Annotated in this window: 56 protein-coding genes and 1 pseudogene (2 of these 57 cut by a window edge); 24 read left to right on the top strand and 33 right to left on the bottom strand. The window is 67.1% G+C overall.

The annotated features are described in order from the left end of the window. Both AB4Z55_RS03690 and AB4Z55_RS03685 read right to left on the bottom strand, forming a co-directional pair. On the bottom strand, positions 1-659 hold the 5' portion of the coding sequence (locus tag AB4Z55_RS03690) for a zinc-binding dehydrogenase (protein WP_369519162.1). The gene continues 355 nt to the left of window position 1, outside the view; the window shows 659 of its 1,014 coding nt (coding positions 1-659); its start codon is at positions 657-659; its stop codon lies beyond the left edge, outside the window. Then, positions 656-2,380, bottom strand: coding sequence for a PEP-utilizing enzyme (locus AB4Z55_RS03685; RefSeq protein WP_369519161.1), 1,725 nt, complete (start codon positions 2,378-2,380; stop codon positions 656-658). Before AB4Z55_RS03685 ends, AB4Z55_RS03690 begins: the two co-directional genes overlap by 4 nt. Before the next feature lie 159 nt (positions 2,381-2,539). On the opposite strand from AB4Z55_RS03685, the gene AB4Z55_RS03680 reads away from it, so the two are divergent. Next, the gene (locus AB4Z55_RS03680) at positions 2,540-3,316 is read left to right on the top strand and encodes an SDR family NAD(P)-dependent oxidoreductase (protein WP_004022800.1); all 777 of its coding nucleotides are present in this window, start codon (positions 2,540-2,542) and stop codon (positions 3,314-3,316) included. An 85-nt stretch (positions 3,317-3,401) separates the two neighbouring features. Here AB4Z55_RS03680 and AB4Z55_RS03675 read toward each other — a convergent pair whose 3' ends face one another. The 5 genes from AB4Z55_RS03675 to AB4Z55_RS03655 all read right to left on the bottom strand — a co-directional run bounded on the left by AB4Z55_RS03675 (position 3,402) and on the right by AB4Z55_RS03655 (position 7,762). Next, on the bottom strand, positions 3,402-4,169 hold the full coding sequence (locus tag AB4Z55_RS03675) for a ThuA domain-containing protein (RefSeq protein ID WP_369519160.1): 768 nt from the start codon (positions 4,167-4,169) through the stop codon (positions 3,402-3,404). A 17-nt stretch (positions 4,170-4,186) separates the two neighbouring features. Then, on the bottom strand, positions 4,187-5,602 hold the full coding sequence (gene lpdA / locus AB4Z55_RS03670) for a dihydrolipoyl dehydrogenase (RefSeq protein WP_369519159.1): 1,416 nt from the start codon (positions 5,600-5,602) through the stop codon (positions 4,187-4,189). A 1-nt stretch (position 5,603) separates the two neighbouring features. Further along, complete coding sequence (locus AB4Z55_RS03665; RefSeq protein WP_369519158.1) at positions 5,604-6,365, bottom strand: SDR family NAD(P)-dependent oxidoreductase; 762 nt, start codon at positions 6,363-6,365, stop codon at positions 5,604-5,606. A 54-nt stretch (positions 6,366-6,419) separates the two neighbouring features. After that, on the bottom strand, positions 6,420-7,127 hold the full coding sequence (locus AB4Z55_RS03660; RefSeq protein WP_004020687.1) for a histidine phosphatase family protein: 708 nt from the start codon (positions 7,125-7,127) through the stop codon (positions 6,420-6,422). 104 nt (positions 7,128-7,231) lie between these two features. Then, a complete protein-coding gene (locus AB4Z55_RS03655; protein ID WP_239402938.1) occupies positions 7,232-7,762 on the bottom strand; it encodes a TetR/AcrR family transcriptional regulator in 531 nt (176 codons plus the stop codon). 278 nt (positions 7,763-8,040) lie between these two features. Between AB4Z55_RS03655 and AB4Z55_RS03650 the strand changes: the two genes are divergently transcribed. From AB4Z55_RS03650 to AB4Z55_RS03630, 5 genes are all read left to right on the top strand, one after another. Next, positions 8,041-8,901 (top strand): TetR/AcrR family transcriptional regulator, encoded by an 861-nt coding sequence (locus AB4Z55_RS03650; protein WP_004020685.1) that lies wholly within the window; start codon positions 8,041-8,043, stop codon positions 8,899-8,901. A gap of 70 nt (positions 8,902-8,971) precedes the next feature. Beyond that, positions 8,972-9,718 (top strand): ThuA domain-containing protein, encoded by a 747-nt coding sequence (locus AB4Z55_RS03645; RefSeq protein ID WP_239402940.1) that lies wholly within the window; start codon positions 8,972-8,974, stop codon positions 9,716-9,718. 112 nt (positions 9,719-9,830) lie between these two features. After that, on the top strand, positions 9,831-10,136 hold the full coding sequence (locus tag AB4Z55_RS03640) for a hypothetical protein (RefSeq protein WP_004020683.1): 306 nt from the start codon (positions 9,831-9,833) through the stop codon (positions 10,134-10,136). Next, positions 10,133-11,527: an SRPBCC family protein gene (locus AB4Z55_RS03635; RefSeq protein WP_004020682.1), complete on the top strand. Its 1,395-nt coding sequence runs from the start codon at positions 10,133-10,135 to the stop codon at positions 11,525-11,527. The genes AB4Z55_RS03640 and AB4Z55_RS03635 overlap by 4 nt, the downstream gene beginning before the upstream one ends. Before the next feature lie 69 nt (positions 11,528-11,596). Then, entirely contained in the window at positions 11,597-11,785 is a 189-nt protein-coding gene (locus AB4Z55_RS03630) for a hypothetical protein (RefSeq protein ID WP_369519157.1), read from the top strand. An 87-nt stretch (positions 11,786-11,872) separates the two neighbouring features. On the opposite strand, the gene AB4Z55_RS03625 is transcribed toward AB4Z55_RS03630, so the two are convergent. From AB4Z55_RS03625 to AB4Z55_RS03595, 7 genes are all read right to left on the bottom strand, one after another. Continuing rightward, positions 11,873-13,066 (bottom strand): ABC transporter substrate-binding protein, encoded by a 1,194-nt coding sequence (locus AB4Z55_RS03625; protein WP_004020680.1) that lies wholly within the window; start codon positions 13,064-13,066, stop codon positions 11,873-11,875. 49 nt (positions 13,067-13,115) lie between these two features. Next, positions 13,116-13,838: an ABC transporter ATP-binding protein gene (locus AB4Z55_RS03620; protein ID WP_101819912.1), complete on the bottom strand. Its 723-nt coding sequence runs from the start codon at positions 13,836-13,838 to the stop codon at positions 13,116-13,118. Further along, complete coding sequence (locus AB4Z55_RS03615) at positions 13,835-14,626, bottom strand: ABC transporter ATP-binding protein (protein ID WP_369519156.1); 792 nt, start codon at positions 14,624-14,626, stop codon at positions 13,835-13,837. Before AB4Z55_RS03615 ends, AB4Z55_RS03620 begins: the two co-directional genes overlap by 4 nt. Next, positions 14,613-16,553, bottom strand: a complete 1,941-nt coding sequence (locus AB4Z55_RS03610) for an ABC transporter permease (RefSeq protein ID WP_101819910.1) — start codon at positions 16,551-16,553, stop codon at positions 14,613-14,615. Before AB4Z55_RS03610 ends, AB4Z55_RS03615 begins: the two co-directional genes overlap by 14 nt. Further along, positions 16,550-17,770 carry an acyl-CoA dehydrogenase family protein gene (locus AB4Z55_RS03605; protein ID WP_101819909.1) on the bottom strand — a complete coding sequence of 407 codons (1,221 nt, stop codon included), beginning with the start codon at positions 17,768-17,770 and terminating at the stop codon, positions 16,550-16,552. The genes AB4Z55_RS03610 and AB4Z55_RS03605 overlap by 4 nt, the downstream gene beginning before the upstream one ends. A 3-nt stretch (positions 17,771-17,773) precedes the next feature. After that, positions 17,774-19,162, bottom strand: a complete 1,389-nt coding sequence (locus AB4Z55_RS03600; RefSeq protein ID WP_101819908.1) for an NtaA/DmoA family FMN-dependent monooxygenase — start codon at positions 19,160-19,162, stop codon at positions 17,774-17,776. A 192-nt stretch (positions 19,163-19,354) separates the two neighbouring features. Continuing rightward, positions 19,355-20,383: a helix-turn-helix domain-containing protein gene (locus AB4Z55_RS03595; protein ID WP_143707936.1), complete on the bottom strand. Its 1,029-nt coding sequence runs from the start codon at positions 20,381-20,383 to the stop codon at positions 19,355-19,357. A 113-nt stretch (positions 20,384-20,496) separates the two neighbouring features. Between AB4Z55_RS03595 and AB4Z55_RS03590 the strand changes: the two genes are divergently transcribed. Then, positions 20,497-21,048 (top strand): OsmC family protein, encoded by a 552-nt coding sequence (locus AB4Z55_RS03590; RefSeq protein WP_239402946.1) that lies wholly within the window; start codon positions 20,497-20,499, stop codon positions 21,046-21,048. 135 nt (positions 21,049-21,183) lie between these two features. After that, a complete protein-coding gene (locus AB4Z55_RS03585; protein ID WP_369519155.1) occupies positions 21,184-22,752 on the top strand; it encodes an MFS transporter in 1,569 nt (522 codons plus the stop codon). Positions 22,753-22,949: 197 nt separating this feature from the next. Here AB4Z55_RS03585 and AB4Z55_RS03580 read toward each other — a convergent pair. Further along, positions 22,950-24,017 (bottom strand): annotated as a pseudogene (locus AB4Z55_RS03580) (AMP-binding protein); the annotation flags it as partial. Between the two features lie 67 nt (positions 24,018-24,084). Further along, on the bottom strand, positions 24,085-24,267 hold the full coding sequence (locus AB4Z55_RS03575) for a hypothetical protein (protein ID WP_369519154.1): 183 nt from the start codon (positions 24,265-24,267) through the stop codon (positions 24,085-24,087). Positions 24,268-24,397: 130 nt separating this feature from the next. Here AB4Z55_RS03575 and AB4Z55_RS03570 point away from each other — a divergent pair, with 130 nt between their 5' ends. After that, entirely contained in the window at positions 24,398-25,264 is an 867-nt protein-coding gene (locus AB4Z55_RS03570) for an LLM class F420-dependent oxidoreductase (protein ID WP_369519153.1), read from the top strand. Here AB4Z55_RS03570 and AB4Z55_RS03565 read toward each other — a convergent pair. From AB4Z55_RS03565 to dnaB, 3 genes are all read right to left on the bottom strand, one after another. Beyond that, a complete protein-coding gene (locus tag AB4Z55_RS03565) occupies positions 25,261-26,541 on the bottom strand; it encodes a nitrate/nitrite transporter (RefSeq protein ID WP_101819902.1) in 1,281 nt (426 codons plus the stop codon). The genes AB4Z55_RS03570 and AB4Z55_RS03565 overlap by 4 nt on opposite strands. Before the next feature lie 148 nt (positions 26,542-26,689). Further along, positions 26,690-27,721, bottom strand: coding sequence for a hypothetical protein (locus AB4Z55_RS03560; RefSeq protein ID WP_257881177.1), 1,032 nt, complete (start codon positions 27,719-27,721; stop codon positions 26,690-26,692). 167 nt (positions 27,722-27,888) lie between these two features. Then, positions 27,889-30,120: a replicative DNA helicase gene (gene dnaB, locus AB4Z55_RS03555; RefSeq protein WP_101819901.1), complete on the bottom strand. Its 2,232-nt coding sequence runs from the start codon at positions 30,118-30,120 to the stop codon at positions 27,889-27,891. 571 nt (positions 30,121-30,691) lie between these two features. Between dnaB and AB4Z55_RS03550 the strand changes: the two genes are divergently transcribed. After that, positions 30,692-31,354: a hypothetical protein gene (locus AB4Z55_RS03550; RefSeq protein WP_101819900.1), complete on the top strand. Its 663-nt coding sequence runs from the start codon at positions 30,692-30,694 to the stop codon at positions 31,352-31,354. Positions 31,355-31,415: 61 nt separating this feature from the next. On the opposite strand, the gene rplI is transcribed toward AB4Z55_RS03550, so the two are convergent. From rplI to rpsF, 4 genes are all read right to left on the bottom strand, one after another. Next, positions 31,416-31,871 (bottom strand): 50S ribosomal protein L9, encoded by a 456-nt coding sequence (gene rplI, locus AB4Z55_RS03545; RefSeq protein ID WP_004020663.1) that lies wholly within the window; start codon positions 31,869-31,871, stop codon positions 31,416-31,418. A gap of 19 nt (positions 31,872-31,890) precedes the next feature. Beyond that, positions 31,891-32,148, bottom strand: coding sequence for a 30S ribosomal protein S18 (rpsR, locus tag AB4Z55_RS03540; protein ID WP_004020662.1), 258 nt, complete (start codon positions 32,146-32,148; stop codon positions 31,891-31,893). An 84-nt stretch (positions 32,149-32,232) separates the two neighbouring features. Further along, on the bottom strand, positions 32,233-32,757 hold the full coding sequence (locus AB4Z55_RS03535) for a single-stranded DNA-binding protein (RefSeq protein WP_369519152.1): 525 nt from the start codon (positions 32,755-32,757) through the stop codon (positions 32,233-32,235). Positions 32,758-32,881: 124 nt separating this feature from the next. Beyond that, positions 32,882-33,163, bottom strand: coding sequence for a 30S ribosomal protein S6 (rpsF, locus tag AB4Z55_RS03530; protein ID WP_004020660.1), 282 nt, complete (start codon positions 33,161-33,163; stop codon positions 32,882-32,884). A 167-nt stretch (positions 33,164-33,330) separates the two neighbouring features. Here rpsF and AB4Z55_RS03525 point away from each other — a divergent pair, with 167 nt between their 5' ends. Continuing rightward, a complete protein-coding gene (locus tag AB4Z55_RS03525; protein ID WP_064569643.1) occupies positions 33,331-34,815 on the top strand; it encodes a hypothetical protein in 1,485 nt (494 codons plus the stop codon). Further along, positions 34,812-35,384: a GNAT family N-acetyltransferase gene (locus AB4Z55_RS03520; RefSeq protein WP_369519151.1), complete on the top strand. Its 573-nt coding sequence runs from the start codon at positions 34,812-34,814 to the stop codon at positions 35,382-35,384. Before AB4Z55_RS03525 ends, AB4Z55_RS03520 begins: the two co-directional genes overlap by 4 nt. Positions 35,385-35,391: 7 nt before the next feature. Here the strand turns inward: AB4Z55_RS03520 and AB4Z55_RS03515 are convergent, their stop codons facing one another. The 4 genes from AB4Z55_RS03515 to AB4Z55_RS03500 form a co-directional block, all read right to left on the bottom strand. Continuing rightward, entirely contained in the window at positions 35,392-35,799 is a 408-nt protein-coding gene (locus AB4Z55_RS03515) for a hypothetical protein (protein WP_064569645.1), read from the bottom strand. A gap of 36 nt (positions 35,800-35,835) precedes the next feature. Beyond that, positions 35,836-37,506 carry a glycosyltransferase family 87 protein gene (locus tag AB4Z55_RS03510; RefSeq protein ID WP_101820065.1) on the bottom strand — a complete coding sequence of 557 codons (1,671 nt, stop codon included), beginning with the start codon at positions 37,504-37,506 and terminating at the stop codon, positions 35,836-35,838. Beyond that, complete coding sequence (locus AB4Z55_RS03505; protein ID WP_004020655.1) at positions 37,466-39,808, bottom strand: transglycosylase domain-containing protein; 2,343 nt, start codon at positions 39,806-39,808, stop codon at positions 37,466-37,468. Before AB4Z55_RS03505 ends, AB4Z55_RS03510 begins: the two co-directional genes overlap by 41 nt. A 126-nt stretch (positions 39,809-39,934) precedes the next feature. After that, entirely contained in the window at positions 39,935-40,327 is a 393-nt protein-coding gene (locus AB4Z55_RS03500; protein ID WP_010844588.1) for a DUF5318 family protein, read from the bottom strand. A gap of 285 nt (positions 40,328-40,612) precedes the next feature. On the opposite strand from AB4Z55_RS03500, the gene AB4Z55_RS03495 reads away from it, so the two are divergent. The 4 genes from AB4Z55_RS03495 to AB4Z55_RS03480 all read left to right on the top strand — a co-directional run bounded on the left by AB4Z55_RS03495 (position 40,613) and on the right by AB4Z55_RS03480 (position 44,554). Next, positions 40,613-41,374 carry a PadR family transcriptional regulator gene (locus AB4Z55_RS03495; RefSeq protein ID WP_004020653.1) on the top strand — a complete coding sequence of 254 codons (762 nt, stop codon included), beginning with the start codon at positions 40,613-40,615 and terminating at the stop codon, positions 41,372-41,374. Then, positions 41,367-42,458 carry an inositol-3-phosphate synthase gene (locus AB4Z55_RS03490; RefSeq protein WP_004020652.1) on the top strand — a complete coding sequence of 364 codons (1,092 nt, stop codon included), beginning with the start codon at positions 41,367-41,369 and terminating at the stop codon, positions 42,456-42,458. Before AB4Z55_RS03495 ends, AB4Z55_RS03490 begins: the two co-directional genes overlap by 8 nt. Before the next feature lie 222 nt (positions 42,459-42,680). Beyond that, on the top strand, positions 42,681-43,256 hold the full coding sequence (locus tag AB4Z55_RS03485) for a TerD family protein (RefSeq protein ID WP_004020651.1): 576 nt from the start codon (positions 42,681-42,683) through the stop codon (positions 43,254-43,256). A gap of 143 nt (positions 43,257-43,399) precedes the next feature. Further along, the gene (locus AB4Z55_RS03480) at positions 43,400-44,554 is read left to right on the top strand and encodes a DUF475 domain-containing protein (RefSeq protein ID WP_064569647.1); all 1,155 of its coding nucleotides are present in this window, start codon (positions 43,400-43,402) and stop codon (positions 44,552-44,554) included. Positions 44,555-44,711: 157 nt separating this feature from the next. Here the strand turns inward: AB4Z55_RS03480 and AB4Z55_RS03475 are convergent, their stop codons facing one another. From AB4Z55_RS03475 to AB4Z55_RS03465, 3 genes are read right to left on the bottom strand one after another with little or no spacing between them, the layout of a single operon-like run. Then, positions 44,712-45,476, bottom strand: a complete 765-nt coding sequence (locus AB4Z55_RS03475) for an AIM24 family protein (RefSeq protein ID WP_004021133.1) — start codon at positions 45,474-45,476, stop codon at positions 44,712-44,714. Beyond that, entirely contained in the window at positions 45,473-46,192 is a 720-nt protein-coding gene (locus AB4Z55_RS03470) for an AIM24 family protein (RefSeq protein WP_004021132.1), read from the bottom strand. Before AB4Z55_RS03470 ends, AB4Z55_RS03475 begins: the two co-directional genes overlap by 4 nt. A 16-nt stretch (positions 46,193-46,208) precedes the next feature. Next, positions 46,209-46,829 carry an AIM24 family protein gene (locus tag AB4Z55_RS03465; RefSeq protein ID WP_033204169.1) on the bottom strand — a complete coding sequence of 207 codons (621 nt, stop codon included), beginning with the start codon at positions 46,827-46,829 and terminating at the stop codon, positions 46,209-46,211. Between the two features lie 247 nt (positions 46,830-47,076). Between AB4Z55_RS03465 and AB4Z55_RS03460 the strand changes: the two genes are divergently transcribed. Genes AB4Z55_RS03460 through AB4Z55_RS03440 form a run of 5 tightly spaced genes read left to right on the top strand, consistent with a single transcriptional unit; the run spans position 47,077 to position 52,673 of the window. Beyond that, positions 47,077-48,189 (top strand): hypothetical protein, encoded by a 1,113-nt coding sequence (locus AB4Z55_RS03460; protein WP_369519150.1) that lies wholly within the window; start codon positions 47,077-47,079, stop codon positions 48,187-48,189. Further along, on the top strand, positions 48,186-49,403 hold the full coding sequence (locus AB4Z55_RS03455; RefSeq protein WP_369519149.1) for an HpcH/HpaI aldolase/citrate lyase family protein: 1,218 nt from the start codon (positions 48,186-48,188) through the stop codon (positions 49,401-49,403). Before AB4Z55_RS03460 ends, AB4Z55_RS03455 begins: the two co-directional genes overlap by 4 nt. Continuing rightward, positions 49,400-50,698 carry a phosphoribosyltransferase family protein gene (locus AB4Z55_RS03450; protein ID WP_369519148.1) on the top strand — a complete coding sequence of 433 codons (1,299 nt, stop codon included), beginning with the start codon at positions 49,400-49,402 and terminating at the stop codon, positions 50,696-50,698. The genes AB4Z55_RS03455 and AB4Z55_RS03450 overlap by 4 nt, the downstream gene beginning before the upstream one ends. Then, positions 50,698-51,822, top strand: coding sequence for a cysteine protease StiP family protein (locus AB4Z55_RS03445; protein WP_369519147.1), 1,125 nt, complete (start codon positions 50,698-50,700; stop codon positions 51,820-51,822). The genes AB4Z55_RS03450 and AB4Z55_RS03445 overlap by 1 nt, the downstream gene beginning before the upstream one ends. After that, positions 51,819-52,673 carry an HAD family hydrolase gene (locus tag AB4Z55_RS03440; RefSeq protein WP_239402965.1) on the top strand — a complete coding sequence of 285 codons (855 nt, stop codon included), beginning with the start codon at positions 51,819-51,821 and terminating at the stop codon, positions 52,671-52,673. Before AB4Z55_RS03445 ends, AB4Z55_RS03440 begins: the two co-directional genes overlap by 4 nt. Here the strand turns inward: AB4Z55_RS03440 and AB4Z55_RS03435 are convergent, their stop codons facing one another. After that, positions 52,674-53,411 carry a response regulator gene (locus tag AB4Z55_RS03435; RefSeq protein ID WP_369519146.1) on the bottom strand — a complete coding sequence of 246 codons (738 nt, stop codon included), beginning with the start codon at positions 53,409-53,411 and terminating at the stop codon, positions 52,674-52,676. A 318-nt stretch (positions 53,412-53,729) separates the two neighbouring features. Between AB4Z55_RS03435 and AB4Z55_RS03430 the strand changes: the two genes are divergently transcribed. After that, positions 53,730-54,350 carry a helix-turn-helix transcriptional regulator gene (locus AB4Z55_RS03430; protein WP_369519145.1) on the top strand — a complete coding sequence of 207 codons (621 nt, stop codon included), beginning with the start codon at positions 53,730-53,732 and terminating at the stop codon, positions 54,348-54,350. Positions 54,351-54,428: 78 nt separating this feature from the next. Further along, positions 54,429-54,887 carry a hypothetical protein gene (locus AB4Z55_RS03425; protein ID WP_369519144.1) on the top strand — a complete coding sequence of 153 codons (459 nt, stop codon included), beginning with the start codon at positions 54,429-54,431 and terminating at the stop codon, positions 54,885-54,887. An 18-nt stretch (positions 54,888-54,905) separates the two neighbouring features. Here AB4Z55_RS03425 and AB4Z55_RS03420 read toward each other — a convergent pair whose 3' ends face one another. Together AB4Z55_RS03420 and AB4Z55_RS03415 are read right to left on the bottom strand one after the other, a co-directional pair. Then, positions 54,906-55,157 (bottom strand): DUF6480 family protein, encoded by a 252-nt coding sequence (locus AB4Z55_RS03420; protein ID WP_033204173.1) that lies wholly within the window; start codon positions 55,155-55,157, stop codon positions 54,906-54,908. A gap of 82 nt (positions 55,158-55,239) precedes the next feature. Next, positions 55,240-56,412, bottom strand: coding sequence for a low temperature requirement protein A (locus tag AB4Z55_RS03415; protein WP_369519143.1), 1,173 nt, complete (start codon positions 56,410-56,412; stop codon positions 55,240-55,242). A 173-nt stretch (positions 56,413-56,585) separates the two neighbouring features. On the opposite strand from AB4Z55_RS03415, the gene AB4Z55_RS03410 reads away from it, so the two are divergent. After that, position 56,586, top strand: a 1-nt sliver of a protein-coding gene (locus tag AB4Z55_RS03410) for an acyl-CoA synthetase (protein WP_369519142.1). 1,391 nt of this gene lie beyond the right edge of the window; a 1-nt sliver of its 1,392-nt coding sequence is all that appears in the window; its start codon straddles the right edge of the window (only 1 of its three bases is visible, at position 56,586); the stop codon falls past the right edge of the window.

The raw sequence follows: 56,586 nt of genomic DNA, 5'->3' as shown, positions 1-56,586 counted from the left end.
CCGTCGGACACCCGGCGCAACCCGTCGGCCACCGATTCGGCGCGGTAATCGATCGCCGAGTCGAAGCCCAGACGCTCGGTCAGCAGCGCCACCTTCGCCGGTCCACCCGCGCTACCGATGACGCGCCCGGCGCCGAGAAGTTTCGCGAACTGTCCGGCCGCACTTCCGACCGCGCCCGCAGCGGCCGAGACGAACACGTCGTCCCCCGGACGCAGACCACCGGCACGCCGCAGTCCGCAGTAGGCCGTGAACCCGGGCTGTCCGAGCACGCCGAGCCAGTGGTGCAGATCGACGCCGCGCGGATCGATGACAGTGGCCGCGTCGGCATCGACGACGGCCAGTTCGCGCCAGCCGAGCCGGTGCCGCACACACGCACCGTCGGGGATGCGTGAGTTGCCGCGGACGACGATGCCGATCGCCGAGCCGTCGAGCGGCGCATCCTCCTGAAAGCTCGTGGTGTAGTGCATCTCCGAGGTGCCCAGGCGCCCGCGCATCGAGGGGTCGACGCTCATGTAGCGGTTCTCCACGACGATCTGGTCGTCGCGGACGGGCCCCAGCTCGGCCTCCCGGACCTCGAAGTTCTCCGTGCGCGGAACCCCGTCGGCGGGTCGCTGCTTCAGGAACACCGCACGTGTGGTCGTCTCGACCCCGCTCGTCATGACAGCTCCAGGATGGTGACCGTGCCCTTGGAGCCGTCGACCTCGACCAGCGTGCCGTCGGGGATTCTCCGGGTGGCAGCGGGAACACCGGCAGCACAGGGTATCCCGAGCTCGCGGCTGACGATCATCGCGTGCGAACCCATCGCTCCGACGTCGGTGATGGCGGCCGAGGACACCATGAACAACGGCGTCCAGGACGGATCGGTCTGCGGCGCCACCAGGACCTCGTCCACCTCGAAGCTGTCGAGGTGGTCCATCGATGTGATGGTCCGGGTGCGTCCGCGGACCACGCCCGGGGATGCCCCGGACCCGTGCAGGACCTCACCCTCGGTCACCTCATCCACCTCGACCTGGTCCTTGCGGCGCAGACTCGAGAGCGGGGGAAGCGGCTCACGGGTGTCGAGGAAGGTCGGCAGGTCCAGACCGAACAGGCCCTTCCACGCCCGATGCCGTTCGGCAAGGGTCTCGGTCAGTGCGGCCGGTTCGCTGGCCAGGAGGTCCAGCTCGTCGTCGACGGCCATGAAGACGTGATCGGCAGCGGCGAGATGACCCTGCTCGTGCAGCCGTCTCCCGAGCTCGGCCAGCGGCACACGCGCCTCGTGCAACACCTTGATGCAGTTCGTCTTCGCACGTTCGCGCCAGGCCGCGAAGCGTCGTGCCGAGGCGAGCGCTGCGTCGAGGGTCGCCTGCCCCTCCGCGTCGTCGCCGACGATCGCACGCGCCCGTTCCAGGGCCGAGTCGGTGTCCCCCGCGTGCTCGGCGAGACGCGCGGTGGGTGACGCCGAATCCTCCTGCAAGCGCAGGCGGTCGATGAGTCCGAGCACCAGTTCGGGTTTCGTCTCCCACGATGTCGAACCGAGGTCCCATTCGTTGGGGCCCCGGTAGCCGAACTCGGCGATGAAGTCGGCGAAGGAGGCGTCGAACTTGGGATCGAGCCCGCGCACCCGCGCCGCGACGCCGTCGATTCCCTGGTCGAATGCCTCGGTCAGGCGCTCGTCGGCGCGCACCATCCGGCCCAACTCCCAGAGCGCGAACGACGGCAGCGCCGAGTCGACGTCGCCCGCCGAGCCCACCAGCGTGACGATGAGGTCCTGGTTGTCGGCTCCGAGAAGCTGGCCGAGCACCGACGGGCCGACCGCCGCCCCGTTCGTCGCGGCCACCTCACCCCGCCATGCGGCCCGCTCGAGGGGCATGACCGACCGCGCGCGGGCGACGAGCGCGACCGGGGTCAGGCTCGACAGGTCGGGGCGCTCGGTGCGCAGCCGATCGGCGAGCACGCGGTCCTCGTCGAGTTCCGGGAAGGTCTCGGTGGACAGAATCCAGGCGTTGCGCGCGGCCAGGCGCGCACTGGCGTCGGCGTTTTCGTCATCGGGGTGCCCGACGTACGCGGGGATGTCCGGATCGCCACCGTAGAACAGCTGATCCACGAGCTCGACCGACAGGCCGCCGCGGATTCCCACGAGCCGCGACATCGACAGGTTGATGTACAGATGCCCGTAGAAGATCCCCGACGAGGCGGCCACATCCGGCTTCTCCACGAGCGAGTAGCTCCCGTGGAAGGCGTAACCGGCGTTCCATCCGGGCAGAATGTTCTGAATCCACCCGAGGTCGGCGCCCAGCGGCGTGATGGGATCGGACAGCACATCGCTGGCATTGAGCCGCGTGTAGATGGGTAGACGGGCACTCGGTTCGGTGTCGACCAACCAGCGCTGTTCGGACATGTCGTTCTCGTCTCTGCTGGGACCGCATGGGATGAGCGGCCATAGTTTCTTGACAGGGTATACACGTGGGCTGTGATGTGTGACACTCTACCTGCAAGACTGTAGGCGTTGGCAAGTAAGTCGTCTCGGTCTCTCGTACAGGAAGCAAGGAGACGTTCGATGAAGTTGCAGGACAAAGTTGTTGCCGTCACCGGCGGAACCCAGGGAATCGGCCGTGGGATCGCCGAGGCAGCACTCGCGGAGGGCGCGAAGGTCGCCCTGAACGGCCGGTCGAAGGAGAAGGGGGATAAAGCTCTGGCCGATCTCGGTGCAGGCGATCGTGCCGCGTTCTTCGCCGGCGACGTCACCCTGCAGGCCGATGTCGAGGACTTCATCGAGCAGACCGTGAGCACCTTCGGACGCATCGACGTTCTGGTGAACAACGCCGGTGGCGCAAACGACCTGCAGCCCACGGCGCAACTCTCCGACGAGGAGTGGAACCTCGTACTGAACTGGAACCTGAACTCCAATTTCTGGGCCACCCGCCGCGCGCTCCAACACATGATCCCCCAGTCCTACGGCCGCATCATCAACATCTCCTCGGTCGAGGGCAAGCAGGGCAAGCCGGTGTTCACCGCCTACGTCGCCGCGAAGCACGCGATCAACGGCATGACCAAATCGATTGCGCGCGAGGTGGGTACGCAGGGCATCACGGTCAATGCGATCTGCCCGGGGCTCGTCATCACCGACATCATCAAGAACAACGGCCCGCAGACCGCGGCGGCGATGGGCATGAGCTTCGAGGAGATGGTGGACCTCTTCGCCCAGGAGTCCGCCATCAAGCGGCCCAACACCGTCGAGGAAGTGTCCGCCATGGCGATGCTTCTCGCGTCGGACGCCGGCGCCGGTATCACCGGTGCCATCCTCAGCGTCGATGGCGGTACCGCTTCCTACTGAGCACCACTGCTCCCTGAGGTGCGAGCGAAGCGAGCTTGCGCTCCGCACACCTCAGGGAGCAGGGGAACAGACTCCGGGGGCGACCTCAGAACGTCCCGCGTACCGCCCAGGCCACGCAGCGCTCCAGGATCGTGCGGAACTGCGGGATGTCCCAGCTGCCGCGGTCGACTCGGCCGAGGTCGTCGATACCGAGATCCTGCACATCGAACCTGCCCCGACAGTGCCCGAGGGTGAAGTAGCAGACGGTCCCGGGGTCGTGGTGCTTGAGGTAGAGCACCGGGCGGGGTTCGTCGGTCGAGGTGTGTCCCTCGTCGAATCCGGTTGACTCACCGACAAAGCGGGTGTGGGCCAGCACCTCGATCGGTTCGAACAGCTCGCTCACGTACAGCTCGTCGACCGCGTCGAAGTCGTCGACGCCCGCCACCAACGGGTGTTCCGGGTCGGCGATCTCGACACGATAGGGCGCGATCGGCGGATGGCCGAGGAACTGACTGCCGACCAGCGCGGGCAGCACGCCCATGGATCGCGGGGTCACATAACGGCTTGCCGACCCCGGCGGGGTGGGTTCGATGGCCGAGTTGGTCGCGTGCAGGGCCAGCCAGCGGCCACCCCGCGCCAGGAAGCGCGTCAACGCATCCTGAGCGGCGTCATCGGGAATCCGGTTGCAGGTGTAGGTGATCAGCAGGTCCGCGGCGTCGAGGGCGGATACACATCCGTAGTCCTCGAACACCCGGGTGCGCACCGTCTCGTGCTCGCCGAGCAGTCCGAGGATCTGCAACCGGGCGTGATCGAAGTCGTGCCACTGCCCGCCGCAGATGACGACCGCATCGAGGCGGCCGGCCGGTCCGGCCATCGTGGGCTCCTCCGTCCTCAGGCGTGCGCGTGCAGCGGCTTGCCGGCCAGGGCCAGATGGGCTTCGCCGAGCGCCTCGGCCTGGGTCGGGTGCGCGTGCACCAGGTTCGCGACGTCGTTCGCGTTCGCTTCCCAGTTGTAGATGAGCTGCGCCTCGCCGATCAGTTCACCCACACGGTCCCCGACGAGGTGGATGCCCACCACCGGACCGTCGGCGCCCGCCCGGATCAGCTTGACGCCACCCGCGGTCTGCAATATGCGACTCTTCCCGTTGCCGCCGAGATCGTAGACGGCGGTGGTGATCTCACCGCACCGTTCCGCCGCCTCCGCTTCGGTCAGGCCGACGGAGGCCACCTCCGGATGCGAATAGGTCACCCGCGGGATTCCGGTGTCCGCCACGGGCGCGCAGTCGAGGCCGGCCAGCTGTTCGGCGACGAAGATGCCGTTGCCGAAACCGCGATGGGCGAGTTGAGGTCCCGGCACGATGTCGCCGATCGCGTAGACGCCCGGCACTGCGGTCTGCAACCACTCGTCGACCACGACGAAGCCACGATCGAGTCCCACACCGGCCTCTTCGAGACCCAATCCGGCAGTCCGCGGTCCCCGACCCACGGCCACCAGCAGAACGTCCGCATGCAGTGACGCTGACTCGCCGTCGAGCTCGACGACCACTCCGGACTCGGCGGTGCCGGCGGACGACACCATCGCCCCGGTACGAATGGTGATGCCGCGCTTGCGGAACGCCCTGGTCAGTTGCTTCGACGACCACTCGTCCTCGGTCGGCAACAACCGGGGTGCGGCCTCCACGACCGTGACCTCCACGCCGAGCGATGCCCACAGACTGGCGAACTCGCAACCGATGACACCCCCGCCGAGGACGATCGCGGTCGTGGGGATCGAATCGAGCTCCAGCGCACGGTCGCTCGTCATGATCGGGCCGCCGATCTCCACGCCCGGCAGGGTCCGCGACTGGGAACCGGTCGCGATGACCAGCGCCTCACCGCGGACGCGGGTCGTCCCGCCGTCGGTGAGCTCGACGTCGACGGTCCGCTCACCCGATACCCGTCCGAGCCCGCGGACCACCCGGATCCGACGCGACGAGATGAGACCCTCGAGCCCTCGGTACAAGCCGTCGACGACCTTCTGCTTGTACGCGTGGACTGCGGTGATGTCGATGCCGTCGAGAGACGCCTTGATCCCGAAATCTGCTGCGTGACGCACGGATTCGGCGATACCGGCGGCATGGAGCAACGCCTTGGTCGGGATGCACCCGTTGTGTAGACATGTGCCGCCGAGCTTGTCGGACTCCACGAGGACGACCGACATGCCGAGCTGCGCTGCGCGCAGAGCACACGAGTAACCACCCGACCCGCCTCCCAGGACGACGACGTCCACAGTCTCGGTCGTGCCGGTCTTCTCCGGGTCCGTGCTCATGTCAGAAGTCGAATCGGTTGGTGAAGCCGCCGTCGATCACGACATTGGTACCCGTGATGTGTCCGGCGGCCGGCGACGCGAGGAAGGTCACGGCGTTCGCGATGTCCTCGGCCGAGGCGAACTTGCCGAGAGCCGCCGCCGACATCGCCGCGTCGTACAGCTGCGGTCGCTGCTCCTTGATGGTGTCCCAGGGGCCACCCTCGAAGTACACCGGGCCGGGCGAGACCGCGTTGACCCGAATACCTTTCGGCCCCAGGGCGCGAGCCTGCGCCGACGAGTGTTGCAGCACGGCGGCTTTCAGCGCCCCGTAGCTGTTGGCGGTGGTGATCGGGCCGGCCTCGATGGCCGAGGTCGTGCTGATGGTCACGACGGACGCGGCAGAGCTCTGCTCCAGATGCGGCGTCGCGGCCTCGATGAAGTTCACGAGGCTCATGAGGTCGACGTTGAAGCTGTTCTCCCAGGCCTGGCGCCCCTTGCCGGTCATCGCAGACGCGTTGACGATGACGATGTCGACGCCGCCGAGCGCGTCGGCCGCGTCGGCGACGAAGGAACTCACTGCTTCGGACTCACCGACATCGACGGCCTTCCAGAACACCGTGCCGGCTTCCGACAGCTCGTCGGCGACGGTCTTGAGCTGGTCTTCGCCCCGGGCGCAGATGCCCACCGAGGCACCTTCGGCGAGAAGACTCCTGGCGATGGCCAGGCCGATGCCCTTGCTCGCACCGCTGATGAGGGCGCGCTTTCCGTTGAGGTCGAGATCCATGTCGGGTCCTTCGTGTCGTGTCGGTGATCAGGTCGGTGGAGGATTGTCGAGGGGTTAGAGATTCATCGCCCCGACGGAGGTCTGGAAGTCGAGGACGTGGCCGAAGTCGTTGATCGACTGGACGGCACGTCGGGTGTCGGCGCCGCGGAGCACGCTGACCGAGGTGTGGTGGACGCGGACGGGCATGTCGAAACCGCTCGCGAGCGCGTCCGCGAGTACCGCGTTGATGACGCCGCTGTGGCAGGTGATGACCACCCGCTGGCCGAGATGGGCGTCGACGATGAGCCCGACCTCACCGAGTACCCGCTCGCGGAAGGCCACCGGATCCTCGGCGTAGGGGAACGCCTCATATTTGCGAGTTCGGATGTGGTCGCGGAAGATTCGCGAGATCTCCTCGTGGGGCAGCGTCTCGAAAGGCGATTGATCTGCCGGAAAGCTCTGCCACGGCTCGTATTCGGTGAGCCCCTCGCGGACGACCGGCTCGAGGCCGTGATGCTCGGCGATCGCACGGCCGGTGTCGAGGGCCCGGCGCAGTGGAGAGCTGTAGACGGCGTCGACGGCATGGGTGGACAGACGCTGGGCGACCGCCCGGACCTGACGTTGCCCGAGCTCGGAGAGCGGGGGGTCCACGGTCTGCGCCGCGCTCAGTTCCTTGCTGAGGGCCTGCTCGCCGTGCCGGATGAGCACGAGCTCGCACAAGCCGTCCAGCGGGGCGAACGGGTTGTCGAGGTCGATCGAGCGCGCACGGGTCTGATTGGGCACGCCCCCAGTGAACCATAAACTGAGGCCGCTATAAAGATACTCCGCCGATGTCCCAGTTCATCGCATCACAAGGACCGCGAGGCTATAGGCGGCGACCCGCGAGGTCACACACTGGCGATGTCGGTGGCCAGTTCGCGCACCTCGTCGGAGAAGCGGCGTCGGCCCAGGTTCGCCAGCACGACGTCCTCGGTGAGCCAGGAGGACGCGGACACCTCGAGAAGACTCGACAGGGCCGTCGCCGCGGCGGCCTGCTTGGCCTTCGACGTGATCCGGTCGCGCACCCGCAGTTCGGCGGAGAAGATCGCCAGCATCTCCAGCCGGACCTCCCGACGGAGCGCCTCGATCGACAGGCTCCATCCGGGTGATCGCACGAAGTAGACCAGCGAGGCGGCGCGGTGCGCGTCGGTCCACTCGAGCACGGACACGATGACGTCGCCGAGGGTGGCGTCCGGGTCCTCGTCGATCACCGTTCTGAGCTGCGCCAGCATCTGCTCGGCGAACAGGCGCAGACCCCCGAGCAGCACTTCTTCCTTGGACGGGTAGTGGTAATAGACGGCCGCCGAGGTCATCTGCGCCTCGGCCGCGATGTCGGCGACGGTCACGTCCTCGATCGAACGCATGGAGTAGAGATGCATCGCCGCCTCCACCACGACGTCGCGCCGGGAGGGACGGTGAGCGGCCCGCTTGGCGCCGGTCCCCGTCCCGCTCGCGGCCGCAGTCCGTGCGGCGCCGCGGCGACCAGAGGGAGTCCGCCCAGAAGGGGCCCGGCCTGAAGAATTCTTGCCCGCCATGCGATAGATCATGACAGCATCGGGACCTTGTAACCCGCTGTGCCATCCTGTTGGCACCCCGTTGTCGACGGCAGAGGTCGTACCGCGGGCAGACGACGACCGGGAATCGGTGAGGAGGACGCGTGGCGAGATCGAGACGAACCGATCGTACGACGGACCACACGGCGGACCCCGGGGCACCGGATTCCGACGCAACCGGGCCGGACGCGGACTGGCTCGGTTGGGACTCCTCGCCGGCCGCCGACGATACGGCCTTCGACGATGGCGTCGACGCCGTCGCCGCCCGGGAGGTGCCGGACGACGAGTCGCCGGCATCACCGCCCGAAGACTCACCCGAACCCGAACCCTCACCCGCCGGCACCGGTAACGGCTCGACTGCGCATCGCCCGTCACGACGGCATCTGATCGTCAAGGCCGCCGTACGGGTCTTCTCTCGGAAGGGCTTCGCCGAAGCCTCGATCCAGGAGATCGCCACGGAGGCGGGAATGGTGCCGACCGCGGTCTACTACCACTTCGCGAGCAAAGAAGAACTGTTCGAGAGCGCGTTGGGTTACGCCATGGACGCGAGTTCGGCCGCCGCGCAGTCCGCGCGTCCCGATGACGTGTCGGCGGGCCCGGACACGTTCAAAGATGTCGTCTCGGCGGTGTGGGACTGGACCGCCGAGCATCCCAACTCGGCCCGCATGCTGTTCCTGCAGATGGCCGGCGGCGCGACACCCGGCACCCGACTGCTGGCCAAAGAGTACGAAGAACGCCACATCCGGCGCGCGTTCGACTATTTCCCCGCCGGCGAGGATCCCCCGAGCCGGCGGGCCGCGACCGCTCAACATGCCGCCCGCACGCTGCGGGTCCGGACCATGATCGCGATGACCATCGCGATCCAGCCGCTGCGCATCGAGGGCGGCCCGTTGTCGGACATACCCGTCACCAGCTTGCGCACCGCGACCACCGACGTCTGCACCAAGATGATCGAAGGACGCTGACCACCCCGGTCGCCGGACTACAGTAACTTGATCGAAGACACAGTTACTTCGATGCTGGTTGGAGTCCTTCATGCGCATCCTCGCGATCACCGGCGGCCATTCCTTCGATCGGACGGCCTTCGCCGACTTCGCCGAGTCCCTGCCGGGTGAGGTCACCTGGCTCGAACACCCCGATGCCGAGATCGGCCCGGATCAACTCGCGGACTTCGACGCATCTCTGCACTACGACATGCCCGGGACCCTGCCCGAGCCGTATGAACCGCCGGATGCATTACGCGCGTGCCTTCGAGACGCACCCCGGACGGGCCACGGTTATGTGGTCTTGCACCACGCCATCGCCAGTTGGGCGACCTGGGACGAGTGGGCGGAATTCGTCGGCGGACGCTACCTCTACCGGCCCGGGACCGTCCGCGGTGCAGAACGCCCCGATTCCGGATATCGGCACGCTGTGGCACAGCGCATCTCCGTCGTCGACGGCGAACACCCGGTCGTCGCCGGCCTGCCCACCCAGCTCGATCTCGTCGACGAGACGTACTTGTGCGAGGTGTTCGAGGATTCGGTGACCCCGCTGCTGCGGACGGATGCGCCGATGACCGAGGACGTGCACTTCTCCACCGCACTCGCCATGTCCGGTCGGCGTGACGAAAGGGCGGGATGGCACCACGAGCCCGGGTCGTCGCTGGTCGGATGGTCTCGCACCAATGGACGATCGCGACTGGTCTACCTTCAGCCCGGCGACACCGCCGCGACTCTCGGCGACCCGCATTACCGCACGCTCGTCGCGAATGCGCTGACGTGGGTCGCGCGTCGACGCTGACCTTTTTTGACAGTCGATACAGTTCGATGTGTCGCTGCTCACTCCCGGTGCTACAGTAAGTGCATACGTTGCCAAGTAAGAGGCGGCAGTCCAGTCCACCGAGGAGATCCCGATGCGTCAGATCCGGCATCCGATGAGTCGAGCCATCTACGAATTCGACGAGGACTACAACGTGCTCGTCACCACCAAGGACGGGAAGACCGGCACCTTCGACCCGGAGGGCCGCTATCTGCACGGTGAGGTGAAGTCCGTCGATCCGGAGATGGCCCGGTGGGTCGGCCTCGGGCCGCGTGAACCCGTGCCCATCACCCAGAACCGCCGATTCATGGGCGCTGCAAAGCTGCTCGAGAAGATGCAGGCGGACAAACTCGCCGAAGAAGCCCGTGCCACGCGCCTGGCCGAAGGAGGCAAACTGTGACCGAGATCGACACTCGTACCGCCGACCAGACGGCTTCGACGGATGAACAGTCCGACTATGCCGAGAGTTACCAGCGGTTGCTGGACACCGACACGCACCCGGTTCCCCAGGTGCTGCGCGAGGAGACCCACGACCTCTACGAGGATCAGAACTTCGTCCCGGTCTCCCGCTACATCAGCCGGAAGTACCACGAACTCGAACGAGATCGTATGTGGTACAAGGTCTGGCAGATGGCCTGTCGCGAGGAGGAGATCCCCGAGCCCGGCGACACGCATGTCTACGAGATCTGTGAGAAGTCGATCCTGGTCGTGCGCGGACAGGACATGTCGATCCGTGCCTTCTACAACTCGTGCCTGCATCGTGGGCGCACGCTCCGCGAGGAGAGCGGCCCCGCCGGACACGACCTCCGGTGCCCGTTCCACGGCTTCTGCTGGAATCTCGACGGATCGCTGAAATCCATGACGTGCGAGTGGGATTTCCCGCACGTCGACAAGAGCACCATGAACCTCCCCCAGGTCAAGGTCGACACGTGGGGCGGTTTCGTCTTCATCAACATGGACCCGGCATCGGAGTCCCTCGCCAGCTTCCTCGGCGACCTGGGCAAGCACTTCGAGGCCTGGCCCCTGGAGGACCGCTACATCCAGGCGCATGTGGCGAAGGTGATCGACGCGAACTGGAAGATCGCCCAGGAGGCATTCTCCGAGGCGTTCCACGTCGTGACCACCCACCCGCAACGCGTTGTGGGAACCGGTGATTCGAACAGCCAGTACGACGCCTGGGGCAACTTCAACCGCGGTATCACCGCCAACGGCGTCCCGAGCCCACACATCAAATTCGTCCCGACCGAGCAGGAGATGTTCGACTCGATGGTCGATGCCCGCATCGACGAGGACCCCATGGTGACGCTGCCCGACGGCGTCACCGCCCGCGAGATGTCCGGCCTGCTCGCCCGCGAGGGCCTGCGTGACACCATCGGCGATGTCAAGGCGGACAACATGTCCGACGCCGAGTCACTCGACAGCATCTACTACACGGTGTTCCCGAACTTCCACCCGTGGGGCGCCTACCAGCGGATCGTCTACCGGTTCCGCCCCAACGGCGACGACCACGACACCTCCATCATGGACGTCTACCTCCTCGCGCCGTTCACCGGTGAGCGGCCGCCCGCGGCCAAGGTCCAATGGCTGACCCCGGAGCAGACCTGGATCGACGCGACCGTGCTGGGCAGCTCGGCCCGCGTCTTCGACCAGGACGCCTACAACATGCCCAAGGTGCACCGCGGACTGAAGACGACGACGCAGAAGTACCTGCCGCTTGCCGGTTACCAGGAACTCAAGATCCGCCACATGCACCATCTGCTCGCGAAGTGGGTGGGCGAGGACGTCGACTGATCCTCCGCCGCTGCCCGCCGGCGGTCGACCCCCATACCCGGGGTGATCGGCATGATGGGTGGGGTGGTGATGTTGACACTGGTACTCGTCGTCGGGGCCGCGGCCGCCGGATGCGCGATGACGGCGGCCTACGTCTACCTGCGGCCCGGTGACGATCACGTACGCGCCGAACACCTCGGCCGGCGCTGGTTGGTCGCGACCGCCGTCCTGGGTGTCACCGCGCTCTGCCTGCGGTTCGGGTGGCTGCTGCTGCGCTGAGTACAGACATGAGCCCCCAGCCAGAATGCGGGATCCGTATCGTTCTCCGATACGAATCCCGCACTCGGCATCGACGCTGCGCGCCCCTCAGCTCACTGGCGTCTTCAAGAACGCACTGTAGGGCTCCTTGCTGTCGACCACGATTTTCCCGCCGGCGATGTGGCCTGGGAACGCCCACAGATTGGCCTGGCGCGGCGCGGTCAGCACCGGTCCGTCGGTGATGGTGAAGTCGATGGGATGCAGGACATCGGTCTGGAAGTCGGTCAACCCGGTGGTGTGCTCGCGGAACGTGTCGGCGTTGACGACGTCGAGCTTGCGCGCCTCCTGGGCGAAGGTCCAGACGGCGAGCCAGTCGGTGGTCACGCTGCCGTCGTGCGGGGTCTTGATCTCCCCCTCCGGGTCGTACTTGGCGAGCTGCTCCTCGTACTGCTTCCAGGTGGGGAACTGTTCGGCGTCCTCCCCCTTCTCCAACGCCACGGAGTTCGGGATTCCCGATTGCGAGACCAGCTCGATCGTCGCGTCTTCCATCACATTGTTGCTGAGTACCAACGGGATACGAAGGTTCTGGTCGATCGCGGCCCGGATGAGCGAGGTCAGCTTCTCCGGCGTGTAGATCATGCCACCCCAGACGTCGGGGTTCTGCGCCTTGACCTGCGCGATGATCGGCGCGAAATCCGTTGTCTCCGGGGGTACCTCCACAACGGCGACGTCGTCCACACCGGCGTTGCGGTAACCAAGTTTCGCGTTCTCGATGTACGGGGTGTTACCGGCGAAGGCGACGTAGACGGCCTTACGTGGCTTGAATCGGGTACCGCCGAGGTAGGTACCCTGGCCCGCGCCCGCGCAGTTGAGCGCGGCGATCATGGACAGCTCGTTGGCGACATCGGCTGCGGCGCAACCCATCGGGAACCAGTTCACCACGCCGGCCCGCTTGCCGATCTCGGCAAGTCCGTCATTGCTGTTCCCACCGATGAACGCGACGACGTTGTCCTCGTTCACCAGCTTGCGCGCGCCGGCGACGACATTGGCCGGTTGGCCCTTGGTGTCGTAGACGATGACGTTGAGCTTCTTGCCGTTGATGCCGCCCTGATCGTTGACGGCCTTCTCGGCGACCTTCGCGGCCAGCGCCGGATCCTGGAACGCCGATGGCGAGGACGACAGCGGCGCGACGAAGCCGACATTGATCGTGTCGGAGGTGTCCTCCGATGAGCACGCGGTCAGCAGGCCCGCGGTGACGGCCAGGGACGCCACTGCGGCGACAGGCAGTTTGATTCTGAACATGTTTGTGCCACTGCTACTTTCTCGAAACGGGACGCACCGGAGAGTGCGTTCAGGGATGGAGATAGGTGTTCTCGACGTCGCTGGTCTGTGCGGCCAGTTCGTCGGTGCTCAGGTCGAGCACGGTCCGGCCCTCGGACAGCACGAGCGTGCGGTCGGCGATGGCCAGCGCAGTCTCTACGTGTTGTTCGACAACCACGACTGCGAGCTGCCGACGGGTTGCCTCCGCGCGGACGACCCGGGCTATCAGTGCGCGAACCGCAGGGCTCAGACCGAAGGTCAGTTCGTCGAGGAGAACCACCCGGACGTCGCGCAGCAGGGCGCGGCCGACGGCCGCCAGTTGCTGTTGGCCGCCACTGAGGCTGCCCGCCACGACGTCCCGGCGTGACCCCAGCTGGGGGAAGAGGCCGAAGAACTCATCGGCGTCGATCCTGGCGAGCGCCAGATTTTCGGCGAGTGTCAGACTCCCGAACAGCGATCGGCCCTTCACCACCAGCGACACGTGCTCACGACAGCGCCGGTACGGCGCACCCGAGAGCTGCGCGCCGTCGACCTCGACGATGCCCCGGTCGGGCGTCACGAACCCGGAGATACCCAGCAGCGCACTCGACTTCCCCGCTCCGTTGCGGCCGATCACGCAGGTGACCTCACCGGGCTGCACACGCAGATCGAAGTCCCAGAGTCCCGCGCCGTTCCCGTAGTCCACGGTCAGCCCCGACACGCTCAGCCCCTCGGCTCGGACCGATGTCGACGCACCGACCGCTGCGGCGGTCATGCCGGGACCCCCACGGTCTCGAGTTCGACGTCATCCGGTTGCTCGCCGAAGTAGATGGCGCGGACCTCATCGCTGTCGAGTACCTCGGTTGTCGGACCGGACGCGACCACTCTGCCGTCCTCGAGGATGTAGACGAGGTCGCAGACGGCACCGATCACGTCCAGGTTGTGTTCGACGAGGAGAATCGCGAGCCCGTCGTGATCGCGGAGCGTCGTGATCGTGTCGACCACGGCGTGCCGCGCATCGAGGCTGAGCGCCGCCGCCGGCTCGTCGAGCAGCAGTACCTGCGGGCCCTGGGCCGCAGCGCGGGCCAGATTGACGCGGGCATGCCAGCCGAGGGACAACTGCTCGACGCGACTCGTCCGGTACCTTGCCAATCCGTGTGTCTCGATGACGCGTTCGACCGTCGCGAGCGCGGCGGCCGAGGGGCGGCCGAATCGGAACAGGTCGCGCGCGAGGATCTTGCGTACACCGATCTCCGCCGCGCACAACAGGTTCTCTTCGACGGTCAGGTCCTCGAACAGGAGGTAGTCCTGAAAGGTTCGCGTGATCCCCGCCCGTGCCCGGCGAGCCGCACCGAAGCGGTCTACGGTACGACCGTCCACCGAGATGGTGCCGCCGACCGTCTTCTGGTACCCGGTGATGGCGTCGATCGTGGTGCTCTTGCCCGCCCCGTTCGCGCCGAGAATTCCGACCACCGTTCGCGGTGGGACGGTCAGCGAGACGTCCGAGAGGATGCGGTGCCCGCCGATCTCGACCGACAGGTCCCGGACTTCAAGCTGTGGCATCGACTTTCCTGTTCTCTCGGCCCGGCTCGCCGCCGGTGACGGTCGGATCGGGCCCGTCGGACCGAACACGTTTACGCCGCAGTCGGTCCCGGATACGGAGATACTGTCCGACCACTCCGTCCGGCTCGGTGGTGAGTATCCAGATCATGTTGGCCGCGAAGAACAGTGACAGCCAGTCGTTGATGTCCGGGGTGAACGACAGCAAATTCGAGAGCAACCCGCCGGGAGCGAAGGCGCCCGCCAGTACCGCGCCGGTCAGATGACCTGCCCCGGCGAGGATGACGAAGGCGATGAGCGCCAGCGATTCCGAGTAGCCGAAACCTTCCAGCCGGACGTCACCCTTCGAGATGAAGCCGCGCTGGATGGCGAACAGCACCCCGGCAAGTCCCCACAGCGTGGAGGAGACGACAAGACCGATCAGCTTGGACCGGGCCGAGACGATGCCCAGCGCGGCCGGGAGTCGCTCGTCCTGCCGCACCGACAGCACGTAGCGGCCGGTGGCCGACGATCGCAGATTGGCGACGAGAACGAGCGCCACCAGCAACACGATCCAGGCGACGACTGCGAAGGCGTGCGGGTCGGTGATGTTGCTGATCTCGATACCGAACAGCGTCGTGTCGCCGATCGTCCACCCTGTTCGACCGTTGAAGAACCAGTCGACGGAGAAGACGACGGTCTGCAGGATCGACGCGACGGCCAGCGAACCGATCGTGACCTCATAGACCTTGGCATTGACGAACAGGACGCTCAGTGCGAGGGCGACGACGACAGCCGTCGCGAGTGCGGCGAGAGCCGAGAGATACAGCGACGCTCCGGAATGGCTGACGGCGCCGAAGACGATCATCGTCACACCCGCGACGCCGAGCGGCAAGGCGTTGACCTGCCCGGTGTACCCGGTGGAGACGACGATCCCGAGCGCGACGAGACCGAAGATGGCGGTGAGACTGAGGGCGTCGACCACGGTTCCGGCGGCGCTGAAGATCGTCACCAGGACGACCGCCGCACCGACTACCACCCACGGCCAGCGGATGCGGCCGCTGCCGACATGGAACACCGCCTTGACCTCACGGGTCCCCCGCGCCATGTCTGTCCTGGCGATCAGCAGCAGCACGATCAGGGTGACGACGAACGGAATCGCCCGCGCGACCTGCGCATTGACGAGGCCGGTCACCAGACCTTCCAGGATTCCGGCGCCGACCCCGACCGCCAGGGCGATCGGGAAGCTCGTGAAGCGTGCGGCGAGTGCAGCCCCGAGAGCCGGCACCAGAAGCGTCGTCAGTGATGTCGGGGAGAGCTGGGTGATCGGCAGCACCAGAATGGCACTGGTCGCGGCGAGGACGCCGGCCAAACCCCACGCCACCGATCCCCACAAGCGGGGGTTGAGACCGATCGACTGGGCACCGAGGTCGGTGTCGCGTAGCGCAGTGGTGATGTGCCCGAACGCTGTTCGCGTGAACAGCAGGTGCAGGCCGATCGTCGCCAGCACCGCCACCGCCGCCAACAGGAGACTGATCGACTGGACCCGGACGCCGGCGACCTCGAATCCGCCGCCGACGAGGAACGGCTCGACGGTTTCCTGGTGGTTGGTCCAGATGATCCGGACGATCGCCTCCAGGACGAGCATCAACCCGATGGTGATGAGAATCTTCGTGATGGCCGGTGCGTGTGCCAGACGCCGGCCGATCAGGGCGAAGAAGGCGATCGCGATGGCCGCGCTCACCGCCAAACCGAGCACGATGGCCACGCCAAGCGGAATCCCGGCGTCCTGGTAGGACTTCCAGAATATGTAAGCGCCGAACATGCCGAGCGCACCCTGGGCGAAGTTGATGACCCCGGTTCCGCGGTAGGCGGCAACCAGCCCGAGGGCCACCAGAGCGTACGCGCCACCCGTGGAGAGCCCGAGCGAGGCGTAGGTCAACAGGTTCATCCTCGGCCTCGTAGATCGATGCCGCTGAGCCATGTCCGATAGGGCGAGGTGCCGTTCAGGTCATGGTCCCCGATGCTCACGAGGCGGTTCGGCGTGGGGTTGTGACTCGCCAGCGTCCGGGCGTTGCGCCAGTGGCGATCCCACCCGTGGGTCCGGCCGAGCGCCGATGCCCCGCCGACGTCGAAGACCCGGGTCGCGGCGGTCAGCACCGTGTCGACGACACTGACCTGCGCACGGTAGACCTCGATCTCCACCGCGTCGTATTGTTCGTCGGTGACGGTACCGGCGACGATCGCCGCATCGAGATCGGCCAGGACACCGGCGATCTGGCGGGCAATGGTATCGGCAACGTAGCGGGCCGAACTGATCTCACCGACCACGGACTGGACGACGGCGTCCTCGCGAGGCAGCGCCCCGCTGCCCTGACTGAAGTATCGCTTGCGGCCGCGCACGTAGTCGACGACGTCGCGATGCAGGGCGCGAGCGATACCGGTCAGTGCGGCGATGTGCCAGAACTGTGCGAGCGACGTGCCGTAGCTGCCCGGCACGACCTCGGCAGGCAGCGATGGGGAGTCGGTGATGTCGACATCTCGGAATCGGGTGGTGCCGCTGGCGGTCAGTCGCTGACCGAACCCGTCCCAGTCGTCGACGAGGTCGAGACCGTCGGCCGCAGCCGGGAGCACGACCGTCTCGATGCCCGCCGGGCCCTCACCCGTGGTGATGATCCAGTCGGCGTACAGCGAGCCGGTGCTGTAGTACTTCTCGCCGTTGACCAGACGACGCCCGCGATCGTCGACCTCGATGCTGGTCGAGAAGTGGGTCTGGTTCGCCGCCGTTCGCTCGGTGTACGCGCCGCCGAACAGTTCACCGTTTCCGATGCGACGCAACCACTCCGACCTCGACCGCGACGCCGGCGCATGGATGAGCGACTCGGTGTAGAGGAAGTGCGCGCGAAGAAGCTGGACGAAGTTCGGATCCGCGCTCGCCAGGTCGACGACGAGTTCGGCGAGTTCACCGACCCCGATCTCGTCGCCGCCGAACTCACGGGGTACGCGCAGCGCGCCGAAACCGGCATGGGCCAGTTCGCGAACGAGATCGTGCGGGACTCGGCGTTCCGCGTCACGCTCGGCCGCTCCGGCCGCCACCCGTGCCAGGATCGGGTCGAAGCGCCCGGCCAGCGGCGCGCGCGTGGCGGCGGTGTTCTCGGTGATGGTCACCGCTCACACCCCCGCCGGTGCGAGGCCGACCTGGTGCACACGATGCCCGGAGTCGATGCGGTCTCCGTTGCCGAAGATCTTGTCGCGCAGCGTTCCCGGTGCGTAGTCGCGCTGCGCCAACCCGCGTTCCTGCAGAACCGGGACGACGTGGTCGACCCACTCGTCCCACCAGCCCAGGGTGGTGATCGGCACGACGTTGAAGCCGTCGGCGCCGGCGGCGACCCACTCCGCGACGTGATCGGCGATCTGCTCCGGCGTGCCGGCGAACTTGCCGGGCAGGAGGCCGTTGGTCAGCAGGTAGTCGCGCCACGAGACGGTGGACGCGTCGGCGGTCGAGTCGGCGGCCGCACGGAAGATGGACTGCACGTGATCGCCGAGCTGGACCCGTCGGGCCAGTTCGGCGAGGGGGGTGTCGGGATCGACGGCAGAGAGGTCGATGCCGCTGCCACCGCTCCAGAACGCCTGCAGCGCCTCGAAGTCGATGTTCTCGCGGAAGTACTCCTGCTTGCGGCGCGCCTCCTCCTCGGTCGAGCCGATGACGGTCGACAGCGCGACGATCTTCTTCAGCGCGTCGGGCGTCCGTCCCACCGAGCGGAGGTGGTCGTCGAGGGTGGCGATGTCGGCGCTCGCGGTGGCCGGGCTCATCGACGGCAAGAACGTCACCTCGGCATTGCGTGCCGCGAAGTCCCTTCCCGCAGGGGAGTTCCCGGCCTGGAACAGCACCGGGGTCCGCTGCGGCGAGGGTTCGACGAGGTGGGGTCCCTGCACTTTGTACCAGCGACCCTCGTGGTCGATGGTGTGGATGCGATCGGGGTCGAAGAACCGACCGGTCTCGGCGTCGTGGAGAACCGCACCGTCCTCCCAGGAGTGTTCCCACAGCTTGTAGGTGACGTCCACGTACTCCTGTGCCCAGGCGTACCGCTCGTCGTGGCCGACGATCGTGTCGTACCCGTAGTTGCGGAAGCCGTTGCTCAGATACGAGGTCACGATGTTCCACGCCACCCGGCCGTGCGTGAAGTGGTCCAGCGAGGACAACCGACGTGCGAACGAGAATGGGTGGTCTTGGATGATGTTGCTGGTCACCGCAATTCCGAGATCGGTGGTGACATGGCCCAGTGCGGAGACGATGGTGATCGGGTCGTTCTCGGGAAACTGGGAGCCGGCCCGGATCGTCGTCGCGCCGTCGCCGAAGTCCAGGTCGTACACGCCGACGACGTCCGCGATGAACAGTGTGTCGATGCGACCGCGCTCCAGGGTGCGGACCACATCGATGTAGGGATCGAGATCCTTGTACCCGTATTGCACGCGACCCTCGGGGGTGCGCCAGAACCCGTGACTGTGGTGATTCGGGGTCAGATGCAGGAACGCGTTGTAGATGGGCGGTCTGGACACGGAGGAACCTTCTCTCACGAACATGGTCGAAGCTCGACGCGGCGGTGCACGCACGGCGGCACTCACACATCGCTGCGGCCAGTATCGGAGCGTTCAGGCGATACTTACAAGCTGGACGCCCATTCTCCGTGACTATTAATCATCACTTCTTGTAAGTCGAACCGAACCCGTTTTAGGTGCTAACGATCCTGCTCACCACGCGGTGAAGACGACGGCGGGTACGGTGCCCAGGTTCGTCACCGCGCAGCCGATCGCCCGGTCGATCCCCACGATGTCGCCGGCACGGACCAGCGTCCGCTGCGGCGCCCGCTCGACACGCAGGAGCCCGCCACCCACCAGAAGCGTCAACCGCCCCGATGCCGACACCGGCGGGATGAGCGTGCCACCCGGGGCGACGAGGGTGCTCCGCAATGGGGGACGGGGCACCGCGTCACCTGACGATTCCCTCCGCACCGGGGATCTGTCACCCGCGATGCCCGGACGTTCCTCGACGACGATGTGCTCCGTGCCGGGCCCGCGGAGCAACTCGTCGAAGTCGACTCCCAACCGGTCGGCGACCTCGATCGCGGTCTCCAGCGACAACCCGAGCCGCCCCCGCTCCATCTGCGAGATCGCGCTTGCGCTCACTCCGACTCGTCGGCCCAATTCTGCTTGGCTCCATCCGAGTTCGACACGAGCGGCGCGGATTCCGCGGCCCAGGTGACCGGCTCTGATCGAGGCTCGCCGGCTCGCACCGTTGCTCTCGCCGTGTCCGGTCTGGATCACCGAGTCCGCCGCCCGGCGTCCGTCGGCCCGATGGACGATCACCTCACCGGCGTCCGCCGACAGCACGCACTGGACCGACCAGAGCCACTCGGCGTTGTCGAGTTGCTCACGGTCGAGCAGCCAGTGGCAGATCGCCGCCGAACCGAAGACAGCCCGGACCGCCTCCCCGATCCGGGCGGACGACCGGACGAGATCAGACGGCCCGGCCTGCGTGAGATCCACCACCCATACGGTCGTGGCGTCGGCCGACGGGGTCACGGGCAGATCGTCGAGACTCCCGGACCGCACCGGCATCCCGGCACCTGACGCCACCCGGCCGATGAGATCCTCCCGGCATCCGTGGGCGACGCCCCAGACCACGTTCTCCCCCGGCACGAGCGGCCCGAGGAGGTCATCCAGTTCGGCGATTCCGCAGCCGACGCGCTCCGACCGTGCGGGGCCCGACCCCAATTCCATCCAGTCCGCCACTTCCCCCGAGATCCGGATCGACGCCGACACACGCCCGCGATCGCCGGAGATGTCTCCGAGCGACGATGGGCCGCAGCACCGTCGACCATTACGCTGGTCCGGTGACCGGAGCACAGGACTCAGACGACGATTCGCTGAACGGTATCAGCGCGGCGCATCGTCGTGAACTCTCCGCTCGGCTCGGGGACCGCGAGCGGGTGTCGACGTTCAGCGGTCCCTGGGAGGTCGAAACGGTCTGGCGCGGCGGCTTCCGAGTCGATGCACAGGCGCGCGGTCACACGATCGAGTTCGACGAACCCGCCGATCTCACCGCGAAGGACTCGGCGCCGACGCCGCACGAGTACGTGTTGTCGGCGGTCGCCGCCTGCATCACCGACGGCGTCGTGCTGCACGCGACGACGCAGGGGATCCGCATCGACGATCTCGAGGTGCGGGTGACGGGGACATTCGAGAACATCCTGCGCTGGGCGGGCCTGGCGAGCACAGGCAACCCGGGCTTCGGTGCACTCCAGGTGTCCGGACGCATCTCCGGCGATGCGGACGCGTCGACGCTGACCGAGCTGTGGAACCGAGCGATCGCGGGATCACCCGTGGCACAGACGATCAGCCGTCCGACGACGATCACGTCCCAGCTGTACGTCGACCCACGGTGAGCCGGTGACGATCGCTGCGCCACAGCGGCGTTCGGCAAGTATCGTCGCAGAGCCCACCACCGGGCCCAACTGGTGCCGGACTACGAAGCCGCCCCCGGAGTCGTGGTGGAAACCGTTTGCGGTCAGGCCTAGGCGATGACTGAACCAGGAGTTCCGTCGACTCCTGCCGGGGCAGAGCGAACTGCCCGTCGCCGGGAGGCACTCCTGCTGATCGCGGCCACCTCGACGATGGTCCTGCTCGTTCTCGATTCCAGCATCCTCGGCGTCATGCTGCCCACCATGATGCGGGATCTGGATCTCAGCGTGGGCCAGTCGTCGTGGCTGGTATCGGTCTATCTGCTGATGCTCGCGGTGTTCGCCCCGGTGGGCGGCCGCCTCGCCGATGCGCACGGTGCGGCGAGGATGTTCCGAATCGGGATGGTCGGCTTCGTCGCCGCGTCGACGATGATCGCGGCGGTGCCGACCTTCGAAGCGGTCGTGGCCGGTCGAGCACTGGCCGGCATCGCCGGTGCGATGCTCATGCCGGCAACCCTCGCTCTGCTCATCCAGACCGTCGACGAAGCGCGACGGGCGAGCGCGATGGCGGTCTACACGGGAGTCGGCCAGGGTTTCGCCCTCGTCGGTCCCGTCATCGGAGGAGTCTGTGCCCAGATCCTCACCTGGCAGGTGGGTTTTCTCGTCAACGTTCCGGTCGGGATCGCCGCCGTGGTCCTCAGCCATCTCGCCCGCCCGACACCTCACACGCACACGACACAACCGTGGGATCTGCCCGGGATGGCGTTGCTGGTGACCGGACTCGGCGCGGTCGTCGCCGCACTGCTGCAGGGACCCGCCTGGGGGTGGCGATCGCCGCCGGTCCTCGTCCTGCTCGTGGTGGGGGTCGGCGCATTGGCTGCGTTCCCGATCGCAACACGACGCGCAGCCGTTCCCGTTCTCGACATCGGTCTGCTCCGTGATCGCGACTTCGCGGTCCACACAGCCGCTCTCGCCGCGATCGGTTTCGCCATGACCGCCGCGACGGTCTACGGCGCGGTGATGCTGCAGGAGGCCATGCACCTACAACCCGTCGAGTCCGGCCTCGCTCTCCTGCCGCTGGTGGTCCCGCTCCTGGCTGCCACCCGCCTGGTCGGAGGGCGATACCAGCGCTACGGACTGAAACGCGTCGTCGTGGCCGGGAGCCTGTGCCTGGCAGCCGGAATGCTGATCGTGGCAACCGGTTTCGCGGTGTCGTCGGTGGTGGTCACAGCCATCGGACTCGCTCCCGTCGGTGTCGGGATCGGTGCGCTGCTCAGTCCGCTGACCACCGCAACCGTCGCCTCCGTCCCGGCCGGTCAACGCGGTCAGGCATCGGGAGTCATCACCACCGGCAGACAGATGGGCGCCATCCTCGGGGTCGCAGTGTTCGCGGCCCTTCTCGCGGCCTACCCGGGTCGCCCCGGGACCACGATCGGATTCGTCGTCACCTGCGCGTTGCTCATTGCTGTCGCGGTCGTCGCCGCCACCACCTCGTCCCGACTCGGCTTACCCTGCTCGGTGACCGGGAGGGTGTCGACAATCTCGAGTAGCACGTCGACGGGGTCTGGGATCGACGCACGCAGCTGCACGGAGATCTCCTCGACGTTCAGCGAGGCTGCGGAATCCAGCACGACGACCGCCCCGAACACCGCATCGGCACCGTCAGGCGCCGGCACCGCCACCGCGTAGCGAACCTGCGGGAGGTCACACAGCGCCTCTTGGATGTCGACCGGAAAGACGGAGCCCACGGCCGTGTCACGACGGTCGTCAGCGCGACCCCGCACGAGCAGATAACCCTCGTCGTCGACCATCCCGACGTCGCCGGTGGCGAACCACCCGTCGTCGGTGAACCCGGAGTGCGGTGGCGCAACGCTGTATCCGTGGGCCTGTGCCGGTGTCCGGACATGGATGGCGCCCTCTTCCAGCGGCTGGCAGAGCCGCCCATCGCTCGCCCTGATCTGCAGTTCTGTCGACGGCAGCGGCCGTCCCGAGGTACCGAGACGGGGCGAGTCGACGACGTAGTCCGGGCCGGAGAGCATGCTGATCACGCCGAATTCGCTTGCTCCATAGGGATTGACGAGTATCGGTCGGCCAGCCAGCCGTAGTAGCCGACGCCGTAGCGACGGTGCCGCGTCCGCACCGACGTGACTGATTCCGACGACGGAGGACAGGTCTGCTTCGGCGAGGTCGACACTATCCAGGAGTTCGACGAGGAGCGGTTCGACCAGCGCGAGGTGGGTGATCCGCGCGTCGGCGATCGTCTGCAGGACCGACATCGGTGTGAACTCGTTCTGCAGATACACATGTCCCCCGCCGAGAAGAACTGTGTCGACCAGTGTCTGGGCGATGTAGGCCAACGGAGTGCAGACCAGTTGGCGCCTGCCCGGCGTCGGGCCGAGGTCGACCAGCCGACGGTACTCTCCCTGTGTCCGGACACTGGCCTTGGAGACTCCGGTGGTGCCTCCGGTGGCGACCAGAACGCATTCGTCGTCGGACGAGATGGTCACGACTCCCGGCTCGGCCGCCTCGGCTGTCAGCAGATTCTGCAGTCCGGGAACTCCCCCGACCGCAAGCACATTCAGATCCGCGGCACCCGCGATCGATGGTGCGGTGTCCGGGAAGACGATCACCGCGTCCGCGCCGATGCGCGACAGGAACACCCTCAATCTCGCGGGTGACCCCGCATCGGGGCAGTACACGGTGGCCGCGCCGAGAACCGACGCGGCGTACCGAGCCGCGATCGCCTCACCGGTCACCGGCGCGACGAGTGCGACGCGATGTCCCTGTCGGACACCGTGAGTGCACAGAGCACCCACGAGACCCTGAATGAGCTCGAGGAGCTCGCGCCCGGTGAAGCGCCTGCGGTCGTCGACCAGGACCACATCGTCCGAGTCGCGGCGGAGCCGGTGCACGATGTCGTCCAGGTAGGTCGCGAAGCCCTCGGCGTCGGTCATACAGGTGGCTCCTTTGCGGTGATGCTGTCGCCGGAGTGTCGCATGGTGTGCTCCGTCGTCTCACGTGTCAGCGAATGATGTTGTGCGGGAAGCGGGGTCCGATGTCGAGCGGGGGCAGCACCCGGACTCCGACCATGATCCCGTCGCACAGCAGGGCGGTCGGCGCGGCCGTGGTGCAGACGTAGTTCGAGCGCATGCTGCTCCCGCCGTCAGCAATCGTCTGCGCAATGACGTAGGGTTTCGGTGCCATCGTGCGCGACGAGTCCCCCTCTGCGCGCGGCTCAGCGTGCGACGGATCTGAAGTGCGGATGCGCCGCACCGTGGTGCCATACGATGCCGACCAGGCATATCACCGTTCCACCCCACAGATTCGGAGCAGCATGCGACTCGGACTCCACGCTCTGGGCATCGGCACCGGAGCGCGCCGCGACATCATCGACGCCGTTGCCAACCATGCCGAGGCGCGCGGCTTCCGCACATTGTGGTGCGGGGAGCACGTGGTGATGGTCGATGACCCGGCCTCGCCGTACCCGTACACCCCGGACAAGAGAATCGCGGTCCCCGCCGAGGCCGACTGGCTCGACCCGACGATCGCGCTCTCGTTCGCCGCCGCGGTCACCGACACGATCCGCCTCGCCACCGGGGTGCTGCTCCTTCCCGAACACAACCCCGTCATCGTGGCCAAACAGGCCGCCTCACTCGACCGTCTGAGCGGCGGACGACTGACCCTCGGTGTCGGAGTCGGTTGGTCCCGTGAAGAATTCGACGCGTTGGGAGTCCCATTCGAGCAGCGCGGAGCCCGGGCCGACTCCTACGCGGACGCGATGCGTGTGCTCTGGCGCGACGAGGTCGCCTCCTACCGCTCGGAATTCGTCGCCTTCGAGAACATCCGGGTGAATCCGAGACCGGCGGCCGGCCACATTCCGTTCGTCGTGGGCGGCAACAGCGATCGCGCTCTGCGCCGTGTCGTCGGCTGGGGTGATGGCTGGTACGGGTTCAACCTCGACGACGTCGACGCGGTGGCCGATCGGTTCAACACGATCGAGCGGCTGTGTTCCGAGAAGGGTCGTGACCGCACCGAGCTCGATGTCGCGGTCGCCCTTCGTGATCCCCATCCCGCGGATCGCGACCGACTCGCTGCTCTCGGCGTCGACGAACTCGTGCTCGTGGAGTCACCGCCTGCGGAGGCCGACGCGGTCCCCGGGTGGTTGGACGAGCTGGTGATCCGCTGGGGCGTCGAGGACTAACGCAGCCCTGGGTCCGGTTCCTCACGCAACAGGCGTGCGCGCCCTTTGCGTCGATAGCGATAGATCTGAACGGCCCCGAGTCCCCAGAGCACGAACTGCGCCGACATCGCCCAGGTGAACGCCTCGGGCGGATACCCCTGGACACCGTCGGGGGTTCGCCAGTCGAGAATCACACCGATGAGCCCCGCGAGGATCAGACTCGCGATGAAACCCGCCTGATTGATGATCCCGGTCGCCGTGCCCGCCCGCGACGCCGGATTGGACGTGCGGCCGACATCGAAACCGATCATCGACGCGGGGCCGCCCATCCCACAGACCACCACGAGGAGCACGAGAAGCCAGAACGGCGCACCCCCGGGCCACGCCAGTACCACCGTCCAGGTGGCCGCGATGCCGGCGAGCACCGCCAACACCACCGTCGATCGATGCCAGGGCCACCGGGTGATGAGCCACGCGAAGATCGGCCCGAAAGCCATGATGGCGAAGACCATGATCGTCAGGAGCGAACCCGCCGCAGCGGAACTCACCCCCTGGCCCTCCACGAAGAACGGGTACCCCCACAGCAAACCCAGCACAGTGGCGCTGAAATGCGTCGAGAAGTGCATCCAGAAACCCAGCCGGGTCCCCGGGTGCTCCCACGATTCGCTGAGACTGCGCCGGATTCCGGCCAACCCGAGCATGGGTCCCGACACCGATCGGGTTGCCGCAGAATCCCGCACGACGAGCGCGGACGCCACGAGCAGGACGACCCCGAGTCCGGCGGTTGCCATGTATGCGCGACTCCATCCCCACGAGGACAGCGCCCAGGTCATCGGTATGGCGGCCGCGACCGCGCCGAGCTGGCCGAGCACCCCGGTGAGCTGGGTCAACAACGGAACACGTCGCGCCGGGAACCAACTCGAGACCAGCCGCAGAACACACACGAAGGTCATGGCATCGCCGACCCCGACGAAGAACCGAGACGAGAGGGCCCAGGTGTAGCTGTCCGCAAAGGCGAAGCTGAGCTGGGCCAGCGAGAGGATCAACGTACCGGCGAGAAGAACCCGTCGCGGACCGAACCTGTCGACGAGGAGGCCGACCGGTACCTGCATCAACGCGTACACCAGCAGCTGCAGCACGACGAAAGTCGACAGCTGGGAGGCGCTGATCTCGAAACGCTCAGCCGCCAGCAGACCGGCAACGGCCAACGATGATCGCTGCAGCACGGCGACGAAGTAGACCGTGACGCCGACGATCCAGATGATCATCGCCTGCCGCGAACTGGATGACGAGGTCATCTCAGCGTCTCACCGACGGGCCGGACCTCAGGAACTCTTTCGATCACCTAACTATTGTCCGACACGCTGCGCTTTCGTTGCGAGCGCCCCGCAGAGTGCGGCCTCGATGCCGGATTCCGCGACAGATCCCGCACTCTGCAGTGCCTTGTCAGCGGTCCGCGCCCGCCGACGCCCCGACCAGTTCGGCGTCATCGGCTTCGTTGCCGAGTGCACCATCGCTCGGTCCCTCGCGTCGCGTCCGGGCCATTCGAATCAGGAGCAGCGCCAACAGGATTGCGCCCACCCCCGAACCCGCGACGACCGCCCAGCTCACACGTTCGGCGACACTGCCGGCGGACTGGTTCGACGCGGGAGGCGCGGTGTCGCCGGGGGTGGCCGGGATCAGATTGGTCGACGCGTTGTCGAGGTCCTCGTTGATCGAGTTGAGCACGCCCTGGAGTTGCTTGACCCCGGCGTTCACCTTGTCGGTGGCACTCAGGGTGTCTTCCCGCGCCGATGCGAGGCGGTTGAGTCCGGTGGACAACTGGCCGGCGGCCGTCTGTGCTTGCGTGATCGCGGAGTCGATGCCGGCGGCCGAGGACTCGAGCGACTTCCGCATCGTCGCCAACTCCCCTTGCAGCGAATCGAGGGAGCCGAGCTGCTCACTGATCTCCCGACTCGAACCCTGAAGCGCTCGGAGCCGTTCGAGGGCGTCCGCCGACCCGGGGGTCCGGGAGTTCTCGAGGTAACCGATGAGCGGTGTCACCAGTGAATCGAGCTCGGTGACGGAGTTCGACAGCGAGGACACCTGCCCGAGGACCGCTGACACCGCCAACGCACCGTCGTTGACCTGGCGGGTCGCCGACGACACATCCGGAGCATTGCCCAGACCTCGCACCAGCTGGTCCGAGGCGGAGGCGGCGGTGTCGACGGCGTCGAAGATGTCGCGCGCACTCCCGGTCGCCGTCGCGATGCCGCCGGTCGCGCTGTTCAGACCCGCGGACATCAGTTGGAACATCATCTTGGCCGACGACACGGAGTCACCGGCCGCATCGATCTGCTCGGCGGGCGGTCTCGTGTCCTGGGCGTCTGTCGTGTCCGTGGGCAGCGCCAGGTAGACCACCCCGCCGACCAGCAGCGCCGTCAGCAACACCGCAAGCGCACCCACCGGCATCATCGTCGCCGGGACACGCTTGCTCACAACAGTTTTCACACTCACAACGCCGACCGATCCGAACTCCACCACGACTCTCGTGGACACGTCCCGGACGCACGGTACCCGGCCGGCCGCCGGCATCCCTCATCGAGAAGCACCGGGCGGCGCGATTATCAGCGAGTTCTCACCCCACACTCAGGGGAAGCGGCGAACTACCCCCGCGCCATGTCCACGAACCGGCTCAGGTGCAGCTGGTGTGCGACGGTGATCGTGGCGGTCGGGCCGTTACGGTGCTTGCCGACGATGATGTCGGCCTCGCCGGCGCGCGGGTCGTCGCGCTCGATGGAATCGGGACGGTGCAGCAGGATGACCATGTCGGCGTCCTGCTCCAGCGAGCCTGACTCTCGGAGGTCCGACACCTGGGGTTTCTTGTCGGTACGTTGCTCCGGACCACGGTTCAGCTGACTGATCGCGATCACCGGGACCTCGAGTTCCTTGGCCAGCAGCTTCAGCTGACGGGAGAACTCCGACACCTCCTGCTGGCGGGACTCGACCTTCTTACCCGAGGTCATCAGCTGCATGTAGTCCACCGCAACGACTTTCAGGTCGTGGCGCTGTTTGAGACGCCGCGCCTTGGCGCGGATCTCCATCATCGTGAGGTTGGGCGAGTCATCGATGAAGAACGGCGCCTCCGAGATCTCGCCCATCCGGCGGGCGAGGCGGGTCCAGTCGTCGTCGCTCATCGTGCCGGCGCGCATGTCGGCGAGCTTGATCTTCGCTTCCGCCGACAACAGACGCATGACGATCTCGGTCTTGCTCATCTCCAGCGAGAACATGGCGGCGGTCAGGCCGTGGCCGATCGCCGCGGAGCGCAGGAAGTCCATCGCGAGCGTCGAATTGTGGGTCGGGACCATCGCCTCGCCCGCGAGGTACAGGTGTTCGGCGTTGTCGACCTGGACGCAGCGCACGGGAACCGGGTCGACGGGGCGGACGGCGACGACGCGCCGGACACCGGCCCGCCTGCGCAGCTCTTTGTGCCGAATCGCCTTGTGGTGCACGGTGAACACGTCATCGTCGGCGTCGACGCGCAACCAACCGGTGGCCGACCGCTTGTAGTTGAATCCGAGTCCGGCCACGAGATCGGCGACGACGGCCGTCATATGCCGGGTGGCGGCCGGGACGGTGATCCAGCCGTCGTCGTCGACCGAGGCACGGGCGTCGAGCAGTCCTGCGAGCAGTGCCCGGCGCTGCGCGATCGAACCGCGCAGGTACTCGTACGGGATGCGCCCACCGAGGTCGGCCATCAGCGTCATGACGTCGACCGGGCCCTCGGCGTCGATCCGCATGCTGATCTCGGGATCGTCGAAGGCCATCCCGGCCAGCGCCGCCACCGTGTAGGGGCCGTAGGCGAAACGCTTGCGCGGCAACTCGAGCGGCGCGGTGTTGCGCACGACAGCGCAGCCGACGTGTGCCCGCAGACCGGCTGTGGTGACAACGCGGCGTTTGCCGTCGATCTCGGCCGCCCACTGGTGCTGCTCGTCCGCGACGATCATCGCGCCGTCGCTGAATTCGATTTCGTAACAGGGGCGTTCGGTCATCACCTCGGTGGCGGCGACAACCCGGGTGGGTCGGCCGTGTGCATCGAGGAGATGATCGCCGACCCCCACCTTGCCCATCGTTGTCCACCCGGTGGGCGTCGGCAGCGGGGTGTCGAGCGCGAGTGCCTTTCCGACACCCGGACGGGCCGCGACGATGATCATCTGGCCGGGGTGCAGGCCGTTGGTGAGCTTGTCGAAGTCGGCGAACCCCGTCGGGACGCCCAGCGAGATGCCGCCCCGCGATGCGATGGAGTCGATCTCGTCCATCGTCGGCTGCAGCAGATCCTCGAGGGGGACGTAGTCCTCCGCGGTGCGCTTCTCGGTGACCTCGTACACCTCGGCCTGGGCCCGGTCGACCACCTCGGCGACGTCCTGGCCGTCGGCACCGGCGTAGCCGTACTGGACGATGCGTGTGCCGGCCTCCACGAGTCGCCGCAGCAACGCCTTCTCCGCGACGATCTCCGCGTAGTAACCGGCATTGGCGGCAGTGGGCACCGTCGAGATCAGCGTGTGCAGATAGGGCGCACCACCGATCCGTTTGAGTTCGCCCGCGCGCTCGAGTTCCGCGGCGACCGTGACGGCGTCGGCGGGCTCACCCTTCGAGTACAGCGTGAGGACCGCTTCGAACACCGCCTGGTGAGCGGGACGGTAGAAGTCGTTGGTACGGATCTTCTCGACGACGTCGGCGACCGCATCCTTGGACAGCAGCATGCCGCCGAGCACCGACTGCTCGGCGGCCAGATCCTGCGGGGGCTGCCGGCCGAAGTCCTCCGCGGGGATCTCTTCTTCTCCCCGTGCTCGGCCTCCGGCGGCGGGGCCGCGCCCGCGGTCATCCACAACAGCCACGCGTGTCAAACCTCTCGCAACGCTCGATCCCACCCGACATCGAATGAGTACGACCTTGAGTCTGGTGTCGGCCCCGGTAGGCCACGTCGCGAGTCCCCGGTGTCGACGTCGTGTTTCGGTCAGTCTCTTCCTATCGGGTGGCACCGACATCGACTGTCGTGTGCGCCGAGACGGACGGAGACGCTGAGGCGTGACACTAGGACGTCTGCGACCCCGACTCAAACCGACCTGTTGACGAATCTGGGGATCACTTGTGGAGCGTGTGTGAGTGGCCAGGGGACGCGTTGTGCACCCTTTGTGGACAACCTGAGGAATTCGGGTGTGAACAACGCTGTTTCCGCAGCTCAGAGGGCTGACTAATTTCCACAATCAAGGAATTGGAAATCCTTTGGACTTCCTCGGCGCGTCGCCTTGCGGGCGTGTTGCGGGTGCCCGTTCAACCACCCGTGGCGAATATTCGGGTGAACATCCGGTGTGGTCCGCGTTACACCTGGCCAGACGAGGTCCCGAGCATCTTCAGTCGTGCGACTTACCGGTGAACGCCGACGACACGCCTGTCGGGTGTGATGCAATGTCGATCGTGTCGAGGTTGGGGTCCAAGTCGGTCGTCGTCCGTCGCGTGGTCACCGTGCTGGCCGCCCTGAGTGCTGCCGCCGGGCTCGCGACGGCCCCGTCGGCCGTCGCCGCACCGGGTCCCTCGATGCCCGTCGAATTCGATCTGTCGCGGTATCAACCGGTCGACCCGACGACGTTCCGGTCTGTGGCCTACGTCGACAACGGGCGCTCCTTCTTCACGACCGGCCGATGGGTGTGCCAGGTCGGCCCCGGCTACCGCTACGTGGGTTGTGCGGGCCGTCCGGCGACCGCCCCGCCGAATGCCATCGGTGCGGTCATCTCCGACGACCAGCAGGGACCCTGGTGGGCGCGCACGGACCAGACCTATCGCTTCGGTCCGAAGAGCGGCTTCCGGCCGCCGCTCCTCGGCGTCGGCAAGCGGGTGACCATCGAGGGCGTCACGTGCACCGCCCCCCGCCGCGACACCGTGGCCTGCCGGACCGGCGAGCGCGCGCTGATCTTCACGCCGGCCTGGCACAAGTTCTTCTTCCCGTCGTGGGACACCCTCGGTCCCGGCAACAACGCGGTCGACCACAGCGCCAACCCGGCGCCGCGGTACCTCCCGCCCCGATTGCAGTACTGGAACCAGCTGCCTGCCAATCCGCCGGCACCGAAGTAGGGACAGACGACGAAGGCCGGGTGGAGATCTCCACCCGGCCTTCGTGCGTGAATGCTGGAGGTCAGCTCGCGGCGACGACGGCGAGCTGGACGGTCGCCGAGACCTGCGGGTGCAGGTTGACGACGACCGGGTAGCTGCCGGTGGCCTTGATGTGCCCCTTGGGCAGCTCGACGCTGCGCTTGTCGACGGTCGGGCCGCCTGCGGTCTTGATGGCACCGGCGACATCTGCCGCGGTGACCGAACCGAAGAGCTTGCCCGAGTCGTGGGTCTTGACGTCCAGCGAGACATCGGCGAGGCCCTCGAGGGCCTGCTTCAGCTCGTTGGCGTGCTCGAGACCGCGGACCTCGCGGGCTTCCTGCGAACGGCGGATGCCCTCGACCTGCTTCTCGGCTCCGCGGGTGGCCTTGATGGCCAGGCCGCGAGGCAGCAGGTAGTTGCGGCCGTAGCCGTCCTTGACCACGACGATGTCGCCGGCTTCGCCGAGGTTCTCCACGGCGGCGGTGAGGATGAGCTTCATGTCAACTGATCCTTTCCGCTTATCGGCTGGTCGAGGTGAAGGGCAGCAGGGCCACCTCACGCGAGTTCTTCACTGCCACAGCGACGTCGCGCTGATGCTGCACGCAGTTACCGGTCACGCGACGCGACCGGATCTTGCCACGGTCGGACAGGAAACGACGCAGAAGCGCGGTGTCCTTGTAGTCGATGACGGCCTTCTTGTCCTTGCAGAAGCTGCACGCCTTGGTCTTGGTGACCTTCTCGACGCGAGGCTTCCGGCTCGGCTTTGCCTTTGCCATGTGTGTGTTGCTCCAGTCAATGCTTCGGGGACGGTCGCTGCCGTTCCCGGGTGTTCGGGGCGGGTGATCGTGCCCCGAGCGCTATCAGAAAGGTGGTTCGTCGTCCCCGCCGCCGAAAGATCCCCCGCTGTTGCTGGCAGGCGCGCTGCCCCAGGGATCTTCGGCAACCTGCTGGTTCGAGTTCCCGCCGCCGCGGCTACCGCCGCCGCCACCGGACCCGAATCCGCCGCCACCACCGCCACCGCGCGAGGCGCGGTTGACCTTGGCGGTGGCATACCGCAGGGAGGGGCCGATCTCGTCGACCTCGAGTTCCACGACCGTGCGTCGTTCGCCCTCTTTGGTTTCGTAGGACCGCTGCTTGAGCCGTCCCTGCACGATCACCCGGGATCCCTTGGTCAGGCTCTCGGTCACGTTCTCCGCGGCGTCGCGCCAGATGTTGCAGCGGAGGAACAGCGCTTCGCCGTCCTTCCACTCATTGGTCTGGCGGTCGAAGGTGCGCGGAGTGGAAGCCACCGTGAAGTTGGCAACCGCTGCGCCCGACGGCGTGAACCGCAGTTCCGGGTCGGCGGTGAGGTTGCCGATGACGGTGATGACCGTGTCGCCTGCCATGTGTTTCCCCTTGGGTCGTGTGGTGGGCACTCGCTGATCGACATGCACCGGGTTGTGTTGAACTGTCGGGTCCAACCCTAGAACCCGGTACCGACGTGTTCAGACGATCAAGAAAGCCTGTGGATTACTTCCGCAGGACCTTGGTGCGCAGAACCGACTCGTTCAGCTTCAGCTGACGATCGAGCTCGGTGACCGTGGCGGGCTCGGCGTTGAGATCGATGACGGCGTAGATGCCCTCGTTGTGCTTGAGGATCTCGTAGGCAAGACGGCGCTTGCCCCAGATGTCGACGCCGTCCACCGAACCGCCATCCTTGCGGACAACATTGAGGAAAGTATCGAGTGAGGGTGCGACGGTGCGCTCGTCCAGATTCGGATCGAGGATGACCATCAATTCGTAGTGACGCATAAGACCACATCACCTCCTATGGGCTAGGTCGGCCACGGACTGTCCGTGGCAGGAGGGTCGCCTGCGTCGGCAACCGGTCCAAGATACATGACCTGCCCGTTCGCAGTGAAATCCGTGGTCACGGGTCGCTGCGGCGACCTACTGCCGGACCACCTACGCTGTTGCCCATGTCGGAGCGGCGGACAACCCCGGGAAGGTGGTCCGCACGGTTGTCCGGCCGTGGCGAGACGGCCGTCATCGTTCTGGTCTCGGTGCTGGCGACCGCGGCCACGATGTTCTGGAGCTTCCAGGCCAAGCTCCGGTGCGGCGGCGCCCCCTTCGACGAGTACGGGCGCAGCGACAACTGGCCGACGGGTGATCCCGACGCGGTGATCCCCTGCTACTCGGACCTGATCTACCTGTGGCTCGGCCGCGACATCAACACCCACGTCTTCCCCTACATCCACGGCGGGATCGCCTCCGACGGCACCCTGTTCGGCGGCGTCGTCGAGTACCCGGTGCTCTCCGGCGTGCTCATGTTCTTGGGCGCGAGCGGGGCCGACACCGACACCGACTTCTTCATCCAGTCCGCACTCCTGTTGGCGCCGTTCGGTTTCGCGATCACGGTGATGCTCGCGCTGATGGTCCGATGGTGGGCGTTGCTCTGGGCCGCGACACCCCCGCTGGTGCTGTACTCCTTCCACAACTGGGAACTGCCGGTTGTCGCGACGGCCGTCGGGGCGATCGCCGTGATGGCCTGGGGCGCGTCCGTCCAACCCGGTACAGATCGACGACGGCTGCCGCTTCGCACGTCCGCGGTCATCGCGGCAGTCCTGCTCGCGGTCGGCTTCTGCCTCAAGCTCTACCCCGGCATCCTCGTATTGCCGCTCGCCGCATACGTTCTCACCCGCGGCGCCGGTGGTGCACGCACAGGCGGGCAACGACGGCGCGGTGGAAGCGGCCTGGACTGGACGGGCGCCGGTTGGGTTGGCGGCGCCGCCGTCGTGACGGTGGCCGCGATCCAGTTGCCGTTCATGGTCCTCGGATTCGACGGATGGAAGGCGGCACTATCCTTCCAGGGCCGCCGCCGAGCCGACGTCGACACCAATTCCATCTGGTACTGGGGGCTGCGGTACCTCACCGGGACCGGAGACACTTACAACTCCGTGGTCAGCGTGCTGTCCCCGCTGCTGATCCTTGCCTCGTTCGCGGTGGCGATGTACCTCGGGTGGCGCCGGTTCGAGCGCGTCGGCATCTTCCCGTGGATCGGCGTGAGCGGCGCGATGCTGGCGGGTTTCATGCTGTTCCACAAGGTGCACTCGCCGCAGTACACTCTCTGGATTCTGCCGTTCTTCGTTCTCATGAAGGTGCGCTGGCCGGTGATCCTGACCTATCTCCTCGCCGACCTCGCCCTCGACCTGACGATCTTCCGCCTGTTCCCGATCCGGGATGCCGGCGATCCGCTGCCATGGTGGATCGTCACCGGCGTCGCCGGTTCGGTGTGGGTGCACGCGGTTCTGCTCGCCTACCTGATCGTGACCTTCGTGGGCACCCCGCTCCGTGAGCCGTTGGCTGTCCGAATGGCCGCACGGGTTCCCGGTGCCGTCGACCCGTCCTCCGACGGGGAGCGGTTCCGTTCACCGCGCGACACGATCACGAGAGGTTCGGCATGAGTACATGGTTGGCGACCGGCCCACTGGTGCACGATCGGGTCACCCTGCGGCCGATCGGCATCGAGGACATCGGACCGTTGGCGCGCGTCGTCGACGACCCCACCCTCTTCCGGTGGGTTCCGGGCGTGCCGACCGACGAGGACAGTGCGCGCCGGTACGTCCGGTCGGCTCTCGACTCACGCGTCGCCTTCACCGTCGTCGACAACGCCGACGGCAGCGTGGTCGGGTCGACGAGTTACTACGAGATCGACGAGACCAATCGGTCCGCGTGCATCGGTTACACGTTCTACAGCGAACGCGTCCAGGGGACCGCGGTGAATCCCACCGCCAAATACCTGTTGATGCGCCACGCATTCGAGGAGTGTGGCACCGTCCGCCTGACGTGGCACACGCACGAGAGCAACGCGCGATCGCGCGCCGCGATCTCGAAGCTGGGTGCGAGCTTCGAGGGTCTGCTGCGCAAGCACCGCCGATTCGGTGACGGCTGGCGCACGACCGCCCTGTACGCCATGACCGATGACGATTGGCCCGCGGCCAGAGATCGCCTGCTGCAGCGGATCACCGTCTGAGCGAGACCTACGGGTTCTTGGTGTGTTCTGAATGTCCCCGGGTGCGCCGATCTTCTTTCATCCGCGCCTCGTGCACGTGCCGCTCGCCGTCGGTCAGATCGGCTCGCACCCGGTCGACGTACTCGCGCAACGGGCCCCAGTAGGTGTCGTCGAATTCCTCGACGACCTGGAACGTCCAGCGACCCTCCAGCACATTGCGACCCACCAGCTCGGTGGACAGCTCATCGGCGAACTCGGCATGGCCCGCCTCGCGCAGTTCGTCGACGGCCTCCCCCAGCAGCAGATCGCCACGCCCGATGAGCTGATGGAAGGAGTAGAGGTGGCCGCGGGCGCGCTCGATGTACTCCAGCGCCTCCCCCACCTTGCCGACCGCCTCCGCGGTGTCGTCCGAGATGTGTGGTGCGGTATCCGACATGACCGGTCATTACCCAGGGACGCGGTCACCCAATCGTCAGGAGACCTCGAACGTGCGTGACCGCTGACCGAGCACCGGCTCCGGTTCTCGCGCTGTGTCTGCCGCCCTGGTCGTCGGCGACCGTCGACCGATCCGGTCCGGCGCGCCGTCGAGGACGCCACCCGCCGGATCGTCGTACCACTTTCCGCCGTTCCCGCGACGGACCAGATCGTCACGTGGGTGCCAGATCTGCCACAGGACGACGGCGCAGAGTGCGAGCACCATCAGTCCGCGGAGCACCACGGCGGCGGTGAACCACTGGTCCGGGAGCCAACGACGCTCGGCATCGAGGAACAGACTCATCCGCGGCACCCAGATGAGCGCGTCGACCGCCATCCAGGCCAGCAGCAGGCGAGCGTGTGGAATGGCAAGTACCGCAAGTGGAACCAGCCACAACGAATACTGCGGACTCCACACCTTGTTCACCAGCAGGAAGCCGGCCACGGCGAGGAACGCCAACTGCGCCACACGAGGCCGGTACGGCGCCAGGACACCGATCGCGGCCACCGCGGCGATCACGACCACGGTCAACCCCACCGACAGCGCATTCAGATAGCCGGTGTTCCATGTGAAACCGGCGGCGTCGGCGACGACCCGGTAGATCGTGTCGGGGTCCGCGGACCGGTCGCCGTTGAACCGGAAGAACTCCCACCACCCCGACGGGTACGGGATCAGGATCGGCAGATTCACCGCGAGCCAGGCGGCGATCGCTGTCGCGGCCACGACGCCGAACTCGCGGACCTTCCCGGTTCGCAGGCACAGCGCGCCCAGCACCACCAGCAGCAGCGCCGGATACAGCTTGGCCGCGGCGCCGAGTCCGATGAAGACACCCGCCAGCCAGAAGCGCTCCCGCGACCAGGCCAGCAGTGCGACCGCCACCGCCGCGGTGGCGATGGCGTCGAAGTTGGTGAACGCATGCACGAAGACGAGCGGGGACAACGCGGCCAGCCACACCGACCACATGCGGGTTCGCGCGGTGAGCGCGGTTGCCCAGATGGTCACCAACCAGAATGCCGCCAGTCCCAACGCGACGATCGTGAAGAACAGCACGACGTCGAGCGCCCCGGGCACGCCCCAGTGGGTCTCGGCCCAGAGCCACCCCTGGGTCAGCTGCGCCGCGCCGTACATGAACATCCCGGTGAGGACCGGGTACTCCATGTACCGCTTGATGGTCTGTCCCGCGGAGTCCTCCTGGAACCAGAAGTCCCGGTAGGGCAGCGCGCCCTGGTTGAGCCGCTCGGCGCCGAACAGGCTGATGACGTCGGAGTAGCAGAGGTTGGTGAACTGGCGCTGATCGTCCCAGTCGAGCCGCATCTCCGCGCCCGCGGTGGTGCCGCCGTCAACCGGTGCCTGTTGCAGGCACGCGGCTTTGCCGAACCATCCGAGTGCGAGTCCGCACAGCGCCAGGACGAAGAGCACCCGCAGGGGTGTCAGATGCCGGCTCCGGCCGATGACAGCGTGTGCTCCCACCGGTCCACCGACGAGCGAACTCGCCTCGCGCACCATGCCGTCCGTGCGTGTCGGCAGGATCCGCGCGTCGTCGACACGCTGATCACTCGCAAGGGGTGCAGGGCTGTCCCAGACGGGGTCGGGGCCGCTCGCCGCGGAGTCGGCCGCCGAATCCGGGTCAGCCGATGGGCGGTTCAGGGACTCCTCCGCCTCCGTCACCGCCGCCGGGTACACCGTCGCCGGAGTCGCCGCCGCCGTCACCGCCGTCGCCGGGGGCCAATCCGCCGCCGCCCGGGCTGTTGCCACCGCCGCCACCGCCGCCGTTCCGCGGGGCGCCCGGGATGGGGATCGTCACGCCCGGAGCGAGGGTGAGGTTGCCGTCCCCGCCCTGGTCGGGGATGTCGAAGGTCGGCACGGAGGGTCCGCGGGTCCGCGTGGGCGCCTCGGTGGTGACAGGGGCCTCATAGGGCACGCCGGCCACACCGCCGACCGATTCCGGCTCGGGGAACTGCTTGATCTCCTTGCCCTCGAGGGCGGCGTCCATCGCCGACTTCCAGATCGACGACGGCAGCCCGCTGCCGTAGATCGAGGCACCGTTGTAGTTGGTCAGGGCCGTGCCGTCATTGGTACCGACCCACACCGCGGTCGACAACTGCGGTGTGTAACCGACCATCCACGCGTCCTTGTTCTGCCCGGTGTCGCCGAGCTGGACGGTGCCGGTCTTGGCGGCCGAGGGACGCGAGCCGAGTGACGAGTCGTACAGCGAGTTCCCGTTGGAGTAGGCCGCGATCGGCTGCAGGGCGGCGCTCACGTTGTCGGCGACCTTCGCGGGGAAGACGCGCTTGCCCTCGGTCTTGCGCTCGTAGAGGACCTGCCCCTCCGAGTCGACGACCTTCTGGACGAAGTACGGCTCGTGATAGACGCCCGACGCCGCGAGGGTGGCGTACGCCGAGGCCATGTCGATCACCCGCGACTGGTACTGACCGAGCACCACGCCGCCCTCGGGCTGACCGTTCGCCTCCTGCAGCGTCTTCTCGATGTTGCCGAACGACTCCGCGACACCGGCCTTGTGCGCGGCGTCGGCAACCGCCCGGGCACCACCGTCGAGATCCATCATCAGGCGGTAGTACACGGTGTTGAGCGACATTTTCATCGCCGTGGCGAGGTTGCAGGTGCCGCAGCTCTCACCGTCGGAGTTCTCGACCGTCAGACCACCACTGGCCTCGAACGGCGCCGAGCTGTAGGTCTTCGACAGCGGGATGTCCTGTTCGAGCGCCGCGACGAGTGCGAACACCTTGAACGACGAACCGGTCTGGAGACCGGCCTGGGCGAGGTCCCAACCGCCCGGGTTGTCGCCGCCGTAATAACCGCGCACACCACCGGTCTGTGGATCGATGGACACCGCCGATGCGAGCAGATCGTCGGGCTCGCCGTTCAGTTCACCGTTCGGGCACTTGTAGATCCGGTTCTTGCGACAGGCTGCCTGCACGACACCGTTCTGAACCTGCGGATCGATCGTGGTGCTGATCTTCAGGCCACCGGTGCGCAGCTGCTTGTCGGTGATGCCGATGCGGTTGAGCTCGGCGAGCACCTGCCGCTTGATGAGCCCGTTCGGGCCGGGGGTCTCGTCGGAATCGCTGACGCGGGCCTTGACCGTCTTGGGGAAGACGGCGTTGTCGGCCTGCGCACGGGTGATGGCACCGGTGGCGACCATGCCGTCGAGCACGTAACGCCAGCGCGCCTCGGTGACCTCGCGGTTGGTGTCGGGATCGTAGTACGACGGCGCGCGGATGACGGCCGACAGCAGCGCGGCCTCCTCGAAGGTCAACGGATTGCGCTCGGCGCGACGCTTGTCGGTGATGGACTTGTTGAAGAACTTCTGCGCGGCGACCGCGACGCCGTAGGCACCCCGGCCGAAGTAGATCGTGTTGAGATAGGCCTCGAGGACCTTCTCCTTGGACCAGCCGTGCCGGTCGTTCATCTTCGCCGCGATGGCGAGTTCTTTGAACTTGCGGTCGAAACTGCGCTCGTCACCGACGATCGCGTTCTTGACGTACTGCTGCGTGATGGTCGAGCCACCGCCGGCGGTCTGGTTGCCGGTGATCTGCCCGATCGCCGCACGGGACAGACCGCGCGGCGAGAATCCGTTGTTGGTCCAGAATTCGCGGTCCTCGGCGGCGACGATGGCCTGTTTCATCGTCTCGGGGATCTCGTCGAAGGGGACGACCGTGCGGTTGCCGTCCGGCGAGGTGACATCGGCCAGCGTGCGTCCGGAGGTGTCGACGATGGTGGCCTTCTGGCTCACCTCGGGTTCCGGGATCTCGGCGGTGAAGTAGGTGAACGCGAACGCGACGATGAGCACCAGCACGATCGCCGGGACGATCGCGCCCACGATCCCCAGCGCCCATGCGAACCGCCGATGTCTGGTCGCCGTCTCACTTCTGTTCTGACCGCCACCGCCCGGACCGGGTCGGATGCCGGTGCGCCGGGGCGTGGGCGAAGACCCGCGTGCCTCGCTCATCGTCCACCTTCCTACCGGATCGGGCGGACGTCATCGTCCGTGGATCTCGGTTACCTTCTCTGGCCTCGTGCCGCTCCACTGTGACAGCAGGCAACGGCCCGGGCAAAAAAACCGCAGGCCGGCGCCCTACTTGGCGACGCGTCGGGAGCGACGCGTGGACTGGGGCGGCAGCCCGGCAACGTATGACTGCACCAGATGGTTCCAACTACAGGTCCGGCACACCTCGACGACATGTACCGAGAACTCCTCGGCGGTCGTCGCGAGTCGCGCGATCTCCTCGTTGCTCCGTGCCGAGCCGCTGACCTGGCCCAGACGTTCGCCGAACACCCATGACACCAGGGTGACCTGCTCTTTTCGGCAGATCGGGCACATCGTGGTGCTGGGCCGACCATGGAACTTCGCCGCGCGCAGGAGGTACGGACTCGCGTCGCAGACCTCGGCAACGGCGGTCCGGCCCGCATGGACCGAGGACAGCCGAGCGCGCCGCTGCAGGGCGTAGTCGACGATCTGGCGTTGCACGGTTTTCAGGGTACGTGGTCTCTGCCGGGGCGTCGGCGCGACGGGTCCGGCGAGGAGGCCCCGGAAACCGGCCCGTGCGCGTCCCGAGATGTCCGTCACGCCACCGCCGGATGCCCTCCGGCCATCTGTCCTTCTCCTGACCGACCGCTCGTGGACACCAGTTATATCGGTGCGATACATTGGCAAATACATCGGAATGAGGTGTCGGCGCGTCAGAGCGCGTCGGTACATCAAGTCCGAGGAAGAAGTGACAGATCATCGGCAGGACGTGAAGGGGGTGGCGAAGTGCTCGAGCTGGCCATTCTCGGATTGCTTCTCGAATCCCCCATGCACGGCTACGAGTTGCGCAAGCGACTCACCGGCCTGCTCGGCGCCTTCCGTGCGTTCTCGTATGGATCGCTCTACCCGACGCTGCGTCGCATGCAGGCCGACGGCCTCATCGATGAACCCGAGACGCCCCTGGGCGTCAAGGTGCGGCGTGGCCGGCGTGTCTACCAGCTCACCGACGCAGGCCGGGAACGGTTTGCCGAGCTGGTCGCCGACACCGGACCCCAGAACTACACCGACGACGGTTTCGGTGTGCACCTGGCGTTCTTCAGCCGCACCCCCGCGGTTGCGCGTATGCGCATCCTCGAGGGCCGCCGCCGGCAGGTGGAGGAGCGTCGGGAGGGGTTGCGGGAGATCGTCGGACGGTCCAACCGGACCGTCGACCGGTACACCCGTCAGCTGCATCAGCTCAGCCTCGAGTCCAGCGAACGCGAAGTCCGCTGGCTCAACGAGCTGATCGCGGCCGAGAGCTCCCAGCAGGACGGGGCGCCCGACCCGTTCGACACACAGTTCGACGACGACCTCGCCGACAGCGAACGGTCACAGTTCGATTCGGGGAAGCCCACGGCCTCCACCGGACGAGCCGATGACGAATATCAAGACCCGGACTCGATGCAGAGCCGGGACGCACAGCTCGACGAACCCGAGCAACGGAAAACACCGGTTGCGCAGCGAACGACTGCGATGCCGCGAGAAGAAGGAGAACCCGACCATGGGTGAGCCCAATAAGGTGCGCGTTGCCATTGTGGGCGTAGGAAACTGCGCTTCATCCCTGGTGCAGGGCGTGCAGTACTACAAGGACGCCGACGAGAACTCCAGCGTTCCCGGCCTGATGCACGTGAAGTTCGGCCCGTACCACGTCCGCGACGTCGAGTTCGTCGCCGCGTTCGACGTGGACGCCAAGAAGGTCGGCTTCGACCTGTCCGACGCGATCTTCGCGAGCGAGAACAACACCATCAAGATCGCCGACGTCCCGCCGACCGGTGTCACCGTCCAGCGCGGACACACCCTCGACGGTCTCGGCAAGTACTACCTCGAGACCATCACCGAGGCCGACGGTTCGGGTGTCGACATCGTCCAGGCCCTGAAGGACAACGAGGTCGACGTCCTCGTCAGCTACCTCCCGGTCGGCTCGGAGCAGGCCGACAAGTTCTACGCCCAGTGCTGCATCGACGCCGGCGTCGCCTTCGTCAACGCACTCCCCGTGTTCATCGCCTCGGACCCCGAGTGGGCCCAGAAGTTCGCCGACGCCGGTGTCCCGATCGTCGGCGACGACATCAAGAGCCAGGTCGGTGCCACCATCACCCACCGCGTGATGGCGAAGCTGTTCGAGGATCGCGGCGTCACCCTCGACCGCACCTACCAGCTCAACGTCGGCGGCAACATGGACTTCAAGAACATGCTCGAGCGTGAGCGTCTGGAGTCCAAGAAGGTCTCGAAGACCCAGGCCGTCACCTCCAACCTGACCGGCTCGCTCGCCGGCAAGGTCGAGGACAAGAACGTCCACATCGGCCCGTCGGACCACGTCGCGTGGCTCGACGACCGCAAGTGGGCCTACGTCCGCCTCGAAGGCCGCGCCTTCGGCGACGTGCCGCTGAACCTCGAGTACAAGCTCGAGGTCTGGGACTCCCCCAACTCGGCCGGCATCATCATCGACGCCGTGCGCGCCGCCAAGATCGCCAAGGATCGCGGCATCGGCGGACCGGTCATCCCGGCCTCGGCCTACCTGATGAAGTCCCCGCCGAAGCAGCTCGCCGACGACGTCGCGCGCGCCCAGCTCGAGGAGTTCATCATCGAGGCCTGAGCCTCGTAGAACGCAACCCGGCGGCGCTTCCTGATCTGATCAGGGAGCGCCGCTTCTGTTGTCGCCGTCCCGCCACCCCACTCGACGGAAACCGCAGGTCATCCAACCAAATCAGTGACCGCGTCAAACCCTTCACATAGAGTGTTGTCGATTGCTCCGAGTGGCCCGGTATCGGGCACATCGGACATCACGAGACCCCGTACCAACAGAAAGGCGCAAACCATGGGCGTGAGCCTGAGCAAGGGCGGCAACGTTTCCCTCAGCAAGGAGGCTCCGGGCCTGACTGCGGTCTCCGTCGGCCTCGGCTGGGACATCCGGACCACCACCGGAACCGACTTCGACCTGGACGCCAGCGCCATCGCGCTCGGTACCGACAAGAAGGTCGTCTCCGATCAGCACTTCGTCTTCTTCAACAACCTGCGTTCGCCCGACGGCTCGATCGAGCACACCGGCGACAACCTGACCGGTGAGGGCGAAGGCGACGACGAGGTCATCAAGGTCGACCTCGCCGGCGTGCCGCCGAACATCGACTCCATCGTCTTCCCCGTCTCGATCTACGACGCCGACGCACGCTCGCAGTCCTTCGGTCAGGTGCGCAACGCGTTCATCCGCGTCGTGAACCAGGCCGGCGGTGCCGAGATCGCCCGCTACGACCTCAGCGAGGACGCCTCCACCGAGACCGCGATGGTCTTCGGTGAGCTGTACCGTCATGGGTCGGAGTGGAAGTTCCGCGCGGTCGGCCAGGGCTACGCCTCGGGTCTCGCAGGCATCGCCCGCGATTTCGGTGTGAACGTCTGAGTCCTCTCGGACTCCGGCTGTCCGCCTGACATGCCCGTGGATGCCGCACTCGCCCTACTGGCGGGTGCGGCATCCGCATGTCACACTCCTCTCCGACGATGCGGTCGGCTGGACCACACGCACCCTAGAAAGGCCACAATCCGGTGGTAGTAAGAATTTTCGGCCTCTCGGTCGTCGTGACGATCGTGTCGCTGATCATCGCGTTCCTCTATGGCGGTGTCGAAGCGCTGATCCTGACCGCCATCCTCGGCGTCTTCGAGATCTCGCTCTCCTTCGACAACGCGGTCATCAACGCCACGATCCTCCGTCGGATGAGCGAGTTCTGGCAGAAGATCTTCCTCACCATCGGCATCCTGATCGCCGTCTTCGGCATGCGCCTGGTGTTCCCGCTGGTCATCGTGTGGCTCGCCTCGGGCCTCAATCCCGTCGATGCACTCGACCTCGCACTGAACCCGCCGCCCAACGACGCGGCGTACTTCGCCAACGGCGATCCCAGCTACGAGACGATCATCACCGACGCCCACCCGCAGATCGCGGCGTTCGGCGGCATGTTCCTGCTGATGCTGTTCCTGGGCTTCGTCTTCGAGCAGAAGGAACTGACCTGGCTGACCTGGATCGAGCGTCCGCTCGAGAAGATCGGCAAGCTGGAGATGCTCGAGGTCGTCATCGCGATCACCCTGCTCGTTCTCACCGCGAGCTACATCGCCGCGCCGGACGAGCAGTCGACGGTCATGATCGCCGGCTCGCTCGGCATGATCACCTACATCCTGGTCAACGGCCTCGGCGAGTACTTCAACGTCGAGACCGAAGAGGACGACGAGGCGGCCGAGCCGGGAACCGATGCGGCCGAGAAGTCGGCGGTCGAGAAGTCCAACGGCAAGTCCGGCCCGTCGGATCTGGCCAAGGCGACCGGTAAGGCGGGATTCTTCCTGTTCCTCTACCTCGAGGTGCTCGACGCGTCGTTCTCCTTCGACGGCGTCATCGGCGCGTTCGCCATCACCGCGGACCCGATCATCATCGCCCTCGGCCTCGGCCTCATCGGTGCGATGTTCGTCCGTTCGCTCACCGTCTACCTGGTGCGCAAGGGCACGCTGTCGGAGTACGTGTACCTCGAGCACGGTGCGCACTGGGCGATCGGTGCGCTGGCGTTCATCCTGCTGTACTCGATCGGGACACACGTGCCGGAGATCATCACCGGCCTGATCGGCGTCGCGCTGATCATCGCCGCGTTGATCTCCAGCATCATCCGCCGCAACCGCCTCGCGGCGAGGGGCGAAGTGGAGAAGGTCGAGGTCTGACCTTTCGTGACGCTCGCAAGCTCGCTCCTCAAGGAGCGGTGAGCGCCCTCCGCACGCCCCAGGCGCTCCTCAGGGAGCGGAGGGCGGGAACGCGTGAGACAACTGCGCCGCAGGTCCTCGACGGACCTGCGGCGCAGTCTTTTTCGACGGACCGGACTCAGCCCTGTTGCTGACCGAGTTGCTGGCTGATCTGCTGGTTGATCTGCTGCAGACCAGGGACCGACATTCCGGGTAGGTGGCCCTGGATGGTACGCACGATGGACGAGTCGTCGCGCACCTTCTCGCTGGACTGGACCAGAACGGTTCCGGCGCCGGTGAAATCGAACTGACGCTCCTCGCCTGAGTTCAACCCCATCCGCCGGCCCGCGGCGGCGATGAACCCGTTGACCCACGCCTCGTCGTAGTGGTGACTCGGTGACGGGCAATCCGACCACCCGACAAGGGCTTCCGGGTCGACGCGCACGGGCGGTTCGACGAACATGACCGGACCGTTCGACGACGCGAGGAACTTGCCGGTGCCGATGAGCGTCAGAAAACCCGGCACGATGGACTGGTTCAGCGACAGGTTCGGCTGGAACGCAAGCAGATTGGCTGCTCGGATGGTGAGGTTGCCGTCTTCGAGGTCGTAGGCGTTGATGTCGTAACCGCGGTCACCGATGATCAGCTTGCCGTGGCCCTCGGCGACGACATAGTCACCGAGGTACAGCGGGGCGGAGAACTGCTGGGCCACCATCTGCAGCATGTTGCCCTGCAGCCCCTGCGTGAGCGCGGTGAACTGCATCTGACCGTAGTAGGCGATCATCGCGCCCTTGGACATGAACCAGGGCTGGTTGAGATCGATGCAGAACGAGTAGTTGTTGTCCGGAACGTTGTCGTCCGATGGCAGATTCATCGGACTCCACACGGTGTTGAGTTGACTCACAGCTTCTCCTCTGATGCCTGCACGTACACGATGCCCTGTCCGGAGCACTCCAATTGCATTGCCTCACCGCCGGTTCGGCCGACATTCCGCCAGCTCATCGACGATCGCAGCGTGGTGTTGACCTGCCCCGCCGATCCGACGAAGGCCTGAGGATCGACGCTCACCGGCGGCTTCTGCGGCGACACCTCGAGCTCGAAGACCCCGCCGTGCCCGAGGAGGACCGCCGAGCCGGGACCCGACAGCTGCGTCGTGAACATGCCCTGGCCGGTCACTGCGCCGGCCGCCGCGTTCCGCAGCGCCCCGAACAGCCCGCCGCCACCGCCACCGCCGCCGCCGCCCTGTGACGCGACCGAGACGACCGACGCCTGCAGGTTGGCCCCGTAGGCGAGCAGGCGTGATGCTTCGACGCGCATCATCCCGCCGACTGCGCCGAGATCCACGACGTGGACCTCGATCCCGAGGAAGCCGTAGTGCACCTCACCGTGCCCCTGGGCGATCATCGTGGACTCGTGCTCGCCGGCGAGCATCCGACCGGCCATGCCGCCCATCCCGCCCAGTCCCGGCATCCCACCGCCCATGCCGCCGGCACCCGCGATCTGGTGGGGCTGGAAGTGCACATCGCCCTTGTAGAAGAGCATCGCCCCACGTCGAGCGATGACCGGACCGGTCCGACCGATGTCGACGGAGACGACCTTGCTGTTGACCTTGGTGAACATTCTCGCTACCTCACCCTCACCGCTCGGCCGGCTGGATCGACACGACGCCGCTGCCATCCCAGCGCAGCGAGAACGCTTCCCCGCCACCCTGTCCCAGCGCCGACCGCCAGGACACGTCGGTGACGAAGGACTGACTCAGCTGCCCACGGGCGCAGACGAACGCGTCCGGATCGACCACGAGGGGATACTGCGGTGACACCTCGAGATGGATGAGCGGGCCGCCGTTGGACAGCAGCGCGATCTGTCCGTGGCCACTCACCGTCGTGGTGAACAGGCCCTGACCCGACGACGCGCCGCGCAGACCGGCGAACGTGACGTTGGTCTGCAGGTTGCCGTTGAGCACCATCAGCTGCTCGGACTCCACCTGCAGCGTCTCGTTGTTCAGCTCGATGACCGTCGTCTCCGCAGCGTTGTGCGCGAAGTAGACGATGCCGTTGCCCGACGCCTCCATGAGCGACAATGCCTCCCCGGTGGCACGCTGCTTGAGGCCCGCGAGCACACCGTCACCGCCGCCGAAGCCCGCCGATTTGAAGGTGACCTGTCCCTCGTAGGCGACCATCGACCCGCTGATCGCGCGCACCGCAGAATTGTTCAGCCTGGCTTCCACCACGCGTTTGGACCGTTGTACCAACTGCATTCGACGTGCCTCTCTCGCGCCGCGGGGAGGTCGCCGATCGACCGTCCCTCGTTCGTCTCCCGACGCCATCCCCGCACCACGGCACCCGCAGGCGACCGGCATCCCAGCCCGCCGTGCGCCGGGGAATCCGGCCTCATACGGAGATGAAAATAGCCGATAGCATCGTGTGGTGCCCGGAAACTTCGTACGTCGATGGTTCGGGAACGATTCACGCACGAATTCCGCACCACCTGCATCATCGGAACAAATGACAGCGGCGTTCCTGGAGTCCGAATCCGTCCTGGCCGAGATCGATCCGGCCGTCGGTGTGACCGCCACCCTGGACCCGCGATCGCGGCTTCGCACTGTGTGGTCGGAACTCCGTGAGCAGCACGCCCAGGCGACGTCGGACTATCTCAGCCTGGTGTCGCCGCCCACCGGCACACGTGTCGACCCGCAGGATCTCGAGCGCTCGACGCAGGCGTTGCGGGCGATCACCGCGTCGATGCGCGACTTCGCCCAGACCAACGCCGGCACCCTCGAACGGGCGCGGGCCACGATGCGCGCCGCCGACGTCCAGGACCACGAAGCCCGGGTGGCGGCCAACCGGGCGATGACCGCCCTGGAGGGCGCGACCCCGGCGGTGGCGCGGCTGCAGTCGGTGTCGGAAGCCACCGATGAACTCGCGCGGGCGCTCGCGGGTTCCGACCAGGGCACGGGCCTGCGCGAACGGCAGTCCGCCGCGGCGGCCGTACTCGGCGCGGCGCGGCGCCTCGAACAACTGCTGGCCGAAGCGCCCGCGTTCGCCGAGCGGGCACAGCAGGTCATCCGTTCGGTGGAAACCCGCCGCAGCGCGGTGTCGACCCGTAGCGCGCAGGTCCCCGACACGCTGTCGGCCCTGCGTCGGGAGTTCAGTGCCGACTGTTCGCTCGATCTCCAGCGCAACGGCACGGTCGTCGACGAGCGACTCGTGCATGCCGACGCCGAGCTGGCGGCCGCACGCTCGATGGTCGCCGACGCCCCCGACCAGGCCATCGATCGCGCCGATGCGGCCCGCGACGACCTGGCGGTGGCCGAGAAGGCCGTCGACGCGGTGCTCGACCGGCTGCGCCTGCTGCGGGAGGTCCGGGCCGACCCCAAGGGCGCCGAGCAGCGGGTGCGCTTCCGTCTGCGTGACGCCCAGCTCTTCGCCGTGAACCACACTCTGGTTGACGAATGGGGTTCGGTCCTCGATGCTCAGGCCGACCGGATCGAGCGCGCCGAGGGGGAGCTCGACCGCATCCACCCCGACTACTGGAGCTATCTGACCCAGCTGCGTGCGGTGGACGACCGGATCACCGAGATCGTTTCGCGGATGAGAGGACAGGTGGCCGCAGGATGACCACCACTGCACGACACGACGCCACCGGTCTCGAGCCCGGGACGATCCGGCACTTCGACCACCTGGAGCCGTCGGTCGCCGAGCACCTGTTCTACCGGCAGCCCGAGCCAATCGAGCCGACCTGGCCCGCCCAGCGTCTCGCGGTCGCCCTCGGTGCCACCCTGTATGTCCCGGCGACCCGCCCCGATCTCGCCGACGTCATCCGCCGACGACGCGCCGAGGGGGTCATCTCGATGGTCATCGACCTCGAGGACGCGGTCGCCGACGACGAGGAGGCCGAGGCGATCGACCATGCCGTGGCCGCATTGCGCAGCATCGCCGAGAACCCGGGCCGGCCGATGCTGCTGTTCGTCCGGCCGCGTTCGGCCGATCGGATCGTGCCCATCGCCGAGGCCCTGAGCACCCCGTCGGTGCTCACCGGGTTCGTCATCCCGAAGTTCGCCTCGGACACCGCGGCCGCGGCCCTCGATGCGGTGACCCGGGCGAGCGAGATCCTCGGCAGGCACCTCTGGGTGATGCCGGTCCTCGAGTCGGCGTCGGTCGTGCACCGCGAGACCCGCGACGACGAACTGACCGCCCTGGCGTCGCTGCTCGGCGAACACCGGGACCACGTGCTGGCGGTTCGCATCGGGGCCACCGACATCTGTGGCCACTTCGGCATCCGCCGGGATCGGGACCTGACCATCTACGACGTCCGGGTGGCCGCCGACGTGATCGCCGGCATCGTCAATCATCTCGGCCGCAGCGACGAGAGCGGCTTCGTCGTGACCGGCCCGGTCTGGGAGTACTTCGCGGATCACGAACGCATGTTCCAGCCTCTGTTGCGGCACACGCCCTTTCGCGAGAACGACGCCGTCTACTTCCGGCAGCAACTGGTCAGCCGCGACATGGACGGCCTCCTGCGCGAGATCACCCTGGACCGCGCCAACGGGCTGCACGGCAAGACGGTCATCCATCCGGCGCACGTCGCGGCGGTGCACGCACTGTCGGCGGTGACCCATGAGGAGTATCACGATGCACTCGACATCCTGGCCGGGGAGACCGGCGGGGTACGGGCCTCGTCGTACCGCAACAAGATGAACGAGCTGAAGCCGCACCGCAACTGGGCGCTGCGTATCGTCGACCGCGCCGCCGCTTTCGGGGTGACCCGGCAGGGAGTCTCCTTCGTCGACCTGCTCACCGCGCTCGCCTCGCCCGGATCGGCGGCTTCATGAGCGACCCCGGCGCCGTCGGTGTCGACTGGGTGACCGCGCGTTTCGGTGTCGAGATCGTCGCCGCCGACGACACTCCCCGCGTACACACCGTGCACGATCTCGTCTCACTCGGGTTGCGCCACAATCGACGCCGTGCGCATCTGCTGGTCTCGACCGTCCTGGGCAAACACATCCCGACATCGCCGGCGATCGTCCGCCGCGCCGCCGATGACCTCGGCGCGGCGATCATCGCCGAGATCGGGGCGGATGCGGCGCGCGATGCGGTCGTCTTCGGTTTCGCCGAGACCGCGACGGGTCTCGGACACTGTGTGGCCGAGCGAATCTCCGCGTCACGCTATCTGCATTCGACGCGGCGCCGACGACGCGGCGTGACGGTGTCGGGCACCTTCGAGGAAGGGCACTCGCATGCGACGACGCACCTGCTGCAGCCCAGCGATCCCACGTTCCTCGACGCGACGACGCCGCAGGAGGTGCTGATCCTGGTCGACGACGAGGTCTCGACCGGAAAGACCGCACTCGGCGCCATCGAGGCCATCGTCGCCGACCGGCCCCGCACACGATTCGTCGTGGCGTCCCTGGTGGACATGCGAACCGCAGCCCAGAAGTCCGAATGCGAGTCCTTTGCAGCGGAATCGGGTGCCGAGATCGCCTATGTGTCACTCGCCCACGGATCTGTCTCGCTTCCGCCGACCCTCCTCGAGGACGTGTGGAAGCTCGAGTCCGACGATCTCAATCCGGTGGCACCCCGCCGCGGCGACCAGGTCGCGGTCTCACTCGACTGGCCCCGGACGGTTCCCGACGGAGGCCGGCACGGAATCCTCCGCGCCGACTCGACGCACTTCCACCGAGCCGCGGCCGATTCCGCGGACACCGTGGCGGCACACCTCGATCCGCGGCGTCCGGTCGTCGTGATCGGGCACGAGGAGCTCATGTACGCGCCGCTGTGCATCGCCGAGGCGCTGGAGCGTCGCGGTTTCGCCACCGCGTATCAGACCACGACGAGATCACCGGCCCACGTGCACGACGTCCCGGGGTACCCGCTCCGCCGCGGATTCCGGTTCATCGCACCAGAATCCGACCCGGCCACCCCTCGGTTCGTCTACAACGTGTCCTCCGTCGAACACCCAGACCCCCAGGTCGTACTCGTGATCGACACACCGGCCGACACCGACGAGTTGCGTGCACCCGGCGGACTCGTGGACGTGCTCACCGCCGCCGGACATCCGGTCGTCCTGGCCGTTCTGCCCGAGACCCCCCAGCGTTCGCTGACCCAAGCGCGGGAGGCGGTGCGCTGATGGACATCGCCGCCGCCACGCCGCCACTGTGCGGACCGGAGTTCGGTTCGTACGGGGCCGACGAGGTCACCTGGCTGCTGAAGGACTTGTCCGATGTGGCGCTGGAAGGTGAACTGCGCGAACGGGAACGCCGTATCCAATCCGGGCAGGCGCATTACGCCGAATCCCTGCCGATCGAGTATCAGCCGGGGCACGAGTACCAGGAGTTGTTCCACGCGACCCTGCGATCCTCGGCTCAGCGCCTCGCCGAGGCGGTCGGCGTCGTGGCCGAACTCATCCTGGCCGAGCGTCACTCCGCTCCGACGCTGGTATCGCTCGCCCGAGCGGGGACCCCGATCGGCATCCTGATCCGACGATGGATGCTCGCCGTCCACGGCGTCGAACCCCGGCACTACACGATCTCGATCGTCCGCGGCCGCGGGATCGACACCGTGGCACTCGATCACATCGTGGCACGTCACCCGGCCGAGTCGGTCGTCTTCGTCGACGGCTGGACCGGCAAGGGCGCCATCCAGCGCGAACTCACCGCCGCCGTCGACCAGTACGCGCGGTCCGGCCGGCCGCGATTGCACGACGAACTCGCGGTCCTGGCCGATCCCGGTTCCTGCACGACCCTGTACGGGACCAGAGACGACTTCCTCATCGCGTCCGCCTGCCTGAATTCCACTGTGTCCGGCCTGGTCTCGCGCACCGTCCTGAATGCCGACCACATCGGTCCCGGCGAGTTCCACGGCGCCAAGTTCTATCGTCATCTCACCGACTTCGATGTCTCGGGAGTGTTCCTCGACACCGTCAGTGCGGAGTTCGACGCGGTGGCCGACCGGGTGCAGGCGACGATCGCATCGATGACGCCCGGGTCGCGCCGGCCCGACTGGTCCGGCTGGCGGTCCGGCGAGCGAATCCAGGCCGAGTACGGTTTGTCGTCGATCAACCTGGTCAAGCCCGGTGTCGGCGAGACGACGCGAGTCCTGTTGCGCCGCGTGCCATGGCGGATCCTGGTACGCGCCGACGACCTGCCCGAGCACCGTCACATCCGGCTCCTCGCCGCCGAACGGGGTGTGCCCGTGGAAGTCTCGCCGGTTCTCGCGTACTCGTGTGTCGGGCTCATCAAGGAGGACTCGTGAACGCCCTGGTCGCCACGGATCTCGACCGGACCATGATCTACTCCCGCGCTGCGATGGGCGAGGAGCAGTTCGCGACCCTGGAGACGGTGTGCGTCGAGATCTACCGTGATGCGCCGCTGTCGTACATGACCCAAACCGCCGTCGAGCTGATGACCCGGCTGGCGCACGAGGCCGTCGTCGTACCGACGACCACCCGCACCCCGGCGCAGTACGCGCGAATCGCCCTGCCGGGCAGACCGTTCCGCCACGCCGTGGTCAGCAACGGTGGTCGGATCCTCGTCGACGGCGACGACGATCCCCGGTGGCGTGCGCACATCGACCGAGAGGTGACCCGTGCGGGCGCCACCCTCGAGCAGGTCCGGGACGAGCTCCGCACACGCATCGACGACTCCTGGGTCACGGCGTTGCGTACGGCCGACGATCTCTTCTGCTACCTCGTCGTCGACCCGTCTGCCCAGCCACCGGAGTTCCTCGAGCGATGGCAGGCGTGGTGTGACGCGCGGGGCTGGACAGCATCCCAGCAGGGCCGGAAAATCTATTCGACCCCGCAGCCGGTGACCAAGTCGGCGGCCATCGCCGAGGTCCGGCGCAGGCTCATCGAAGACGGGACGCTCGACGACTCGGCGACCCTCTGCGCGGCCGGCGACGGCTGGCTCGACACCGATCTGCTGCTCGCCGCCGATCACGCCATCCGCCCCCGGCACGGCGAACTGGAGTCGCTCGGGTGGTCGGCGCCGGGGCTCACGATCACGGCCGAGACCGGGGCCCTCGCCGGTGTCGAGATCCTGCGGTGGTTCGGCGAGCGGAGCGGCCTGGACGAGAGCCGGGACGCCCGAGTCCACGCACGCTGATCACGCGGGCGTGGGCCCGAGGACATCGGAATGCCCGTGGCGTCGGCACCAGCTGACCAGGTACCGGGCGTGCAGGCCACACCACCGGTAGACGGCGGCCTGTGTCATCGGCAACGATGCCTCGTGCTCACCGCGCTCGACGATGATCGGTCCGAGGTAGTGACTCGTCACCTTGTTGGCGGTGTTCGGCGACACGGTCGCCACCCGGGCGAGTGACGAGTTGTCCGACGCGCTGCCCGAGGCGATCGCCCCGGCGAGTCGACCTGCGGTGTGGCCGCGCCGCCCGGTGAACAGCTCGTAGAGCGGTGGGCGTGGCCCGTCGGGCGTCTTGTCCGGCAACCCCTGACCGTGAGCCACCGATCGCACGACGCCGACCAGCGTGGCGAATCCGTCGGACCTGGCGATGATGCCCACCACCTCGTCCCGCAGTCGGGCCTCGTCGAGATGATCCTGTTCCATGCCGAGGCCCTGGGTCACCAGGACGACCGGGGCGTGCCGATCGTGCTCGTCGAGGACGTCGATGACGTCGAGCCCGTCGAAGGTCCACTCCACATCGGGCCGATTCCAGACCAGATCCGCGACCACGACATCGAATCGCACGTTGCCGGCGACGCAGTGGACGAACTCGTCCCGACCCGCGGCAACGGTGACCGTGGCCTGATCGAGCGACTTGGCCAGCGGCACGGCGATCACGTGCCCCAGCGGCGAAGCGATCAGTACCCGCAAATGGTTCGGCACAGCATGATCATGCTCGAACCACTGGTGGTGTGCGCGATTACGCATGTTTTTCACCGAGTGCGTACGTATTTACCCGGATGAGCCCACATCCGGTCCGAGATACCGGTGACAAATCGTCTCAACTTCGTAGGCTGGAGAAGTCGACGTTCGGGAAATGCACATTCTCGGCGTCCGATCGCGAGCCAGGTCGATCACCCGAAGGAACCCCGCCGAGGTCCACATCGGACTCGCGCGGTTCGAAACGAAGTCGACGAGGAGAGCCGGCCTGTGTCCGTACCCCTGAACGACGTCCGCCGATCGGCCCCGTCAACCGACAGAATGCCCATCGGGCGGGGGTCGCAGACGCCTCGCCCCGAACTCGCCGTGACCTCGGGCCCCGCAGCGCGCGTCACGGCCGTCGTCGCCGAGGGCGACATCTTCGACGCCGCCCTGGTCGCGCTCGTCGAGAGTGCCGGATACGAGGCGACCGTCGTCGAACCCGCTCAGCTCGCCGCGCTGCGGACCCCGGCAGCGATCCTGGTCCGGTCCGCCGCGATGCTCGGGTTCGTCCGCCGCGTGCCGGCGTTGCGTTCGATCCGGGTCATCTTCGTCGGCAGCGGGGTCGCGGGGTTCGAGCACATCCGGATCTCCCCCCGCGCCGCGAGCGCCGAGGAGGCGCTCCAGCGGGCGTTGGCAACGGTCGCGGGCCCGCCGGCGCCGCAGTCCCCGCCCGAGCTCGCGAACCGGGTACGACTCACCGACCGAGAGCTGGAGATCCTGCAGACCTATACGCTCGGGGCCACGCTGCGTCAGACGTCGCGCGTCCACGAGATCGCGGAAAGCACCGTGCGCGAACACTATCGGCGAGTTGCGCGACGTTACGAGGAAGCCGGGCGGCCGATCGGGAACAAGGCCCAACTCCTCGTCGAATTGATGAACGACGGGTGGGTGCGACCCTGAGCTCTCCACGACCGGAGATGAATCCATGATGTCTTTCGCCTCACGACACGACGCCCCATCTGCGAGAGACTGTGGAGCGTGACCACGACCTCTGACATCTCCGGCGACGGCAATCACCGGCTCGCCAACCGACGGACGGTTGCCGCCTGGGCGCTCGCGGTCGTCGAGGCCGTTGTCGCATTCGCGGCCGTCGCCGGCGGGCTGGCTCTCATCGGCGACCAGTGGGCGATGTCGCGGGAGTGGCTGCACAACACGCCGTTCACCACGTGGACCGGTCCCGGGATCGCGCTGATCGCCGTGATCGCGATCCCGCACCTCGTCGCAGTGACGGCGATCGCCGTGCCCTCCGCACCCGCTCGTCTGGGCATCCTCGGCGGCCTGCTCGCCGGCGGATCGCTGATCGCGTGGATCGTCCTCCAGCTCGCGCTGCTCCAGGTGTTCTTCTTCCTACAGCCGGTGATGTTCGTGGTCGGAATGGTCGAGGTGGGGCTGGCCTTGTGGTGGCGCCGCGGCGTCGAGACCTCCGCGGCGCGGTGAGGGACGCGGGGTTCGCGCCTAGAACAGTCCGACCGCACGCCCGATCAGGCCGAGCGCGACCAGCAGGAAGATGACCGCGGCGATGGCGATGACGATCACACCACCGGCCCGCCTGCGCTGAGGCGGCTCGTGCTCCTCGCCGCCGACGGCGGATTCGGCGGGCGGGGTGTCACCGGGCGCGACACCGCCTCCGGGCTCGAGGCCCGGTGTACTCGCCGGGTCGGGGTTCTGCGGATTGAACGGTTTCCGAGCGGGGTCGTTGTCTGCCATGAGGCCGGTGTACCCGGATCGGCGGAAACTCACTCGTCGGGGTCCCCGCGACGTCGCCGGCTGGTCATGGGATCGACCAGAATCACCCGTGTACGCCGTCGTCGACGCTCAGTGGGGGCCGCAGGACCAGGACGGTCACGATCCCGATGAGGAAGACCGCGGTCAGTGCGAACGGAACCGGGATCACGGGATCCAGCAGTACGAGCAGCGCACCCACCGGGACCACGGTGTTCACCAGTCGATCAGCATTGGCACGCAGCGCGATCCACCAGATCCCGATGATGAAGACCGCGATCGGGATCGTCACGGTGAACGACGCCTGGGTCTCGGTGAGCTCACTGTGGTGCGTCAAGACGTCGATCTCGACTTCGATCCCGGCCGAGAACGCACCCGCCGCGGCGAAGACGAAGTAGTGCACGTATCCGTATCGGAGTGAATCGGCGAGCAACCCGCCGATGGCCCGGTGATGCGGGGGCCAGAAGTAGATCCACCACAGCGCGGCGGTCGCGATGAACGTGAGGATCGCTATCGAGATGAGTGGCGCGAGTTCCTGCTCGCTGTGCAGCGCCTCGATGATCGCGTTCGACGAGGCCAGCAGACTCTCGCCGAGCAGGATGAGTGTGAACAGGCCGTACCTCTCGGTGATGTGGTGCGGGTGCCACGGTGTGTTCCCCTGCCGTTCGGCGATCGCGGGCACCGCGAGTTCGGCACCGACGAGCACCACGAACCCGACCGTCGCCGCGGCACCCGACGGGACGAGCAGCCAGAGCAGCCAGAGAACCTGGACGAGCGCGATCCCGGCAGCGTAGATCTGGGTCGTCCGGCGACGGTCACCGGCCGAGCCGGAAGCGCGCAGCCACTGGGCGACCATCGCGACGCGCATGATCACGTAACCGACGACCACCAACCCGAACTCGTGGTCGACGAAGGCGGGCTCGATCCCCGCGGCCAACACCAGCACGCCGGCCATCTGCACGAAGGTCAGGACCCGATAGAGCCAGTCGTCGGTGCCGAACGACGTCGCGAACCAGGTGAAGTTCATCCACGCCCACCAGATGGCGAAGAACACGAAGGCGTACGACACCACACCGTCGACGATGTGGTCCTCGGTCAGTGCGTGATGCAGCTGGACCGCCGCGATACTCACCGCCACCACGAAGACCAGATCGAAGAACAGCTCGAGCGTGCTCGCGGCCCGACCCGGTTCGGCCGGGTCCCGCGGGCGCATGGTGCTCAGGTGAAATCGCGTGGACATCGTTGCCAACCCCCGATCGGTCACTGCGTGTGGACGAGATCATGCCACCGGAGCCTCAGCGGACGCGGGTGCGGCGCCGTGGGGCGACGGCTCGGCCGTCGGCGCACGCCGCGTGACCTCGACGATCAGTGCAGGTGACGGGGAGAATCGCCCCGCCGTGGCACAGTGAAGACG

It is taken from the genome of Gordonia sp. ABKF26, assembly GCF_041103195.1.
GTDB classification, from domain to species: Bacteria; Actinomycetota; Actinomycetes; order Mycobacteriales; family Mycobacteriaceae; genus Gordonia; species Gordonia terrae.
The sequence above is the reverse complement of the archived record's forward strand: the minus strand, read 5'-3'. Positions and strand labels throughout refer to the sequence as shown.

Bases quoted from the DNA above. Each gene is read 5' to 3' on its own strand.
- AB4Z55_RS03525 (WP_064569643.1), top strand. From the start codon at position 33,331: ATGTCGGAGCGGCGGACAACCCCGGGAAGGTGGTCCGCACGGTTGTCC.
- AB4Z55_RS03505 (WP_004020655.1), bottom strand. From the start codon at position 39,808: ATGAGCGAGGCACGCGGGTCTTCGCCCACGCCCCGGCGCACCGGCATC.
- rpsR (WP_004020662.1), bottom strand. From the start codon at position 32,148: ATGGCAAAGGCAAAGCCGAGCCGGAAGCCTCGCGTCGAGAAGGTCACC.
- AB4Z55_RS03445 (WP_369519147.1), top strand. From the start codon at position 50,698: ATGGACATCGCCGCCGCCACGCCGCCACTGTGCGGACCGGAGTTCGGT.
- rplI (WP_004020663.1), bottom strand. From the start codon at position 31,871: ATGAAGCTCATCCTCACCGCCGCCGTGGAGAACCTCGGCGAAGCCGGC.
- rpsF (WP_004020660.1), bottom strand. From the start codon at position 33,163: ATGCGTCACTACGAATTGATGGTCATCCTCGATCCGAATCTGGACGAG.
- AB4Z55_RS03645 (WP_239402940.1), top strand. From the start codon at position 8,972: ATGCGCATCCTCGCGATCACCGGCGGCCATTCCTTCGATCGGACGGCC.
- AB4Z55_RS03685 (WP_369519161.1), bottom strand. From the start codon at position 2,380: ATGTCCGAACAGCGCTGGTTGGTCGACACCGAACCGAGTGCCCGTCTA.
- AB4Z55_RS03620 (WP_101819912.1), bottom strand. From the start codon at position 13,838: ATGACCGCCGCAGCGGTCGGTGCGTCGACATCGGTCCGAGCCGAGGGG.
- AB4Z55_RS03615 (WP_369519156.1), bottom strand. From the start codon at position 14,626: ATGCCACAGCTTGAAGTCCGGGACCTGTCGGTCGAGATCGGCGGGCAC.
- AB4Z55_RS03455 (WP_369519149.1), top strand. From the start codon at position 48,186: ATGACCACCACTGCACGACACGACGCCACCGGTCTCGAGCCCGGGACG.
- AB4Z55_RS03535 (WP_369519152.1), bottom strand. From the start codon at position 32,757: ATGGCAGGCGACACGGTCATCACCGTCATCGGCAACCTCACCGCCGAC.
- AB4Z55_RS03450 (WP_369519148.1), top strand. From the start codon at position 49,400: ATGAGCGACCCCGGCGCCGTCGGTGTCGACTGGGTGACCGCGCGTTTC.
- AB4Z55_RS03420 (WP_033204173.1), bottom strand. From the start codon at position 55,157: ATGGCAGACAACGACCCCGCTCGGAAACCGTTCAATCCGCAGAACCCC.
- lpdA (WP_369519159.1), bottom strand. From the start codon at position 5,602: ATGAGCACGGACCCGGAGAAGACCGGCACGACCGAGACTGTGGACGTC.
- AB4Z55_RS03460 (WP_369519150.1), top strand. From the start codon at position 47,077: ATGACAGCGGCGTTCCTGGAGTCCGAATCCGTCCTGGCCGAGATCGAT.
- AB4Z55_RS03415 (WP_369519143.1), bottom strand. From the start codon at position 56,412: ATGTCCACGCGATTTCACCTGAGCACCATGCGCCCGCGGGACCCGGCC.
- AB4Z55_RS03630 (WP_369519157.1), top strand. From the start codon at position 11,597: ATGTTGACACTGGTACTCGTCGTCGGGGCCGCGGCCGCCGGATGCGCG.
- AB4Z55_RS03520 (WP_369519151.1), top strand. From the start codon at position 34,812: ATGAGTACATGGTTGGCGACCGGCCCACTGGTGCACGATCGGGTCACC.
- AB4Z55_RS03680 (WP_004022800.1), top strand. From the start codon at position 2,540: ATGAAGTTGCAGGACAAAGTTGTTGCCGTCACCGGCGGAACCCAGGGA.
- AB4Z55_RS03610 (WP_101819910.1), bottom strand. From the start codon at position 16,553: ATGAACCTGTTGACCTACGCCTCGCTCGGGCTCTCCACGGGTGGCGCG.
- AB4Z55_RS03595 (WP_143707936.1), bottom strand. From the start codon at position 20,383: ATGGAATTGGGGTCGGGCCCCGCACGGTCGGAGCGCGTCGGCTGCGGA.
- AB4Z55_RS03585 (WP_369519155.1), top strand. From the start codon at position 21,184: ATGACTGAACCAGGAGTTCCGTCGACTCCTGCCGGGGCAGAGCGAACT.
- AB4Z55_RS03550 (WP_101819900.1), top strand. From the start codon at position 30,692: ATGTCGATCGTGTCGAGGTTGGGGTCCAAGTCGGTCGTCGTCCGTCGC.
- AB4Z55_RS03570 (WP_369519153.1), top strand. From the start codon at position 24,398: ATGCGACTCGGACTCCACGCTCTGGGCATCGGCACCGGAGCGCGCCGC.
- AB4Z55_RS03640 (WP_004020683.1), top strand. From the start codon at position 9,831: ATGCGTCAGATCCGGCATCCGATGAGTCGAGCCATCTACGAATTCGAC.
- AB4Z55_RS03565 (WP_101819902.1), bottom strand. From the start codon at position 26,541: ATGACCTCGTCATCCAGTTCGCGGCAGGCGATGATCATCTGGATCGTC.
- AB4Z55_RS03485 (WP_004020651.1), top strand. From the start codon at position 42,681: ATGGGCGTGAGCCTGAGCAAGGGCGGCAACGTTTCCCTCAGCAAGGAG.
- AB4Z55_RS03655 (WP_239402938.1), bottom strand. From the start codon at position 7,762: ATGCATCTCTACTCCATGCGTTCGATCGAGGACGTGACCGTCGCCGAC.
- AB4Z55_RS03515 (WP_064569645.1), bottom strand. From the start codon at position 35,799: ATGTCGGATACCGCACCACACATCTCGGACGACACCGCGGAGGCGGTC.
- AB4Z55_RS03575 (WP_369519154.1), bottom strand. From the start codon at position 24,267: ATGGCACCGAAACCCTACGTCATTGCGCAGACGATTGCTGACGGCGGG.
- AB4Z55_RS03430 (WP_369519145.1), top strand. From the start codon at position 53,730: ATGCCCATCGGGCGGGGGTCGCAGACGCCTCGCCCCGAACTCGCCGTG.
- AB4Z55_RS03490 (WP_004020652.1), top strand. From the start codon at position 41,367: ATGGGTGAGCCCAATAAGGTGCGCGTTGCCATTGTGGGCGTAGGAAAC.
- AB4Z55_RS03625 (WP_004020680.1), bottom strand. From the start codon at position 13,066: ATGTTCAGAATCAAACTGCCTGTCGCCGCAGTGGCGTCCCTGGCCGTC.
- AB4Z55_RS03665 (WP_369519158.1), bottom strand. From the start codon at position 6,365: ATGGATCTCGACCTCAACGGAAAGCGCGCCCTCATCAGCGGTGCGAGC.
- AB4Z55_RS03675 (WP_369519160.1), bottom strand. From the start codon at position 4,169: ATGGCCGGACCGGCCGGCCGCCTCGATGCGGTCGTCATCTGCGGCGGG.
- AB4Z55_RS03470 (WP_004021132.1), bottom strand. From the start codon at position 46,192: ATGTTCACCAAGGTCAACAGCAAGGTCGTCTCCGTCGACATCGGTCGG.
- AB4Z55_RS03465 (WP_033204169.1), bottom strand. From the start codon at position 46,829: ATGCAGTTGGTACAACGGTCCAAACGCGTGGTGGAAGCCAGGCTGAAC.